The 55,787-nt window shown below is 73.5% G+C and carries 52 protein-coding genes; 34 read left to right on the top strand and 18 right to left on the bottom strand.

All coding sequences use genetic code 11. The features are described from left to right. Nucleotides 1–369: 369 nt before the first annotated feature. On the bottom strand, nt 370–1,971 hold the full coding sequence (locus ACWD6P_RS25670) for an oxidoreductase (protein WP_451446524.1): 1,602 nt from the start codon (nt 1,969–1,971) through the stop codon (nt 370–372). Between the two features lie 281 nt (nt 1,972–2,252). Here ACWD6P_RS25670 and hisD point away from each other — a divergent pair, with 281 nt between their 5' ends. Genes hisD through hisF form a run of 8 tightly spaced genes read left to right on the top strand, consistent with a single transcriptional unit; the run spans nt 2,253 to nt 8,019 of the window. After that, nucleotides 2,253–3,578 (top strand): histidinol dehydrogenase, encoded by a 1,326-nt coding sequence (hisD, locus tag ACWD6P_RS25665; protein WP_451446523.1) that lies wholly within the window; start codon nt 2,253–2,255, stop codon nt 3,576–3,578. 8 nt (nt 3,579–3,586) lie between these two features. Further along, entirely contained in the window at nt 3,587–4,729 is a 1,143-nt protein-coding gene (locus ACWD6P_RS25660; RefSeq protein ID WP_451446528.1) for a histidinol-phosphate transaminase, read from the top strand. After that, entirely contained in the window at nt 4,726–5,319 is a 594-nt protein-coding gene (gene hisB, locus ACWD6P_RS25655; RefSeq protein ID WP_451446522.1) for an imidazoleglycerol-phosphate dehydratase HisB, read from the top strand. The genes ACWD6P_RS25660 and hisB overlap by 4 nt, the downstream gene beginning before the upstream one ends. Before the next feature lie 4 nt (nt 5,320–5,323). Continuing rightward, nucleotides 5,324–5,488 carry a hypothetical protein gene (locus ACWD6P_RS25650; protein WP_451446521.1) on the top strand — a complete coding sequence of 55 codons (165 nt, stop codon included), beginning with the start codon at nt 5,324–5,326 and terminating at the stop codon, nt 5,486–5,488. Then, on the top strand, nt 5,479–6,135 hold the full coding sequence (gene hisH, locus ACWD6P_RS25645) for an imidazole glycerol phosphate synthase subunit HisH (protein ID WP_451446520.1): 657 nt from the start codon (nt 5,479–5,481) through the stop codon (nt 6,133–6,135). Before ACWD6P_RS25650 ends, hisH begins: the two co-directional genes overlap by 10 nt. Further along, nucleotides 6,132–6,857, top strand: a complete 726-nt coding sequence (priA, locus tag ACWD6P_RS25640; protein WP_451446519.1) for a bifunctional 1-(5-phosphoribosyl)-5-((5-phosphoribosylamino)methylideneamino)imidazole-4-carboxamide isomerase/phosphoribosylanthranilate isomerase PriA — start codon at nt 6,132–6,134, stop codon at nt 6,855–6,857. Before hisH ends, priA begins: the two co-directional genes overlap by 4 nt. Next, nucleotides 6,854–7,258, top strand: coding sequence for a Rid family hydrolase (locus tag ACWD6P_RS25635; protein WP_451446518.1), 405 nt, complete (start codon nt 6,854–6,856; stop codon nt 7,256–7,258). Before priA ends, ACWD6P_RS25635 begins: the two co-directional genes overlap by 4 nt. Further along, complete coding sequence (hisF, locus tag ACWD6P_RS25630; protein ID WP_451446517.1) at nt 7,255–8,019, top strand: imidazole glycerol phosphate synthase subunit HisF; 765 nt, start codon at nt 7,255–7,257, stop codon at nt 8,017–8,019. Before ACWD6P_RS25635 ends, hisF begins: the two co-directional genes overlap by 4 nt. A gap of 15 nt (nt 8,020–8,034) precedes the next feature. On the opposite strand, the gene ACWD6P_RS25625 is transcribed toward hisF, so the two are convergent. The 3 genes from ACWD6P_RS25625 to ACWD6P_RS25615 are packed head-to-tail and all read right to left on the bottom strand — an operon-like array spanning nt 8,035 to nt 11,396. Beyond that, nucleotides 8,035–8,778 (bottom strand): succinate dehydrogenase/fumarate reductase iron-sulfur subunit, encoded by a 744-nt coding sequence (locus tag ACWD6P_RS25625; protein ID WP_451446516.1) that lies wholly within the window; start codon nt 8,776–8,778, stop codon nt 8,035–8,037. Continuing rightward, nucleotides 8,775–10,724 (bottom strand): fumarate reductase/succinate dehydrogenase flavoprotein subunit, encoded by a 1,950-nt coding sequence (locus ACWD6P_RS25620; RefSeq protein ID WP_451446515.1) that lies wholly within the window; start codon nt 10,722–10,724, stop codon nt 8,775–8,777. Before ACWD6P_RS25620 ends, ACWD6P_RS25625 begins: the two co-directional genes overlap by 4 nt. A 3-nt stretch (nt 10,725–10,727) precedes the next feature. After that, complete coding sequence (locus ACWD6P_RS25615) at nt 10,728–11,396, bottom strand: succinate dehydrogenase (RefSeq protein WP_451446527.1); 669 nt, start codon at nt 11,394–11,396, stop codon at nt 10,728–10,730. A gap of 131 nt (nt 11,397–11,527) precedes the next feature. Between ACWD6P_RS25615 and ACWD6P_RS25610 the strand changes: the two genes are divergently transcribed. After that, on the top strand, nt 11,528–12,427 hold the full coding sequence (locus tag ACWD6P_RS25610) for a LysR family transcriptional regulator (protein WP_451446514.1): 900 nt from the start codon (nt 11,528–11,530) through the stop codon (nt 12,425–12,427). A gap of 58 nt (nt 12,428–12,485) precedes the next feature. Further along, the gene (locus ACWD6P_RS25605; RefSeq protein ID WP_451446513.1) at nt 12,486–13,118 is read left to right on the top strand and encodes a TIGR03085 family metal-binding protein; all 633 of its coding nucleotides are present in this window, start codon (nt 12,486–12,488) and stop codon (nt 13,116–13,118) included. Between the two features lie 107 nt (nt 13,119–13,225). Here the strand turns inward: ACWD6P_RS25605 and ACWD6P_RS25600 are convergent, their stop codons facing one another. After that, nucleotides 13,226–13,354 carry a hypothetical protein gene (locus ACWD6P_RS25600; protein WP_451446512.1) on the bottom strand — a complete coding sequence of 43 codons (129 nt, stop codon included), beginning with the start codon at nt 13,352–13,354 and terminating at the stop codon, nt 13,226–13,228. A 32-nt stretch (nt 13,355–13,386) separates the two neighbouring features. Between ACWD6P_RS25600 and hisI the strand changes: the two genes are divergently transcribed. The 11 genes from hisI (at nt 13,387) to lgt (ending at nt 22,665) form a co-directional block, all read left to right on the top strand. Further along, nucleotides 13,387–13,773 (top strand): phosphoribosyl-AMP cyclohydrolase, encoded by a 387-nt coding sequence (hisI, locus tag ACWD6P_RS25595; RefSeq protein WP_451446511.1) that lies wholly within the window; start codon nt 13,387–13,389, stop codon nt 13,771–13,773. An 11-nt stretch (nt 13,774–13,784) separates the two neighbouring features. Next, on the top strand, nt 13,785–15,329 hold the full coding sequence (locus ACWD6P_RS25590) for an anthranilate synthase component I (RefSeq protein ID WP_451446510.1): 1,545 nt from the start codon (nt 13,785–13,787) through the stop codon (nt 15,327–15,329). A gap of 67 nt (nt 15,330–15,396) precedes the next feature. Beyond that, entirely contained in the window at nt 15,397–16,056 is a 660-nt protein-coding gene (locus tag ACWD6P_RS25585; RefSeq protein ID WP_451446509.1) for a TIGR02234 family membrane protein, read from the top strand. 85 nt (nt 16,057–16,141) lie between these two features. Continuing rightward, the gene (locus tag ACWD6P_RS25580; protein WP_451446508.1) at nt 16,142–16,381 is read left to right on the top strand and encodes an HGxxPAAW family protein; all 240 of its coding nucleotides are present in this window, start codon (nt 16,142–16,144) and stop codon (nt 16,379–16,381) included. A gap of 129 nt (nt 16,382–16,510) precedes the next feature. Continuing rightward, the gene (locus ACWD6P_RS25575; RefSeq protein WP_451446507.1) at nt 16,511–16,972 is read left to right on the top strand and encodes a DUF2752 domain-containing protein; all 462 of its coding nucleotides are present in this window, start codon (nt 16,511–16,513) and stop codon (nt 16,970–16,972) included. A gap of 151 nt (nt 16,973–17,123) precedes the next feature. After that, nucleotides 17,124–17,933, top strand: a complete 810-nt coding sequence (gene trpC, locus ACWD6P_RS25570; RefSeq protein ID WP_451446506.1) for an indole-3-glycerol phosphate synthase TrpC — start codon at nt 17,124–17,126, stop codon at nt 17,931–17,933. A gap of 20 nt (nt 17,934–17,953) precedes the next feature. After that, nucleotides 17,954–18,154 (top strand): tryptophan biosynthesis modulator TrpM, encoded by a 201-nt coding sequence (gene trpM, locus ACWD6P_RS25565; RefSeq protein ID WP_451446505.1) that lies wholly within the window; start codon nt 17,954–17,956, stop codon nt 18,152–18,154. A 173-nt stretch (nt 18,155–18,327) separates the two neighbouring features. Continuing rightward, nucleotides 18,328–19,599 carry a tryptophan synthase subunit beta gene (gene trpB / locus ACWD6P_RS25560; protein ID WP_451446504.1) on the top strand — a complete coding sequence of 424 codons (1,272 nt, stop codon included), beginning with the start codon at nt 18,328–18,330 and terminating at the stop codon, nt 19,597–19,599. Next, nucleotides 19,599–20,417: a tryptophan synthase subunit alpha gene (gene trpA / locus ACWD6P_RS25555; RefSeq protein ID WP_451446503.1), complete on the top strand. Its 819-nt coding sequence runs from the start codon at nt 19,599–19,601 to the stop codon at nt 20,415–20,417. Before trpB ends, trpA begins: the two co-directional genes overlap by 1 nt. Before the next feature lie 112 nt (nt 20,418–20,529). Then, entirely contained in the window at nt 20,530–21,483 is a 954-nt protein-coding gene (locus ACWD6P_RS25550; protein ID WP_451446502.1) for a DsbA family protein, read from the top strand. A 132-nt stretch (nt 21,484–21,615) separates the two neighbouring features. Then, complete coding sequence (lgt, locus tag ACWD6P_RS25545; RefSeq protein WP_451446501.1) at nt 21,616–22,665, top strand: prolipoprotein diacylglyceryl transferase; 1,050 nt, start codon at nt 21,616–21,618, stop codon at nt 22,663–22,665. Between the two features lie 78 nt (nt 22,666–22,743). Here the strand turns inward: lgt and ACWD6P_RS25540 are convergent, their stop codons facing one another. Genes ACWD6P_RS25540 through ACWD6P_RS25515 form a run of 6 tightly spaced genes read right to left on the bottom strand, consistent with a single transcriptional unit; the run spans nt 22,744 to nt 30,199 of the window. Then, complete coding sequence (locus tag ACWD6P_RS25540; protein WP_451446500.1) at nt 22,744–23,766, bottom strand: HpcH/HpaI aldolase/citrate lyase family protein; 1,023 nt, start codon at nt 23,764–23,766, stop codon at nt 22,744–22,746. Next, complete coding sequence (locus ACWD6P_RS25535; protein WP_451446499.1) at nt 23,763–25,022, bottom strand: CaiB/BaiF CoA transferase family protein; 1,260 nt, start codon at nt 25,020–25,022, stop codon at nt 23,763–23,765. The genes ACWD6P_RS25540 and ACWD6P_RS25535 overlap by 4 nt, the downstream gene beginning before the upstream one ends. Continuing rightward, nucleotides 25,019–26,479, bottom strand: a complete 1,461-nt coding sequence (locus ACWD6P_RS25530; RefSeq protein ID WP_451446498.1) for an ADP-ribosylglycohydrolase family protein — start codon at nt 26,477–26,479, stop codon at nt 25,019–25,021. Before ACWD6P_RS25530 ends, ACWD6P_RS25535 begins: the two co-directional genes overlap by 4 nt. After that, nucleotides 26,476–27,747: an ADP-ribosylglycohydrolase family protein gene (locus tag ACWD6P_RS25525; RefSeq protein WP_451446497.1), complete on the bottom strand. Its 1,272-nt coding sequence runs from the start codon at nt 27,745–27,747 to the stop codon at nt 26,476–26,478. The genes ACWD6P_RS25530 and ACWD6P_RS25525 overlap by 4 nt, the downstream gene beginning before the upstream one ends. Beyond that, entirely contained in the window at nt 27,744–29,054 is a 1,311-nt protein-coding gene (locus tag ACWD6P_RS25520; RefSeq protein ID WP_451446496.1) for an ADP-ribosylglycohydrolase family protein, read from the bottom strand. Before ACWD6P_RS25520 ends, ACWD6P_RS25525 begins: the two co-directional genes overlap by 4 nt. Continuing rightward, nucleotides 29,051–30,199 (bottom strand): ADP-ribosylglycohydrolase family protein, encoded by a 1,149-nt coding sequence (locus tag ACWD6P_RS25515; protein ID WP_451446495.1) that lies wholly within the window; start codon nt 30,197–30,199, stop codon nt 29,051–29,053. The genes ACWD6P_RS25520 and ACWD6P_RS25515 overlap by 4 nt, the downstream gene beginning before the upstream one ends. A gap of 298 nt (nt 30,200–30,497) precedes the next feature. On the opposite strand from ACWD6P_RS25515, the gene ACWD6P_RS25510 reads away from it, so the two are divergent. The 3 genes from ACWD6P_RS25510 (at nt 30,498) to ACWD6P_RS25500 (ending at nt 37,596) form a co-directional block, all read left to right on the top strand. Next, nucleotides 30,498–31,229 (top strand): VIT1/CCC1 transporter family protein, encoded by a 732-nt coding sequence (locus tag ACWD6P_RS25510; protein WP_451446526.1) that lies wholly within the window; start codon nt 30,498–30,500, stop codon nt 31,227–31,229. Between the two features lie 300 nt (nt 31,230–31,529). Then, entirely contained in the window at nt 31,530–36,143 is a 4,614-nt protein-coding gene (gltB, locus tag ACWD6P_RS25505; RefSeq protein ID WP_451446494.1) for a glutamate synthase large subunit, read from the top strand. Beyond that, entirely contained in the window at nt 36,136–37,596 is a 1,461-nt protein-coding gene (locus ACWD6P_RS25500) for a glutamate synthase subunit beta (protein WP_451446493.1), read from the top strand. Before gltB ends, ACWD6P_RS25500 begins: the two co-directional genes overlap by 8 nt. Before the next feature lie 291 nt (nt 37,597–37,887). Here ACWD6P_RS25500 and ACWD6P_RS25495 read toward each other — a convergent pair whose 3' ends face one another. Then, nucleotides 37,888–38,478 (bottom strand): hypothetical protein, encoded by a 591-nt coding sequence (locus tag ACWD6P_RS25495; RefSeq protein ID WP_451446492.1) that lies wholly within the window; start codon nt 38,476–38,478, stop codon nt 37,888–37,890. Between the two features lie 67 nt (nt 38,479–38,545). On the opposite strand from ACWD6P_RS25495, the gene ACWD6P_RS25490 reads away from it, so the two are divergent. Continuing rightward, nucleotides 38,546–39,307 (top strand): ArsR/SmtB family transcription factor, encoded by a 762-nt coding sequence (locus tag ACWD6P_RS25490; RefSeq protein ID WP_451446491.1) that lies wholly within the window; start codon nt 38,546–38,548, stop codon nt 39,305–39,307. Nucleotides 39,308–39,335: 28 nt separating this feature from the next. Here the strand turns inward: ACWD6P_RS25490 and ACWD6P_RS25485 are convergent, their stop codons facing one another. Beyond that, a complete protein-coding gene (locus ACWD6P_RS25485; RefSeq protein ID WP_451446490.1) occupies nt 39,336–39,917 on the bottom strand; it encodes a MarR family winged helix-turn-helix transcriptional regulator in 582 nt (193 codons plus the stop codon). 100 nt (nt 39,918–40,017) lie between these two features. Here ACWD6P_RS25485 and ACWD6P_RS25480 point away from each other — a divergent pair, with 100 nt between their 5' ends. After that, nucleotides 40,018–40,740, top strand: coding sequence for an SDR family NAD(P)-dependent oxidoreductase (locus ACWD6P_RS25480; RefSeq protein WP_451446489.1), 723 nt, complete (start codon nt 40,018–40,020; stop codon nt 40,738–40,740). A gap of 91 nt (nt 40,741–40,831) precedes the next feature. Here ACWD6P_RS25480 and ACWD6P_RS25475 read toward each other — a convergent pair whose 3' ends face one another. Continuing rightward, nucleotides 40,832–41,320: a hypothetical protein gene (locus ACWD6P_RS25475; protein ID WP_451446488.1), complete on the bottom strand. Its 489-nt coding sequence runs from the start codon at nt 41,318–41,320 to the stop codon at nt 40,832–40,834. Nucleotides 41,321–41,462: 142 nt separating this feature from the next. Here ACWD6P_RS25475 and ACWD6P_RS25470 point away from each other — a divergent pair, with 142 nt between their 5' ends. Beyond that, nucleotides 41,463–42,197: an MBL fold metallo-hydrolase gene (locus ACWD6P_RS25470; protein WP_451446487.1), complete on the top strand. Its 735-nt coding sequence runs from the start codon at nt 41,463–41,465 to the stop codon at nt 42,195–42,197. A gap of 40 nt (nt 42,198–42,237) precedes the next feature. On the opposite strand, the gene ACWD6P_RS25465 is transcribed toward ACWD6P_RS25470, so the two are convergent. Next, on the bottom strand, nt 42,238–43,293 hold the full coding sequence (locus ACWD6P_RS25465) for a LacI family DNA-binding transcriptional regulator (protein ID WP_451446486.1): 1,056 nt from the start codon (nt 43,291–43,293) through the stop codon (nt 42,238–42,240). A 168-nt stretch (nt 43,294–43,461) separates the two neighbouring features. Between ACWD6P_RS25465 and ACWD6P_RS25460 the strand changes: the two genes are divergently transcribed. Next, entirely contained in the window at nt 43,462–44,154 is a 693-nt protein-coding gene (locus ACWD6P_RS25460; protein WP_451446485.1) for an alpha/beta fold hydrolase, read from the top strand. Between the two features lie 32 nt (nt 44,155–44,186). On the opposite strand, the gene ACWD6P_RS25455 is transcribed toward ACWD6P_RS25460, so the two are convergent. Continuing rightward, a complete protein-coding gene (locus tag ACWD6P_RS25455; protein WP_451446484.1) occupies nt 44,187–45,191 on the bottom strand; it encodes an ArsR/SmtB family transcription factor in 1,005 nt (334 codons plus the stop codon). An 85-nt stretch (nt 45,192–45,276) separates the two neighbouring features. Between ACWD6P_RS25455 and ACWD6P_RS25450 the strand changes: the two genes are divergently transcribed. Then, nucleotides 45,277–46,539: an alpha/beta hydrolase gene (locus ACWD6P_RS25450; protein ID WP_451446483.1), complete on the top strand. Its 1,263-nt coding sequence runs from the start codon at nt 45,277–45,279 to the stop codon at nt 46,537–46,539. A gap of 33 nt (nt 46,540–46,572) precedes the next feature. On the opposite strand, the gene ACWD6P_RS25445 is transcribed toward ACWD6P_RS25450, so the two are convergent. Then, a complete protein-coding gene (locus tag ACWD6P_RS25445) occupies nt 46,573–47,421 on the bottom strand; it encodes a hypothetical protein (protein ID WP_451446525.1) in 849 nt (282 codons plus the stop codon). Between the two features lie 312 nt (nt 47,422–47,733). On the opposite strand from ACWD6P_RS25445, the gene ACWD6P_RS25440 reads away from it, so the two are divergent. The 4 genes from ACWD6P_RS25440 (at nt 47,734) to ACWD6P_RS25425 (ending at nt 52,541) form a co-directional block, all read left to right on the top strand. Further along, entirely contained in the window at nt 47,734–48,543 is an 810-nt protein-coding gene (locus tag ACWD6P_RS25440; protein WP_451446482.1) for a S1 family peptidase, read from the top strand. Nucleotides 48,544–48,747: 204 nt separating this feature from the next. Next, nucleotides 48,748–48,930, top strand: coding sequence for a hypothetical protein (locus ACWD6P_RS25435; protein ID WP_451446481.1), 183 nt, complete (start codon nt 48,748–48,750; stop codon nt 48,928–48,930). Between the two features lie 271 nt (nt 48,931–49,201). Further along, a complete protein-coding gene (locus tag ACWD6P_RS25430) occupies nt 49,202–49,342 on the top strand; it encodes a hypothetical protein (protein WP_451446480.1) in 141 nt (46 codons plus the stop codon). A 118-nt stretch (nt 49,343–49,460) separates the two neighbouring features. Beyond that, nucleotides 49,461–52,541: an endo-alpha-N-acetylgalactosaminidase family protein gene (locus ACWD6P_RS25425; RefSeq protein WP_451446479.1), complete on the top strand. Its 3,081-nt coding sequence runs from the start codon at nt 49,461–49,463 to the stop codon at nt 52,539–52,541. Between the two features lie 45 nt (nt 52,542–52,586). Here the strand turns inward: ACWD6P_RS25425 and ACWD6P_RS25420 are convergent, their stop codons facing one another. Then, nucleotides 52,587–54,395: a beta-galactosidase gene (locus tag ACWD6P_RS25420; protein WP_451446478.1), complete on the bottom strand. Its 1,809-nt coding sequence runs from the start codon at nt 54,393–54,395 to the stop codon at nt 52,587–52,589. 147 nt (nt 54,396–54,542) lie between these two features. Between ACWD6P_RS25420 and ACWD6P_RS25415 the strand changes: the two genes are divergently transcribed. Further along, nucleotides 54,543–55,418, top strand: a complete 876-nt coding sequence (locus ACWD6P_RS25415; RefSeq protein ID WP_451446477.1) for a helix-turn-helix domain-containing protein — start codon at nt 54,543–54,545, stop codon at nt 55,416–55,418. Nucleotides 55,419–55,787: the final 369 nt, after the last annotated feature.

Genomic DNA, 55,787 nt, shown 5'->3' with positions numbered 1-55,787 from the left:
GCTTCGCTTTACGTCCGAAACCCCTACCCCTCCGGCCCGCCACCTCCCGTGGGTGGGTGGGAAGGAGGGGCCGGTGGGGGCGCACCCGGCCCTTCATCTGCCGCAACGGTGATCGGCCACGACGGCGAGGGTCCGGCAGCATCGACGACGGCAGAAGGATCCTTCCCACCCACAACGGGAGGGGGCGGACCGTAGGACGGAGTCTGGAGGGCCGCACCCGCAGCCGAAAAGCCCCGCGCAGCGGCACCCAGCCCGCCGCAGGCGCAACGGCGAGTAAGGCAAAACGTCGGCCAAGGCAAAGCGCAGCGGACGGGCCGCAGGCGCAACGGCGAGAAAGCCAACAACGTCGGCCCAGGCAAAGCGCAGCGATCAGGCCCGCCGCAACAGCCGAGACGCCCCCGCCGCCACCGTGGTGGCCAGCACCCAGCCGGCGAGGATCAGTACGGCCGCCGCCCACTGGGCGGCGCCGCCCGGTTTCCAGGCGGCGCCCTGGTTGAGGTCGATCACCGGCAGCAGCAGGTCGAGGGCGTAGAGGTAGGGGTTCCAGGGCGGTGCCTCGCCCGGTTTGAGGGGCGGTGGCGGGGACATCGAGAAGTAGGCCGTGCCGATCGCCCACAGGATGGCCATCCACACCGCGGCCCGCCCGGGGCGGTAGCCGTACGCCACCGTCCAGTCCTGCAGAAAGCCCCAGGCCTTCGCCGCCAGCGGCAGCGTCTCGCGGCGCCGCCGCTGCTTGGCCAGCAGCGCCTCCCGGGCGTCGGAGTCCTCGCCGCTGCGCCGCAGCGAGGTGGCGAGCATCTCGTACGGCTCGGGCGCGTACTCGGGGGTCGCCGCGGCCACCCACTGCAGCCGCTGCGAGAGCGGGAAGTGACCGCGCGGGATCAGCGTCTCGTAGGCGAAGCCGGCCATCCACAGCCCGCCGAGTCCCGGCCAGCTCGCGGACTTGTCGACGAGGTTGACGACCCGGGCGCCGGAGAGGATGACGCGACCGCGCTGCGGCCGCTCGCCGAGGAAGCGCAGTTCGGGCGTCTGGATGCGGCGCAGCGACAGCTCCTGGTCGGACTCCATGATGAAGCGGGCGTGCTCGAAGTCGACCGCGTCGCCGAACCGCCCGTCGTCCAGGCGCATCCCGCCCTCGCACTCGAAGCGCTGCATACGGGTGCCCCGCGAGGGGGTGTGGGAGATGCCGTACGGGGGAGTGGCGGTGCTGGAGAACGGGGAGTTCGCCAGGCCCGCCGCGGTCAGGTAGAGGGTGCGCTCGACGGTGAGCTGCGGGGCGTTCAGGGCCCGGCGGCCGAAGGGGTTGCTCAGACGGCTGCCGCGCAGGCTCAGCGACACGCCGACGGTGGCGCCGCGCAGCGACAGCTCGCCGTAGGACTCCAGCATCTCCGCCTGGAGGTCCTGGGTGACGGTCAGCCCGTCCGCCATGATCGACCGGCCCTGGCGGTCCTTGTGGACGACCGTCTGGTTGAGCATCAGGTCGGTGCCGATGTGCGCGTCGGTGAGGCGGATGCCGGACTGGACGACGCAGCGGGGCAGGTGGAGGTCGCCCTCGGTGTGCAGGCGGGCCGCCTCCAGGCGCGGTATCGCGCAGTTCACCAGCCGCAGCGTGGTGAACCGGCTCTCCGGCAGTACCACCTCGGCCTCGAAGCGGCAGTCCCGCAGCTCGACGAATGGCTCGATTGTGCCGCCCGCAACGTCGAGAGTGTCCGTGATGTACGCGCCGGTGAGCTTGAGCGCCGAGACCCGGCCCGGCTGCGCCGGCGGCCCGTCGAGCAGCAGCAGCGCCACCACCCGCGCCCGCACCCGGCGCTCCGGGCCCCACAGGTGCTGCCCGTGCGGATCGTCGCGGGCCGGGTCGCCGATGTGCAGATCGCAGGTGCTGCCGTTGCGGAAGGCCTGCCACATGCTCCACTCCGCCGACGTCAGTCGCAGGTCGGCGGGGGCGTCGCCGTCCCTGGGCTCGGTCACTGTGTCCCCCTTGCTCCCGTGGTCTGCTGCGAGGCGTGCCGCAACCTGTTCGGAGGCACATCGCACGTGGTCTGCGCGCGGCGCCGCACCCGTCCCGCCGGTCTCCCCGTACGCCGCTACGTGGCCCTTGCCCGCCCGGTGACTGCTTGAACACGCGTGGTCAGGGCCAACTCCGGTCAACTTCGCGGGCCCGGATCGCGGCGCGTCCGGGCCCGCGTCGCTGTGTATCACTGAGTGATACGGCGGCTCGGGCGCAAGAGCGGGTCTGAGACACTGGGGAGGTGATCTCCCGAATCGATCTGCGCGGTGACGCCCTCCCCGAGGGCGGCGCCCTGCGCGACCTGCTGCCCCGTGCCGAGTTCGACGTGGAAGCCGCCCTGGAGAAGGTGCGGCCCATCTGCGAGGACGTACGCCATCGCGGCACCGCGGCGCTGATCGAGTACGCGCGGCGGTTCGACGGTGTCGAGATCGAGCGGGTACGGGTCCCCGAAGAGGCCCTCAAGGCCGCCCTGGAGGAGCTGGATCCCGCCGTCCGCGCCGCCCTGGAGGAGTCCATCCGGCGCGCCCGGATCGTCCACAGGGAGCAGCGCCGCAGCGACGTGACCACCAAGGTCGTGCCCGGCGGCACGGTCACCGAACGCTGGGTCCCCGTCGAGCGGGTCGGTCTCTACGTCCCCGGCGGGCGCTCGGTCTACCCCTCGTCCGTGGTCATGAACGTCGTCCCGGCGCAGGAGGCCGGCGTCGAGTCCCTGGCCGTCACCTCGCCGCCCCAGGCCGACTTCGGGGGCCTGCCGCACCCCACGATCCTCGCCACCTGCGCCCTCCTCGGCGTCGACGAGGTCTACGCCGCCGGTGGCGCCCAGGCCATCGCGATGTTCGCGTACGGCACGGACGAGTGCCCGCCCGCCAACCTCGTCACCGGCCCCGGCAACATCTACGTCGCCGCCGCCAAGCGCCTGCTCAAGGGCCGTATCGGCATCGACTCCGAGGCCGGGCCGACCGAGATCGCGATCCTCGCGGACGACACCGCCGACCCGGCGCACATCGCCGCCGACCTGATCAGCCAGGCCGAGCACGACCCGATGGCCGCCGCGGTCCTGGTCACCGACTCGGTGGCGCTGGCCGAGAAGACCGAGCGGGAGCTCGCCCCGCAGATCGCGGCGACCCGGCACGTCGAGGACCGGATCGTCCCGGCCCTGTCCGGCCGGCAGTCCGCCATCGTCCTGGTCGACGGCGTCGACGAGGGCCTCAAGGTCGTGGACGCCTACGGCGCCGAGCACCTGGAGATCCAGACCGCCGACGCCGCCGCCGTGGCCGCCCGGGTCCGCAACGCCGGCGCGGTCTTCGTCGGCCCCTACGCCCCGGTCTCGCTCGGCGACTACTGCGCGGGCTCCAACCACGTGCTGCCCACCGGCGGCTGCGCCTGCCACTCCTCGGGGCTCTCCGTGCAGTCCTTCCTGCGCGGCATCCATGTCGTGGACTACACCCGCGACGCACTGGCCGAGGTCGCCCACCATGTGGTGACCCTCGCCGAGGCCGAGGACCTCCCGGCCCACGGCGCGGCGATCAAGGCAAGGTTCGGCTGGAAGGTCCCCCAGAGCAAGTGAGCAGGCACGTGACCCGCATCGACGATCTCCCCATCCGGGACGAGCTGCGCGGCAAGTCCCCGTACGGCGCCCCGCAGCTGGACGTGCCGGTACGCCTGAACACCAACGAGAACCCCTACCCGCTGCCCGAGCCGCTGGTCCGGCGGATCGCCGAGCGGGTGACCGAGGCCGCCCGCCAGCTCAACCGCTACCCCGACCGGGACGCGGTCGAGCTGCGCACCGAGCTGGCCCGCTACCTCACCCGCACCGGCGGCCACGAGGTCACCAGGGAGCAGGTCTGGGCGGCCAACGGCTCGAACGAGGTCATCCAGCAGCTGCTGCAGACCTTCGGCGGCCCCGGCCGCTCGGCCATCGGCTTCGAGCCCTCGTACTCCATGCACGGCCTGATCTCCCGCGGCACGGGCACGGAGTGGATCTCCGGACCGCGCAACGACGACTTCACCATCGACGTCGAGGCGGCCAGGGCGGCCATCGCCGAACGGCGGCCCGACGTGGTCTTCGTCTGCTCGCCCAACAACCCCACCGGCACCGCCGTCGAGGCGGACACGGTGCTCGCGCTGTACGAGGCCGCGCAGGCCGCGAAGGCGGACGCGGCCGGGGCGCTGGTGGTGATCGACGAGGCCTACGGCGAGTTCAGCCACCGCCCCTCGCTGCTCCCGCTGATCGAGGGCCGGCCGAACCTGGTGGTCTCGCGGACGATGTCCAAGGCGTTCGGCGCGGCGGGGCTGCGGCTGGGGTATCTGGCGGCCGACGCGGCCGTCGTCGACGCCGTCCAGCTGGTGCGGCTGCCCTACCACCTCTCGTCCGTCACCCAGGCCACCGCGCTCGCCGCGCTGGAGCACACCGATACGCTCCTGAAGTACGTCGAGCAGCTCAAGACCGAGCGGGACCGGCTGGTCACCGAGCTGCGGACGATCGGCTGCGAGGTCACCGCCTCCGACGCCAACTTCGTGCAGTTCGGCCGATTCGACGGCGAGGGGGGCGCCCACGCCGCCTGGCAGGCGCTCCTCGACCAGGGCGTACTCGTCCGTGACAACGGCGTACCGGGCTGGCTGCGGGTCACCGCCGGCACCCCGGCCGAGAACGACGCGTTCCTCGACGCGGTTCGCACGCTGTTCAAAGAACGCAGCCTGAAGGAGAACGAGCGATGACCCGCGTAGGACGCGTGGAGCGCACAACGAAGGAAACGTCCGTGCTCGTCGAGATCGACCTCGACGGCCGGGGGGACGTGGAAGTGGCCACAGGTGTCGGCTTCTACGACCACATGCTCGACCAGCTCGGCCGGCACGGTCTGTTCGACCTCAAGGTCAAGACCGACGGCGACCTGCACATCGACACCCACCACACCATCGAGGACACCGCCCTCGCGCTGGGTGCCGCGTTCAAGCAGGCCCTCGGCGACAAGGCCGGCATCTACCGCTTCGGCAACTGCACCGTCCCGCTGGACGAGTCGCTCGCCCAGGTGACCGTCGACCTGTCCGGCCGCCCGTATCTGGTGCACACCGAGCCGGAGAACATGGCGCCGATGATCGGCACGTACGACACGACGATGACCCGGCACATCTTCGAGTCCTTCGTCGCGCAGGCCCAGATAGCGCTGCACATCCACGTGCCCTACGGCCGCAACGCGCACCACATCGTGGAGTGCCAGTTCAAGGCGCTGGCCCGGGCCCTGCGCTACGCCAGCGAGCGCGATCCGCGCGCGGCGGGCATCATCCCCTCCACCAAGGGAGCGCTGTAACCCCGTGAATGGTCTGTCGACCGTCTTCATCCTCGTCGGCCTCTTCCTCCTCGGCGGCGTCTACTCCTTCTGGAAGCAGCAGCTGCCCAAGAGCCTGATCGTGCTGCTGTCCATCGGTTCGGCGATGTGCCTGGCCGCCGGTGTGCTGCGGCTGGAGGTATGGAATTGAGCGCCGCCACACCTCGTAAGAAGGTCGTCGTCTTCGACTACGGCTTCGGCAACGTCCGCTCCGCCGAGCGCGCCCTGGCGCACGTCGGCGCGGAGGTGGAGATCACCCGGGACTACGACCGGGCGATGAACGCCGAGGGGCTGCTGGTCCCCGGCGTCGGCGCGTTCGCCGCCTGTATGCGCGGACTGCGCGAGGCCCGCGGCGACTGGCTCGTCGGCCGCAGGCTGTCCGGCGGCCGCCCCGTCATGGGCATCTGCGTCGGCATGCAGATCCTCTTCGGCCGGGGCATCGAGCACGGTGTGGAGACCGAGGGCCTGGACGAGTGGCCCGGCACGGTCGGCCCGCTCAAGGCCGATGTCGTCCCGCACATGGGCTGGAACACCGTCGACGCCGCCGAGGACTCGCGGCTCTTCGCCGGGCTGCCCGCCGACGCCCGCTACTACTTCGTGCACTCCTACGCGGTGCACGACTGGGAGCTGGAGACCAGCAACCCGCACATGGCCGCCCCGAAGGTCACCTGGGCCACGCACGGCGAGCGGTTCGTGGCCGCGGTCGAGAACGGCCCGCTGTGGGCCACCCAGTTCCACCCCGAGAAGTCCGGCGACGCCGGTGCCCAGCTCCTGACCAACTGGATCGAAACGCTGTGAACAAGCTTGAACTGCTGCCCGCCGTCGACGTCCGCGACGGCCAGGCCGTCCGCCTGGTCCACGGCGAGTCCGGCTCCGAGACCTCTTACGGCGACCCGCTCCAGGCGGCCCTCGCCTGGCAGCGGGCCGGCGCCGAATGGCTGCACCTCGTCGACCTCGACGCGGCCTTCGGCACCGGCGACAACCGCGCGCAGATCGCCGAGGTCGCCCGCTCCATGGACATCAAGGTCGAGCTGTCCGGCGGCATCCGCGACGACGACTCGCTGGCCGCCGCGCTGGCCACCGGCTGCACCCGGGTCAACATCGGCACCGCGGCCCTGGAGAACCCCGAGTGGGTCGCCAAGATCATCTCGGAGTACGGCGACCGGATCGCCGTCGGCCTGGACGTACGGGGCACGACCCTGCGCGGCCGCGGCTGGACCCGCGACGGCGGCGACCTCTACGAGACGCTGGCCCGCCTGGACTCCGAGGGCTGCGCCCGCTACGTCGTCACCGACATCAACAAGGACGGCACCCTCCAGGGCCCCAACCTCGATCTGCTGCGCAATGTGTGCGCCGCCACCGACCGCCCGGTCGTCGCCTCCGGCGGCGTCTCCTCCCTGGACGACCTGCGGGCCATCGCCGGTCTGGTTCCGGAGGGCGTCGAGGGCGCGATCGTCGGCAAGGCGCTCTACGCGAAGGCGTTCACGCTGGAGGAGGCGCTGGAGGCCGTCGCGCCATGAGCGGCGTACGGCGCGTCCCGTCCGCCGGCGAGGACCCGTGGTCTGACGTCTTCGGCCGCTCCCGGGCGGTCGAGCTCCCCAACGGCCTGGTGCTGGTCTCCGGCTGCACCTCCGTCGTCGACGGGCAGGTCGTCGCCGCCGACCCGTACGAGCAGGCGATGACCTCCTTCCGGGCCGCCCTGTCGGCGCTGGGGCAGCTCGGCCTCGGCCGCGACGACGTCGTACGCACCCGTATGTACCTGACCCATGCCCGGGACGTGGACGAGGTCGGACGCGCTCACAAGGAGCTGTTCGACTCCGTCCGCCCCGCCGCATCCATGATCATCGTCTCCGGCTTCGTGGACCCGCGCCTGGTCGTCGAGGTCGAAGTGGAGGCGTACAGAAAGGCCCCCCAGTCATGACCCTGGCCGTACGAGTCATCCCCTGCCTGGACGTCGACAACGGCCGGGTCGTCAAGGGCGTCAACTTCCAGAACCTGCGGGACGCCGGCGACCCCGTCGAGATGGCGAAGGTCTACGGCGAGGAGGGCGCCGACGAGCTGACCTTCCTCGACATCACCGCCTCCTCCGGCAACCGCGAGACCACCTACGACGTGGTCCGCCGCACCGCCGAGCAGGTCTTCATCCCGCTGACCGTCGGCGGCGGTGTGCGCACCCCCGAGGACGTCGACAAGCTGCTGCGCGCGGGCGCCGACAAGGTCGGCGTCAACACCGCCGCCATCGCCCGCCCCGAGGTGATCCGCGAGATCGCCGAGCGCTTCGGCAGCCAGGTCCTGGTGCTGTCCGTCGACGCCCGGCGCACCGACGCCGGGACCCCTTCCGGGTTCGAGGTCACCACCCACGGCGGCCGCCGCGGCACCGGCATCGACGCCGTCGAATGGGCCCACCGCGCCGCTGACCTGGGCGCCGGCGAGATCCTGCTGAACTCCATGGACGCCGACGGCACCAAGGACGGCTACGACATCGCGATGATCGAGGCCGTCCGCAAGCACGTCACCGTCCCGGTGATCGCCTCGGGCGGCGCCGGCAAACTCGCGGACTTCGCCCCGGCCGTCGCCGCCGGCGCCGACGCCGTACTGGCCGCCTCCGTCTTCCACTTCGGCGATCTGCGCATCGGCGAGGTCAAGGGCGCACTGCGGGAGGCGGGGCACCCGGTCCGCTGAGGGGCGCCCTGCCGCTCACCGCCCCTTGCGCGCCGCCCGCAGGAACTCGCGGTTCATCTTCGTGATGCTGAACAGCGGGATGCCCTTGGGGCAGGCGGTGGCGCACTCGCCGGCGAGGGTGCAGCCGCCGAAGCCCTCCTCGTCCATCTGCGCCACCATGTCCAGCACCCGGCTCTCCCGCTCCGGCGCGCCCTGCGGCAGCACATTGAGGTGGTTGACCTTCGCCGAGGTGAACAGCATCGCCGCACCGTTCGGGCAGGCGGCCACGCAGGCGCCGCAGCCGATGCACTCGGCGTGCTCGAAGGCGAAGTCGGCGTCCGGCTTGGGCACCGGCGTGGCATGGGCCTCGGGGGCGGCGCCGGTCGGCGCGGTGATGTAACCGCCGGCCTGGATGATCCGGTCGAACGCCGTCCGGTCCACGACCAGGTCCTTGACGACCGGGAAGGCCGCGGCGCGCCACGGCTCGATGTCGATGGTGTCGCCGTCGTCGAAGGCCCGCATGTGCAGCTGGCAGGTCGTGGTGCGCTCCGGGCCGTGCGCATCGCCGTTGATGACCAGCGAGCAGGCGCCGCAGATGCCCTCGCGGCAGTCGTGGTCGAAGGCGACCGGGTCCTCGCCGTTGAGGATCAGCTCCTCGTTGAGGGTGTCGAGCATCTCCAGGAACGACATGTCCCGCGAGATGCCCGCCACCTCGTACGTGGACATGGCGCCGGGGGCGTCGGCGTTCTTCTGCCGCCAGACGCGCAGGGTGAGCCTCATGCGTAGCTCCGCTGGGTGGGGTGGACGTACTCGAAGACCAGGTCTTCCTTGTGGAGGGTGGGAGCCTCGCCGGTGCCGGTGAACTCCCAGGCGGCGGCGTAGGAGAACGCCTCGTCCCGGCGGGCCGCCTCGCCGTCCGGGGTCTGGGACTCCTCGCGGAAGTGGCCGCCGCAGGACTCCGCCCGGTGCAGCGCGTCGAGGCACATCAGCTCGGCGAGCTCCAGGTAGTCGACGATGCGGTTGGCCTTCTCCAGGGACTGGTTGAACTCCTCGCCGGTGCCCGGCACCTTGATGCGGCGCCAGAACTCCTCGCGGATCTGCGGGATGCGGTCGAGGGCCTTGCGCAGCCCCTCGTCGGTGCGCGCCATGCCGCAGAACTCCCACATGAGTTCACCGATCTCGCGGTGGAAGGAGTCCGGGGTGCGGTCGCCGTCGACGGCGAGGAGCCCGGCGATCCGCTCCTCGGTCTCGCGCACGGCCGCCGTGACGGCCGGGTGCGCGGCGCTCACCTCGTCGTGGTGCGGGTTGCGCGCCAGGTAGTCGTTGATCGTCGACGGCAGGACGAAGTAGCCGTCGGCGAGGCCCTGCATGAGTGCGGAGGCGCCGAGCCGGTTGGCGCCGTGGTCGGAGAAGTTGGCCTCGCCGATCGCGAACAGGCCGGGGACGGTGGTCTGCAGGTCGTAGTCGACCCACAGCCCGCCCATCGTGTAGTGCACGGCGGGGTAGATCCGCATCGGCACCCGGTACGGATCCTCGTCGGTGATCCGCTGGTACATGTCGAAGAGGTTGCCGTACTTGGCTTCGACGGCCTTCCGGCCCATCCGCTCGATGGCGTCGGCGAAGTCGAGGTAGACGCCCTGGCCGCCGGGCCCGACGCCCCGCCCCTCGTCGCACACGTTCTTCGCGGCGCGCGAGGCGATGTCGCGGGGGACCAGGTTGCCGAAGGACGGGTAGATCCGCTCCAGGTAGTAGTCGCGCTCGTCCTCGGGGATCTCGTGCGCCGGGCGGGTGTCGCCCTTCGCCTTCGGCACCCAGATCCGGCCGTCGTTGCGCAGCGACTCGCTCATCAGCGTCAGCTTCGACTGGTGGTCGCCGGTGCGCGGGATGCAGGTGGGGTGGATCTGGGTGAAGCACGGGTTGGCGAAGTAGGCGCCGCGCCGGTGCGCCCGCCACACGGCGGTGGCGTTGGAGTTCATGGCGTTCGTCGACAGGTAGAAGACGTTGCCGTAGCCGCCGGAGGCGAGGACGACGGCGTCCGCGAAGTAGGTGTCGATCTTCCCGGTGATCAGGTCACGGGCGACGATGCCGCGCGCCTTCCCGTCGACGACGACGAGGTCGAGCATCTCGGTACGGGGGTGCATCTCGACGTTGCCGGCCGCGACCTGGCGGCTGAGCGCCTGGTAGGCGCCGAGGAGCAGCTGCTGCCCCGTCTGGCCGCGGGCGTAGAACGTCCGGGAGACCTGCACCCCGCCGAAGGAGCGGGTGTCGAGCAGACCGCCGTACTCACGGGCGAACGGCACGCCCTGGGCCACGCACTGGTCGATGATCTCGACGGATATCTGCGCGAGCCGGTGCACGTTCGACTCCCGCGCCCGGAAGTCGCCGCCCTTGACGGTGTCGTAGAAGAGCCGGTGCACCGAGTCGCCGTCGTTGCGGTAGTTCTTCGCCGCGTTGATGCCGCCCTGCGCGGCGATCGAGTGGGCCCGGCGCGGCGAGTCCTGGTAGCAGAACTGCACGACGTGGTAGCCCTGCTCGGCGAGCGTGGCGCCCGCCGAGCCGCCGGCGAGACCGGTGCCGACGACGATGACCGTGTGCTTGCGCCGGTTGGCGGGGTTGACCAGCTTGGCCTGGAAGCGGCGGGTGTCCCAGCGCTCGCGCACCGGCCCCGACGGCGCCTTGGTGTCGGCGACCGGCTCACCGGTCGCGTAATCCGCGTAGGAAGTCACAGGTCAGCTCACCACTTCGGTCATGACGGCGACGGGTACGGAGACGAAGCCCACGGTCAGCACCAGGGCCAGGCCGTTGGCGAGGAGCTTCAGGGCGCGCTCGCGCGCGGCGCTGCCGGCGCCGAGGGTCTGGGCGGCGCTCCAGAAGCCGTGCCGGACGTGGAACCCGAGGGCGACCATGGCGGCGATGTAGATGACGTTGCCGTACCAGGTCCGGAAGGTCGCGACCACGTTCTGGTACGCCTCGCCGTGCACCCCGTGCGGGTTGACGGTCAGCGTCGTCAGGTCGAGCAGATGCCAGACGATGAACAGACCGAGGATGACGCCGCCCCAGCGCATGGTGCGGGTCGCGTAGCTGGTGCGCGCCTTCTTGTGCGCATAGCTGCTCGGGCGGGCCTTGATGCCGCGGCGGCTGAGCTGGTACGCGGACACGGCATGCGCCACGACGGCGACCACCAGGACCACACGGACGAGCCACAGCGTCCACTCGTAGTGCATGAAGGGCTCACCGACCACGCGCAGCCAGTGCGCGTAGTGGTTGAACTCGTCCTTCCCGAAGAAGATCTTCAGATTGCCGAGCATATGGACGACCAGGTAGAGCAGCATGACCAGGCCGCTCACGGCCATCACCGTCTTCTTGCCGACGGACGAGTCCCAGAGCGTGTGGGTCATGGACGGCCGTCGTTCCGTCCGTGTGTCCAGTGCCATGGGTCCCGACGGTAAGGAGCCCGCCGCCCATCAGTCCAAGACATGGTCCGGCTCATCTCCATAGGCCGCGCCTATCGGTGCTTTATATTCGCCTTATGCAGTTGCAGCAGCTCCGCTACTTCACCGCGGTGGCCGACACCCGCCACTTCACCCGCGCCGCCGAGCGCGAGCACGTCGCCCAGCCCTCCCTCTCCCAGCAGATCCGCGCCCTGGAACGGGAGTTGGGTGCCGAGCTGTTCCACCGCGCCCGCGGCCACATCACCCTCACCGACGCCGGCGAGACGCTGCTGCCGCTCGCCCGGCGGATCCTCGCCGACACCGAGACCGCCCGCCGCGAGGTCCAGGAGGTCGCCCAGCTGCGCCGCGGCCGGCTCCGCCTGGGCGCCCCGCCCAGCCTCTGCGCCAGCCTCGTGCCCGACGTCCTGAGCGCCTTCCACGCCGCCTACCCCGGCGTCGACCTGATCGTCACCGAGGACGGCTCGCAGGACCTCGTCCGCGCGCTGGCCGACGGCGAACTGGACCTGGCCCTGATCATCACCCCGCTCCCGGGCCAGGCCCCCGCGCTGGCCACCTCCGACCTGCTGCGCGAGGAACTCGTCGTGGTCTCCGCCCCCGACCGGCCCGCCCCGGCGGGCGGCCGCCGCACCCGCATCCGCGTCGAGGACCTCCGCGGCCGTCCGCTGGCCATGTTCCGCCGCGGCTACGACCTGCGGGAGTTCACCACCGCGGCGTGCCGCGCGGCCGGCTTCGAGCCCACCTTCACCGTCGAGGGCGGCGAGATGGACGCGGTCCTCGGCTTCGTACGGGCCGGGCTCGGCATCGCCGTGGTCCCCAGCATGGTCGCCGAACGCTCCGGCCTGCGCGTCACCCCCTTCGCGACGCCCGGTATGCACCGCGTCGTCTCCGTCGCCCACCGCGGCGACGTCTCCCCGCCGCGCGCCGCCCGCGAACTGGAGCGCATCCTGAGGGAACACCTGGACCTGCACAAACCCTGAGCGCGCCGGTGCGCGCGGCGCCGTGGCGGGTGGTCCGGGCCGGTCGTAGGCTGGCCGCATGTCGACCCATGCGAAGCGTGAACGGCTCCTTCTCGCCGACCTGTTGGAGAGCGCGGGACCCGAGGCGCCGACCCTGTGTGAGAACTGGAACGCGCGGGACCTGGCCGCGCACGTGGTGGTACGCGACCGCCGCGCCGACGCGGCCGCCGGGCTCCTCGTCAAGCCCCTGGCGGCCCGGCTGGAGCGGGTGCAGGCGGAGTTCGCCGCCAAGCCGTACGAGGAGCTGATCCAGCTGATCAGGACCGGGCCGCCGCGGATGTCGCCGTTCGCGCTGAAGCAGATCGACGAGGCGTCCAACACGGTGGAGTTCTATGTGCACGCCGAGGACGTCCGGCGGGCGCAGCCGGACTGGAGCCCGCGGGAGCTGGACCCGGTCTTCGCGGACGCCCTGTGGACGAGGATCGAGCGGGCCGCCCGGGTGCTCGGCCGCAAGTCGCCGGTGGGGCTCGTCCTGCGACGGCCCGACGGCCGGACCGCGGTCGCGCACCGCGGCACCCCCGTGGTCACCGTCGTCGGAGAGCCGGGCGAGCTGACCATGTTCGCCTTCGGCCGGCAGGAGGCGGCCGAGGTGGAGCTGGACGGGGACAAGGAAGCGATCGCACGGCTGATGGCGGCGAAGCTGGGCGTGTGAGCCCGGGGCCGGGCTCAGGGGTGGTCGAACACATCCCGTAGGGGTTGCAGGCGCCCCCTGCGGGGCCACAACGCGGCGGGCGCGGGGAGTATTCCCAGGGCGCGGCCCTAGGCCCGCCACACCACCACCGCCACCACCACCGCCGCCAGGAACACCGCACCCAGCACCAGCGCCGCCACCCGCGCGGCACGGTGCGGGTCCGGCGGCGGTGGCGGCACGGGCGGCGAAGCAGGCATGTCTGCAGGATGCCGCACGGCACAATGGACCCATGACCAGCAGCCGCACCACCGCCGCCGACTCCCTGTTGGACCCCGCCATCGCCGCCCGCCTCAAGCGCGGCGCCGACGGCCTGGTCCCCGCCATCGCCCAGCAGTACGACACCGGCGAGGTGCTGATGATGGGGTGGATGGACGACGAGGCGCTGCACCGCACCCTGACCACCGGCCGCTGCACGTACTGGAGCCGCAGCCGCCAGGAGTACTGGGTCAAGGGCGACACCTCCGGTCACGTCCAGTACGTGAAGTCGGTGGCACTGGACTGCGACGCGGACACCCTCCTGGTCAAGGTCGACCAGGTCGGCGCCGCCTGCCACACCGGCGCGCGCACCTGCTTCGACGCGGACGTACTGGCAACCGAGGCCGACCGGGACCAGTAGGCTCCGCTGCCATGACCACGGGAACCACCGGCACCGCCAATCCGGACCTCGACACCTTCCGCGCCCTCGCCAAGGACCGTCGGGTCATCCCCGTCACCCGGCGCCTCCTCGCGGACGGCGACACACCGGTCGGGCTCTACCGCAAACTCGCCGCCGAACGCCCGGGGACCTTCCTGCTGGAGTCCGCCGAGAACGGCCGTACGTGGTCGCGCTACTCCTTCGTCGGCGTCCGCAGCGCCGCCACCCTCACCACCCGCGACGGGCAGGCCCACTGGCTCGGCACCCCGCCGGTCGGCGTACCCACCGGCGGCGACCCGCTCGCCGCGCTGCGCGCCACCATCGAGGCGCTGCACACCCCCCGCGACCTCATCGAGGACGCCGGGCTGCCGCCGTTCACCGGCGGGATGGTCGGCTACCTCGGCTACGACATCGTGCGCCGCCTGGAGAAGATCGGCGAGCACACCGCCGACGACCTCCGCCTGCCCGAGCTGAGCATGCTGCTCACCTCCGACCTCGCCGTCCTCGACCACTGGAGCGGCACCGTCCTGCTGATCGCCAACGCGATCAACCACAACGACCTCGACACCGGCGTCGACGAGGCCTACGCGGACGCGGTGGCCCGCCTGGACACCATGGCCGACGACCTCGCCCGGCCCGCGCCGGCGAGCGCCGCGGCCCTGCCGCCGTCACAGGTCCCGCCGTTCACCGTCGAGTGGGGCGGCGCCGACTACCAGGCGGCCGTCGAGGACATCAAGGAGCGCATCCGGGCCGGCGAGGCCTTCCAGGTCGTGCCCTCCCAGCGCTTCGAAACCCCTTGCACGGCAAGCGCGTTGGACGTCTACCGCGTGCTGCGGGCCACCAACCCCAGCCCGTACATGTACCTCTTCCGCTTCGCGGGCGGCGACGGACCGGAGGGCGGCGCCTTCGACGTGGTCGGCTCCAGCCCCGAGGCGCTGGTGAAGGTCGAGGCCGGCCGGGCCATGGTCCACCCCATCGCCGGCACCCGCCCGCGCGGCTCGTCCCTCCAGGAGGACCAGGCCCTGGCGGACGAGCTGATGGCCGACCCCAAGGAGCGCGCCGAGCATCTGATGCTGGTCGACCTGGGCCGCAACGACCTGGGCCGGGTGTGCGAGCCGGGCAGCGTCGAGGTCGTCGACTTCATGTCCGTCGAGCGCTACAGCCATGTGATGCACATCGTCTCCACGGTCACCGGAACGGTGGCCGAGGGCCGTACCGCCTTCGACGTGCTGACCGCCTGCTTCCCGGCCGGCACCCTCTCCGGCGCCCCCAAGCCGCGCGCCATGCAGATCATCGAGGAGCTGGAGCCGGCCCGGCGCGGCCTGTACGGCGGCGCCGTGGGCTACCTCGACTTCGCGGGGGACTCCGACACCGCCATCGCGATCCGTACGGCGCTGCTGCGGGACGGCACCGCCTACGTCCAGGCGGGCGCGGGCGTGGTCGCCGACTCCGACCCGGCGGCCGAGGACACCGAGTGCCGCAACAAGGCCGCCGCGGTGCTGCGCGCCGTCCACACCGCCAACCACCTGGGCACCTAGCCGGCCGCCCGCACGGGGCCACCCCCGCGCGCCGGTCCCCGCCGGCCGGTGCGCGATAGTGGTACGCGTGACTGCCGCACCCCAGACCCCCGCAGACGCAGCCCCCGCCACCGCGCCGGCGCCGGCCGCCGCGCCCCGCAACGCCAAGCGCAGCCTGGCCCTGGCGCTGCTGGCCGGCGCGGCCGGCGCGGGCCTGGCACTGCTGGCCTCCGGCCGTACCTGGGCCGAGGGCTCCGCGGTGCTGGCCCAGGGCGAGCTGCCGCGCACCGTCACCGGCGCGGAGGTGACCGGCGTGCCCGGAGCGCTGGCCGTCGTCGGCCTGGCCGCGCTGGTCGCCGTCTTCGCGGTGCGCCGGGCCGGCCGGGTCGCGGTCGCCTCCCTGCTCGCGCTCAGCGGCGCCGGCATCGCCGTCGCCGCGGTGCTGGGCAGCGCCGACACCTCGGCGCTGCGCGAGAAGGCGGCCACCGCGGTCGGTCTGACCGGCGCCGATGTGCAACACGTCACGCACACCGGCTGGCCGTGGGTGGCCGCGGCCGGCGGTCTGCTGCTGCTGACCGCCGGGCTGCTGGCGCTGCTCCACGGCCGCCACTGGCCTGCGATGTCGGGCCGCTACGAGCGCACGCCCGGCGGCGCCCGCGGTCCGCGGCGCGCCGCGCCCGCCGTGGATCCGGACCGTCCGGAGGAGATCTGGAAGTCCCTGGACCGCGGTGAGGACCCCACCCGGTAAGGGTGCCCCGCGCGGCATCGGTGACAATGGACGACGAGGATCACCGCGCCCGGACCCGGCGCGAGAGAGCTACGAGGAGCAGTCAATGTCGAGCAGTGGCCACGGACACACCCCCGCCGCCTGGACCGGCGTCATCATCTCGTTCATCGGCTTCTGTGTCGCCGGAGCCTTCATCGTGCTGAACAACGTGCCGGGCTTCTGGGCCGGCATGGTGCTGATCGGCGGCGGTGCCGTGGTGGGTGGCCTGATGCGCGCGGCCGGCCTGGGCCAGGAGCCCAAGCGCTCGGCGAAGCCGGCCGTCCAGGCGCAGCCGCAGGAGGGCTGACCCCGCTCCCAGCCGCCTGGCAGGAGTACCCCGAAGGCGCCGCTTCCCGGCCCGTACGCACCCGTGGACGCCACCCCGTACGGCGGCCGAGAAGCTGCGCCTTTGTGCATCCGGCGGCACACTCGGCACGTGAGCGATCCCGTGGCGCGGTCCCGGCCCGGTGCCCGGCCGCCCGAGGCCCGGCCCGCGGGCGGCCTGCCCCGCCGTCTCGCGGCACCCCTGGGCACCCTCGCGGCCGCTGCCGCCGCCTTCGCGTACGTCGGCGCCGTCGACCCGAACGAGCCGGGCCACTACCCCGTCTGCCCGCTGCTGCACCTCACCGGCGTGTACTGCCCGGCCTGCGGCGGCCTGCGCAGCGCCCACGACCTCGCGCACGGCGACCTGGCCGCCGCCCTGGGCGCCAATGCGCTCCTGGTGGCCGCCTGCGCCGCCTGCGCGGTCTTCTGGGCGCTGTGGCTCGGCCGCGCCGCGCGGGGCCGTCCCACGGCCGGCCCCCGCCCCCGCGCCGTCCACTGGTGGGCCCTTTGCGCCCTGCTGCTGGCCTTCACGGCGGTGCGCAATCTGCCCTTCGGCAGCGGTCTGGCGCCGTGACCGGACGCCCCGGAAACGTCCAGGTAGTGGGACCGCCGTCAACCGGATGCGGGACCTGCATCCCATGGCGGATACCATCAGAGAACCGGGTGGGACGGCTCGTCCCACGGGCCGTTGTCCACCGCCCCCGCTCAAGAAGGAGGCCGCTCGCGTGAGTGTGCTCGACGAGATCATCGACGGGGTCCGCGCCGACCTCGCTGAGCGGCAGGCGCGCGTCTCCCTCGACGAGCTCAAGGAGCGGGCCCAGAAGGCGCGCCCCGCGATGGACGGTGTCGCGGCACTCAAGGGCGAGAGCGTCACGGTGATCTGCGAGGTGAAGCGCTCCAGCCCCTCCAAGGGCGCGCTCGCCGCGATCGCCGACCCGGCCGGCCTGGCCGCCGACTACGAAGCGGGCGGCGCGGCGGTCATCTCCGTGCTCACCGAGCAGCGCCGGTTCGGCGGCTCGCTGGCCGACCTGGAGGCGGTCCGCGCCCGGGTCGAGATCCCCGTGCTGCGCAAGGACTTCATCGTCACCGCCTACCAGCTGTGGGAGGCCCGTGCCTACGGCGCCGACCTCGCCCTGCTGATCGTCGCCGCCCTGGAGCAGGAGGCCCTGGTCTCGCTGATCGAGCGGGCCGAGTCGATCGGGCTGACGCCGCTGGTCGAGGTGCACGACGAGGAGGAGGTCGCGCGGGCCGTCGACGCGGGCGCGCGGATCATCGGCGTCAACGCACGCAACCTGAAGACCTTGGAGGTCGACCGCGGCAACTTCGCCCGGGTCGCCCCCGAGATCCCCGACCACATCGTCAAGATCGCCGAGTCCGGGGTCCGCGGGCCGCACGACCTGATCGCGTACGCCAACGACGGCGCGGACGCGGTGCTGGTCGGCGAGTCGCTGGTCACCGGCAAGGACCCCAGGACCGCGGTCGCCGACCTGGTCGCCGCGGGCTCCCACCCGGCGATCCGCCACGGCCGGGCCTGAGGGCCCGGGAGCACTCCGACATGACCACCGCCGCCCGCCGCCCCGAGGCCAAGTTCCCCCACTCTCGGCTTCGCTCGAGCGGGGGGTCCCCCATCGCCCTGCCCTCGTGGCACCGCGGCTGCCGGGCCCCGGCCCGCCGGGTCCGCGGCCGCCGGGTCAGGTACCACATCGGCTCGGAGCCGGGACAGATCAACGGCATGCGATGGCGTCGCGCTAGCTGAGCGCCCTGTAGGGGCGCGGGACCGTTTCGAAATGCGGCTCCGCCGCGTGGGCGCGACCAGCCCAGGACGGAGCCGCAGGACGCATCGCGACCGCGCCACCACCGGTGCTCGGCGTACCCGAGACCAGACGCCCACCTGAACCCGGGGCCGCAACGCCCCTGCGAGGTATCCGCATGCCCAGCGATTTCTTCCTTCCCGACCCCGAGGGCCGAGTCCCCAGCGCCGAAGGCTACTTCGGCGCGTTCGGCGGCAAGTTCATCCCGGAGGCCCTCGTCGCCGCCGTCGACGAGGTCGCCGTCGAGTACGACAAGGCCAAGAACGACCCCGCGTTCGCCCGCGAACTCGACGACCTGCTCGTCAACTACACCGGGCGCCCCAGCGCGCTCACCGAGGTGCCGCGGTTCGCCGAACACGCCGGCGGGGCCCGGGTGTTCCTCAAGCGCGAGGACCTCAACCACACCGGCTCGCACAAGATCAACAACGTGCTGGGCCAGGCGCTGCTCACCAAGCGGATGGGCAAGACCCGGGTCATCGCCGAGACCGGCGCCGGCCAGCACGGCGTCGCCACCGCCACCGCCTGCGCCCTCTTCGGCCTCGACTGCACCATCTACATGGGCGAGATCGACACCGAGCGCCAGGCCCTCAACGTCGCCCGGATGCGGATGCTCGGCGCCGAGGTCATCGCGGTGAAGTCCGGCAGCCGCACCCTCAAGGACGCCATCAACGAGGCCTTCCGCGACTGGGTCGCCAACGTCGACCGCACCCACTACCTCTTCGGCACGGTCGCCGGACCGCACCCCTTCCCGGCCATGGTCCGCGACTTCCACCGGGTCATCGGTGTCGAGGCCCGCCGCCAGATCCTGCAGCGCGCCGGCCGCCTGCCGGACGCCGCCCTCGCCTGCGTCGGCGGCGGCTCCAACGCCATCGGCCTCTTCCACGCCTTCCTGCCCGACACCGGCGTCCGCCTGATCGGCTGCGAGCCGGGCGGCCACGGCGTGGAGACCGGCGAGCACGCCGCCACCCTCAGCGAGGGCACCCCCGGCATCCTGCACGGCTCGCGCAGCTACGTCCTGCAGGACGAGGACGGCCAGATCACCGAGCCGTACTCGATCTCGGCCGGCCTGGACTACCCGGGCATCGGCCCCGAGCACGCCTACCTCAAGGACGCCGGACGCGCCGAGTACCGCGCGGTCACCGACGACGCGGCCATGCAGGCGCTGCGGCTGCTGTCGCGCACCGAGGGCATCATCCCGGCGATCGAGAGCGCCCACGCGCTGGCCGGCGCCCTGGAGGTCGGCCGCGAACTGGGCCCCGAGGGCCTGCTGCTGGTCAATCTCTCCGGGCGCGGCGACAAGGACATGGACACCGCCGCCCGCTACTTCGGGCTGTACGACCAGGGGTCCGCGGCGCACACCGCGAACGCGGCAGAGCAGGGGGAGAAGTGATGGCCGGCAACATCGAACTGCTGAACTCGGTGCTGGCGCAGGCCCGCACCGAGAACCGCGCCGCGCTCGTCGGCTACCTCCCGGCCGGCTTCCCGACCGTCGACGACGGCGTACGGGCGATGACCGAGATGCTGGACGGCGGCTGCGACATCGTCGAGGTCGGCCTGCCGCACAGCGACCCGGTCCTGGACGGCCCGGTCATCCAGACCGCCGACGACATCGCGCTGCGCGGCGGCGTGAAGATCGTCGATGTGATCCGTACGGTCCGCGAGGTGCATGCCGCCACCGGCGCGCCGGTGCTGTGCATGACGTACTGGAACCCCGTCGACCGCTACGGCGTCGAGCGGTTCGCCGCCGATCTGGCCGAGGCCGGCGGCGCCGGCTGCATCCTGCCGGACCTCCCGGTCGAGGAGTCCGAGGTGTGGCGCAAGGCCGCCGAGCAGCACGGACTCGCCACGGTCTTCGTGGTCGCGCCCAGCAGCCGGGACGAGCGGCTCGCCAAGATCACCGCGGCGGGCAGCGGCTTCGTCTACGCCGCCTCGCTGATGGGTGTCACCGGCACCCGCGAGTCCGTCGGCCGCGAGGCCCAGGAGCTGGTGGCCCGCACCCGCGCCACCACCGACCTGCCGGTCTGCGTCGGCCTCGGCGTCTCCAACCCCGAACAGGCCGCCGAGGTGGCGCAGTTCGCCGACGGCGTGATCGTCGGCTCGGCGTTCGTCAAGCGGCTGCTGTCGGCGGACGGCGACCTGGCGGCGGGCCTCGCCGGGGTCCGCGCCCTGGCGGGCGAGCTGGCCGAGGGCGTACGCAACCGGTCCTAGACGGGCGGGCGGCCGGGCAGGCGTCACGGCCGCCCGGCGCGCTGTCGCCCAATAGGGCGAACATCGGTGCGGAGGGGTGCGACGGCGCCCCTCCGCTTCGTTGTTCAGGGGCATGAGCCACCAGAACCATGAAGGTACGAGAGGCGCCCGCGAGCGGCTGCAGGCACAGCGGGCCAAGGAGAGGGCGCGCGCCCGCCGCAGCCGCCATGTGATCGTGGCCGGGGCGGTGCTGTCGGCGCTGGCGATGGCCGGCGGCATCGCCGTGTGGGCCGCCTCGGCCGGCGCCGGCGACAACGGCGCCGACAACGAAACGGCCCGGCCGCGGCAGGCCACCGGAGGCGACAAACCCGCCATCCCCGTCGGCGCGCCCGACGCCCCCTCCACCCTGACGGTGTGGGAGGACTTCCGCTGCCCCGCCTGCCAGCAGTTCGAGACCGGCTTCCGCCCGATGATCCACGAGCTGCAGGACTCCGGCCACCTCAAGGCCGAGTACCACCTCGCCACGATCATCGACGGCAACATGGGCGGCAAGGGGTCCCTGAACGCCGCCAACGCCGCCGTGTGCTCCCAGGACGCCGGCCGGTTCCGCGAGTACCACGACGTGCTCTACTCCCACCAGCCGCCCGAGCAGCAGGACAAGTTCGGCGACAAGCAGCACCTCCTCAAGCTGGCCGGCAAGGTCAAGGGCCTGACGACGCCCGCCTTCACCAAGTGCGTCAAGGACGGCACGTACGACGACTTCGTGCGCAAGTCCAACGACGCCTTCGCCACGTCCGGGTACGGCGGCACCCCGACCGTCCTGCTCAACGGCGAGGACCTCTCCAAGGCGAAGGGCGGCCACTTCACGCCCGCGGACCTCAAGAAGACGGTGCTGGCCGCCAACAAGGGCAAGCGGCCGGGGAAGAGCGTCTCGCCGGCCGCGAGCGCGAGCACGGGCGCCGCGCCGGGCAGGAGCGCGGAGACCGGTGCCGGCGACTCGCACCGGGGCAAGCACACCGGTCCGCACACCGGCAAGCACTCCGGCCCGCACGCCTCGCCGGGGACCGGCGCCGCACCGGCGTCCTAGCGGGCACCGCCCGGCGGGGCCCGCGCGCCCGTCCCGGCACACCGCGTCATGGTGTGCCGGCGGCGCTGTTACGCAGCCGTTGCCGGGCGGGTTGCCGCCGACCCCGCCCGGCGCGGTAGCGTCGTCCCTGCCATGGACATCGCATTCATCCCCAGCCCGTCGGTCGGCGTCGTACACCTCGGCCCGATCCCGCTGCGCGGCTACGCGTTCTGCATCATCATCGGCGTCTTCGTCGGCGTCTGGCTCGGCAACAAGCGCTGGATCCAGCGCGGCGGCCGCTCCGGGACCGTCGCGGACATCGCCGTGTGGGCCGTGCCCTTCGGACTGGTCGGCGGCCGCCTGTACCACGTCATCACGACGCCCGAGCCGTACTTCGGCGAGAACGGCCACCTGATCGACGCCCTCAAGGTGTGGGAGGGCGGCCTCGGCATCTGGGGCGCGGTCGCGCTCGGCGCGGTGGGCGCCTGGATCGGCTGCCGCCGCCGCGGCATCCCGCTGCCGGCCTACGCGGACGCGCTGGCGCCCGGCCTGGCCCTCGGCCAGGCGATCGGCCGCTGGGGCAACTGGTTCAACCAGGAGCTGTACGGCAAGGCGACCGACGTCCCCTGGGCGCTGGAGATCAGCGCCGACCCGGCCATCGGGCGCGTCGGCGGCACCTACCACCCGACGTTCCTCTACGAGTGCCTGTGGTGCATCGGCGTCGCGGCGCTGGTGATCTGGGCCGACAAGCGCTTCCGGCTCGGCCACGGACGCGCCTTCGCGCTGTACGTCGCCGCCTACTGCGCGGGCCGCGCCTGGATCGAGTACATGCGGGTCGACGAGGCGCACCACATCCTGGGCCTGCGGCTGAACGTCTGGACCGCGCTGATCGTCTTCGTGCTGGCCGTCGTCTACTTCGTGGTCTCCGCGAAGCGGGTACCGGGCCGGGAGGAGATCGTCGAGCCCGGGGCGCTGGAGGAGCGCGCGCAGCGCGAGGCCGCCGCGGGCGGCACGGACGCCGACGCTGACGGCAGCGGCGACAGCGCCGACGGTGCCGGCGACGGCAAGGTCTCCGTCGAGAAGCCGGGCAAGCAGGCCACGCCGGAGGCGGACTCCGAGGCCGGGGGAACCGAGGCGGCCGAGGACGCCGACGGGTCCGAGGCGGCCAAGGAAGCCGGGAGCGGCAGCAACAAGAAGTCCTGAGGCGGTCACCCACCGCCCTGAGCGCCGGCCGGACTCGCAGTGTCGAGTCCGGCCGGCGCTTCGTTCGCGTCGGGCGCCTCAGCGGCCGCGCCGCGCGGCCAGCGACAGCACCCGCCGGGCCCCAGCGACCACCGCCGCGTCCACGAACCCGCCCTCCGGCAGCGCCAGCGCCCCGCCCTGTGCCGCGGCCGCCCGTACGATCCGCTCCGCCGCCTCGACCTCCTCCAGGGAGGGCAGATGGGCCGCCTCGATGACCGGGAGCTGGCGGGGGTGGATCGCGGCCCGGCCCAGGAAGCCCAGCGCCCGGCCCTGTGCGCTGGACCGGGCCAGCCCGTCCAGGTCGCGCACGTCCGGGTAGACGGACTGCGGTGGCGGGGGCAGCCCGGCCGCGCGGGCCGCGACCACGGTGCGGCTGCGCGGCCAGGCCAGCCCCGCGTCGTCCCGTACGCCCAGCTCGGCGCGGAGGTCGGCCTCGCCGACCGCGATCCCGCGCAGTGCCGGGTGCGCGGTGGCGATGGCGAAGGCGTGCTCGATGCCGAGCGCGGATTCGAGCAGGGCGTAGAGCGCAGGGGTGGCGGGCAGCGCGCCCGTGGCGGGGGCGGCCGCCGGGGCGAGCGTGGCGGTGGCGCACCGCGGGGCCGTACGGAACGCCGGGGCCGGGCGCGCCGTGCGGCCGGTGCGCCTGCCGGCGGGCTGCCCGGCGAGGGCCGGCGCCGCGGCCGGCTCCGCGGTCGTCGTCGCCCAGCCGGCCGCCCGGCGGACATCGGCCGGGCCCTGCACCTTGGGCAGCCGCAGCCCGGCCAGGCCCGGCAGCGCGGCGAGGGCGCGGATCTCGGTCTCGGCGAGCGGGCCGTCCAGCGCGTTGACCCGGACGTGGACGGGGGCCGGGCCCGGGGCCGGGTCGCTCAGCAGCTCGGCGGTGGCGCGCAGCGCGTACTCCTTGCGGTCCGGGGCGACCGCGTCCTCCAGGTCGATCACCACCACATCGGCCCCGCAGCCGAGCGCCTTGGCCACCACCGCGGGGCGGTCGCCGGGCACATAGAGCCAGGTCAGCGGCGTAGGGACGGGGGTTTCCCGGGGCGGGCGGGCGGCGGGCGTCACAGCGCGCCCGCCGCCCGCAGCCCGGCGATCTCGCCCTCGTCCAAGCCGAGGGCGGCCAGCACCTCGTCGGTGTCGGCGCCGTGCGGGCGGCCCGCCCAGTGGAGGGCGCCCGGCGTCTCGGAGAGCCGGAAGAGGACGTTCTGCATCCGCAGCGGGCCGAGCTCGTCGTCCGGGACCTCGGTGATCGACCCCAGCGCCTGGTACTGCGGGTCCGCCAGCACATCGCGGATGTCGTTGACGGGGGCGATGGCCGCCTCCGCCTTCTCGAAGGCGGCCAGGACCTCGGCCCGGTCGTGCCGGGCGATCCAGCCGCCGACCGCCGCATCGAGCTCGTCGGCGTGCCGTGCGCGCCCCGCGCCGGTGGCGAACCAGGGCTCGTCGATCACCTCGGGCCGGCCGACCAGCCGCATCACCCGCTCGGCGACGGACTCGGCGGAGGCGGAGACCGCCACCCACGAGCCGTCCGCGGTGCGGTAGGTGTTGCGCGGCGCGGCATTGGCGGAGCGGTTGCCGGTCCGCGGCTGGACGTGGCCCAGCTGGTCGTACCAGAGGGGCTGCGGTCCGAGGACGGTCAGCATCGGTTCGATCAGCGCCAGGTCGACGACCTGGCCGCGGCCCGTGGCATCCCGTCCGCGCAGCGCGGTCAGCACGGCGTAGGACGCCGTCAGCGCGGCGATCGCGTCGGCGAGGCCGAACGGCGGCAGCGTCGGCGGGCCGTCCGGCTCGCCGGTGATCGCGGCGAATCCGCTCATGGCCTCGGCGAGGGTGCCGAAGCCGGGGCGGTGGGCGTACGGGCCGAACTGCCCGAAGCCGGTGATGCGGGCCAGCACCAGCCGGGGGTTGACGGCGGACAGCTCGTCCCAGCCCAGGCCCCACTTCTCCAGGGTCCCCGGCCGGAAGTTCTCGACGACGACGTCCGCGCCGGCGGCGAGCCGCAGCAGGACCTGCCGGCCGCCCGGGTGGGAGAGGTCGAGCGTGATGGTCTTCTTGTTGCGGCCGAGCAGCTTCCACCACAGCCCGATGCCGTCCTTGGCGGGCCCGTGGCCACGCGCGGGATCGGGCCGCCGGGGGTGCTCGACCTTGATCACCTCGGCGCCGAAGTCCCCGAGCAGGGTGGCGGCGAGCGGCCCGGCGAACAGCGTGGCCAGATCGAGCACCCGCAGCCCCGCGAGCGGGCCGGGGGAGGGGCCGGATCGCGGCGCGGCGGGTCCGCCGGCGGCGGGCTCGGACATCCCGGACAGGGACGGGTCGGTCATGATGCGCGGGCCTCCGTTCGGTCGGGGGTGGGTACGGCGAGCGCGGCGGTGCGTGCCGCGAGGACGTCGAAGCCGATGCCGTCCAGCCCGCCGACGCTGGTGGCGAGCCGGTTCTTCAGCGGCGCCGTCCAGCGCTCGGGCAGCGCGGCGGGCGACCCCGCGAGCAGCCCGGCCAGCGAACCGGCCGTCGCGCCGTTGGAGTCGGTGTCCCAGCCGCCGGACACCGCACGGCAGATGGAGCCGGAGAACGCGCCGTCGGCATGGGTGAGCGCGGCGGCCAGCAAAGCGGCGTTCGGCACCGCGTGCACCCAGTGGTGGTGCCCGTACGCGGCGTGCAGCCGGTCGACGACGGCCGCGAAGCCCTCCGGGGTACCGGTCGGCTCGTCGCGCGCCGCCGCGATGCCGAAGCGGACGGCCCGCGCGAGCCGGGAGCGGGCGGGGACCACGCCGAGCCCGGCCCGCAGCGCCTCGTGCACATCGGCGCTGCCGCCGGCCGCGGCGGCGAGCGCCCCGGCCGTGAACATCGCGCCGTACACCCCGTTCGCGGTGTGGCTGAGCGTGGCGTCCCGCCAGGCCTGGGCGGCGGCCGCCGCCGGATCGCCGGGGTGCGTCCAGCCGAAGACGTCCGCGCGGATCTGCGCGCCGATCCACTCCCGGAACGGGTTGCGGTGGCGGGCGGTCTGCGGCGGCTCGATGCCGTCCAGGAGGTTGCGGTACGCGACGCGTTCGGCGGTGAACGTCCGCCCGGCCGGCAGCTCCTCCAGCCACAGCCGCGCGACATCGCCGGTGGTGAAGCCGTGGCCGTGGCGTTCGAGGAGCAGCAGGCCCAGCAGCGGGAAGTTGAGGTCGTCGTCCTCGGGCATCCCGTCGAGGTGCTCGGCGAGCGAGGTGGCGCGGCTGCGGCGGTTCCAGGGGTGGCGCGCGGCCAGCGCGGGATCGAGGCCGGTCCCGCTGAAGTACGAGGACAGCGGCGAGTTCCCGGTCGCGCGGGCGAGTGCGCGGATGCCGGCGAGCGGCAGCTTCTCCACCGGCTTGCCGAGCAGACAGCCGGCCGCCCGCCCGAGCCAGGCGGCCTCCAGCCGGGCGGCCGGCACCGTGCCGCCCGGTTCGGCGCGGACCGCCGGCCCCGGTGCGCACGCCGCCTGAATGTCCGTCAGGTCCGTGGGTTCGTCGGCCGCCGACGGGCAGGGCAGCGCGGCGAGTTCGTCGAGCAGGGCCACCGCCAGCCGGCGCAGGGACGGGTCCGCGGGGCCGGGGGAGGCGCCCGCCCGGTCCGGTGCCGGTGCCCCGCCCGCCGCCCGCCAGCGGTGGGCGATCGCGGCGGCGTCCCGGCCGTCCTGCGCCGCCTGCCGCAGCTCATGTCCGAGCAGGTCCTCGGGCTGCACCCAGGTCACCCGCAGCGGCGCCCCGGGTGCGGGGCGCGCCGGCCGGGCGGCGGCCACCGCCGTGGTCGTCACCGCCCGCCCGCCGCCGTCATCGCCGGGATCGCCGAGATCGCGGTGAAGGCCTGCTCGTGGGTGCGGGCGCGGGCCCGGTCGCGGGTGAAGATCTCCCGGGCGACGGTGGCCAGCGCGGCCCCCGGCGCGTGCAGGTCCAGCCGGCTGGCACGGGCGACCTCCGTGGCCCACTCGGCGGGTACGGCCGAGGCGCCGCGCAGGGCGCCGGCCAGCGCGCCGCTCATCGTGGCGATCGAGTCGCAGTCGCGCCCGTAGTTCACCGACCCCAGGACGGTGGTCCGGAAGTCGCCGCCGCCGACCAGCAACATGCCCAGGGCGATGGGGAGTTCCTCGACGGAGTGCAGCCGGGAGGGGCGCCGGGCGCCGAGCGAGGGGTTGCGGTAGTCCGGGCCGACGGTGTCGAAGGGCGCGACCGCCGCGCGCAGCCGCCCCGCCGCGGACCCGGGGTCGGAGAGCTGCGCCGCGGCCTCGCAGACCGCTTCGATGGCGGCGCGGGTGCCGTCCTTCGCGAGCCGCAGCGCCTGGACGACGACCGAGGACGGGGTCGCCTCGGGGGCGAACGCGGCGGCCACCGCCGCGGCGAACACCCCGGCCGCCTCCCGCCCGTAGGAGGACTGGTGGGCACCGGAGACGTCCAGTGCCTCGGCGTAGGCCCGGTCCGGGTTACCGGCGTTGACGACGCCGACCGGCGCCATGTACATCGCCGCACCGCAGTTGACGATGTTTCCGACGCCGGCCTCGCGGGGGTCGGCGTGCCCGTAGTGCAGCCGCGCCACGATCCACTTCTCGGCGAGGAAGATCCGTTGCAGCGGCAGCGCCTCGGCCTCCAGCTCCGGGATCCAGCGCGGGGTGCCGATCAGATCCGGAACGAGGTGGTCGGCGATGTCGTAGGCGTCGAGGTGGTCACGCACCGACTCGTAGACCCGCACCAGCGCATGGGTCATCAGGGTGTCGTCGGTGACATGCCCGTTCCCCTTGTGGTACGGGGCGATCGGGCGGGCGGTGCGCCAGTCGTCGTGGAACGGGCCGACGATGCCCTCGACCGGGCCGCCGTGCCGCTTGACGATCTCCTCCGGCGTCCGGCCCTCCACCGCCCCGCCGAGCGCGTCGCCGACCGCGGCGCCGATCAGACAGCCGGCCGCCCGGTCCTCCAGGGACGGCGCCTTGGCGGCGGCGACCGGTGCGCCGGGTGTGACCGGCAGGACCCGGGTGACCTGGGGGTCGGGGAGGCCCGGCGCGCTCGGTGTCGTCTCGCTGGTGTACGTCATGTGCGGATGAGTCCTTCCACGGTGGGGGAGAGGGGCGGGGCCAAGGCGGCCTCCACGACGGCTGGGGGCGAAGCGGCGGGCGAACCGGAGCCGGACGCGGCCCGGGGCGCGGGGTGCGGGGCGGCCAGTTCGGCGCCGGCGAGCCGCCCGGCCAGCTCGACCAGGTCCGTGCCGGCCAGCCGCGGCAGCGCACAGCCGGACAGCACCCGGCAGGCGTCGCGCCAGGTGCGCGGCAGGGCGGGGGCGCCGCCCAGCGCACCGGTCAGCGCGCCGGCCAGGGCGGGCGCGGAGTCGGCGACCCGGGAGAGGCAGGCGGCGGCCGGTACCGCCTCGGCGACCCGCCCGTCCGTCGCCAGGACGAGCGCCAGCGCGACCGGGACGGTCTCGGCCGCGGCGATGCCGTAGCTGTAGACGTGGTCGACGATCTCGTGCTCCAGCACGGGCACCAGCGCGAACGCGTCGCCCGGACGGCCGGAGGGGCCGGGCCGGTCCCGGGCGCAGGCGTGTACGAGCCGGACCGCGTGCAGCGCGTTGCGGCGGATCTCGGTGCCGTCGGGGAGCTGGCCGAGCGCCGCGTCCACACAGCCGCCGGCCGGGGCCCCGCCGAGCGCGGCGGCGACCGCGGCGGCCATCGCGCGGGCGCCGTGCACCCCGTCGCCGTCCTGGGTGTAGCGCGCGTCGTACTCGGCCAGGTCGGCCGCCGCGGCGGGCCGGCCGGGGTGCACCGCGGCCAGTACGGCGGCCCGGACACACGCCGCGTCGTCGAAGAAGTGCGGATTGTCGTGGCCGGTGGCGGGCGGCCGCAGCCCGGCGGCGAGGTTGCCGAGCCCGGCCCGTACGGAGATCCGGGCGCGCAGCGGCAGGACGGCCGACTCCACCTCGGGCGCCCGGTCGGCGGCCGCGGCGACCTCGTTGGCCAGCGCGTTCCAGGCCAGGTCCAGGGCCGCGCGCATGCGGCGGCCCCGGCCCAGGCCGCTCAGCAGCGCACCGGCCGCGGTGAGCACCGACTCGGCGGTGAAGGCCGCCCACTCGGCGTCGTCGGAGGGGCCGAGCCGCAGCGGCTCCGGCGGCTGGTTGAGGGCGATCGGCACGGGCAGCGTGGTGGTGGCGTTCTGCTCGGCGAAGGTGTCCAGCTCACGGGTCAGCCGCCGGGTCCACTCCGGCATCCGCGCCGCCCGGTGCCGGGCCGCGGGCCATCCTGCGGCGTCCCCCGCGGCCAGCCCCAGCAGCAGCCCCTCGATACGGCTGCGGGCGCCGGCGGCGTCACCGGGGGCGGCCGCGGCGGCACGGGCGGTGTCCCCGGTCATACGGCGCCCGCCCCGGCCGGGGCCCCCGCCCCGGGCTCCGGTACGGCCCCGGGCTCCGGTACGGCCCCGAGGCCCGCCCCGCCCGGTGCCAGCAGCTCCGCGATGTCCAGCACGTGGTAGCCGGCCATCAAGGGCAGACAGCTGCCGCGCGCCGGGCCGATCGCCCCGGCCCAGGCCTCGGGGATCGCCGTGGCCCCGCACAGCGCACCGGCCAGCGCGCCGGCCACCGCCGCCGTGGTGTCGGCGTCGCGGCCCATGTTCACCGCGGTCAGCACGGAGGCGGAGAAGTCGCCGCGGGCCGCCGCGAAGGCGCCGAAGGCCAGTCCGACGGCCTCGGGCGCGAGATCCGTCCAGGGGTAGCCGCCGATCACGACGGCGGAGCGCACCGCGCGTTCGATCCCGAGCTGGGTGATGCCCGGGTCGTGCCGGGAGCGCTGGGCCGCGCCCACCGCGCGGCGCAGCGAGCGGGCGGTCCAGGAGTCCTCCGGTACGACCGAGAGCGCGGCGGCGATCACCGCGCCCACCGAGTCGGCGCCCTGGCGGGGGACGACCATGGCGGCCGCGACCCCGGCGGCCACCGCCCGGCCGCCGTAGATCCCCTCGCCGTCGTGGCTGACCGTGCCGTCGATGGCGACCAGCCGGGCCGCCTCGGCGGGCCGGCCGGCGGCGAACACCCCGAACGGCGCGGCGCGCATCGCCAGCCCGTCGCTCCAGGCGTGCCGGTGCTGCGCCGAGATCGGCGCGGCCAGCCCGCGGCGCAGGTTCTCCAGCGTGCCGCGTTCGCTGAAGCCGGCGCCGCGGAACGGCCCCTCGTCGCGGTCGGCGATCCACTGGTGCCAGGCGGCCTCGACATGGGCGACGGTCAGGTCCGAGCCGTGCGCCGCCAGCAGCAGCCCGGAGAAGATGGCGTACTCGGTGTCGTCGGTGCCGGCCGGGTCGTCCTCGACGTACCCCTCGATCCGGCCCCAGCGGCGGCGGATCTGAGAGGGCTTCATGTTCTCCGCGGGGGCGCCGAGCGCGTCACCGACGGCCAGCCCGAGCAGCGCGCCGCGGGCCCGGTCGGGTACGCGGCCGCCGGCGGCGGGGGCGTCCGCCGCCGGCGGCGCGGGGTGCCCTTCCGTGGTTCGCTCGCTGCGCTGGTTCACGCCGTATCCGTGCCACGCGGCGGGCCGCCTCTCCTGCCCCGGGCGGCAGGGTCACCCGGTCGACTCCCCGGTGAGGCCCCGCAGTCGCCTCCGGACGGCGGTGCGGGCGTGCCCCCGCACCGTCTGTGATCGGGATCTCAGCACCGACGTCGCGGAAAACCCGCAGGTCAGCGCGGTAAGTTCGGCCTTCCTTGCTAGCGGAGGAGGGTAATTCGCGCATAGCTTCGAGGTGTTGGAGGGGGAAGTGCCGCCATCGGCCCACACCTCGCTGAAGGGAGTAGGTCCCGATATGTCCGTCATGGAGATCATGGACGCCGCGGCGCCGACGCACGCCGCCCACCGCGACAACCACACCCACCGCGATGTGAACGGCGGCTGGCTGCGCCCCGCCGTCTTCGGCGCGATGGACGGTCTGGTCTCGAACCTCGCCCTGATGACGGGTGTCGCCGGCGGCGCGCTGTCCCAGCAGACGATCGTCATCACCGGCCTCGCCGGCCTGGCCGCCGGTGCCTTCTCCATGGCCGCCGGGGAGTACACCTCGGTCGCCTCGCAGCGCGAGCTGGTGCAGGCCGAGCTGGATGTCGAGCGGGCCGAGCTGCGCAGGCACCCGAAGGACGAGCAGGCGGAGCTGGCGGCCCTCTACGCGTCGCGCGGCGTCGAGCCGGCACTCGCCCGCCAGGTCGCCGAACAGCTCTCCCGGGACCCCGAGCAGGCCCTGGAGATCCACGCCCGCGAGGAGTTGGGCATCGACCCGTCCGACCTTCCGTCGCCCGCCGTCGCCGCCGTTTCGTCCTTTGGATCGTTTGCGCTGGGCGCGCTTCTGCCTGTCCTTCCTTACCTGTTGGGGGCTTCCGCCATCTGGCCCGCGGTGCTGCTGGCGCTGGTGGGGCTCTTTGCCTGCGGTGCTGTCGTGGCGCGTGTGACGGCGCGTTCGTGGTGGTTCAGCGGGCTGCGGCAACTCGCCCTCGGTGGCGCGGCCGCGGGTGTGACGTACATCCTGGGATCGGTGTTCGGAACCGTCGTAGGCTGAGGCGTCGGTGATGTGTCATACGGGTGACAGCATAATTACTCTGTTACCCAGCGGTTTCGGTTTGTTGACGGCCGGGCATAAGGCCCTGGCGTCGCGGGCAATGTCGCTCGCCGAACGCCGCCCTGTGGGACGGCCTCGATTCCGTCCGCGTCCTTTGATCACCGCGCCGCGGTGTCCGCATGTTGGAAGCCTCCTTTCGCTTTTCGAGAAGGGGGCCATCCTGTAACCTGCACGAAATTTCGCGGAGGGCCAACGTCGTCCCTCGGCAATGCCTATGCCACGACGACGTTGGGAGAGCCGATGCGTTCCGCGTCCACGCACTCCGCGACCACCGGCAGCGCCACCAGCGCCGCCTGGTCGCCCATGGACGGGCGCCCCGCCCAGCAGGGGATGTACGACCCGCGCAACGAGCACGACGCCTGCGGCGTCGGCTTTGTGGCCACCCTCACCGGCGAGGCCAGCCACGCGCTGGTCGAACAGGCCCTCACCGTCCTGACGAATCTGGAGCACCGCGGTGCCACCGGCTCGGAGCCCGACTCGGGTGACGGCGCCGGCATCCTGCTCCAGGTGCCGGACGCCTTCCTGCGCGAGAACGTCACCTTCGAGCTCCCCGAGGCCGGCGCCTACGCCGTCGGCATCGCCTTCCTCCCCTCCGATGCCCAGGAAGCGGCCGCAGCCGTCTCACGCATCGAGACGATCGCCGTCGAGGAAGGCCTGGACGTCATCGGCTGGCGCGTCGTCCCCGTCGCCCCGCAGCTGCTCGGCAACGGCGCCCGCGCCACCATGCCGGCCTTCTCCCAGCTCTTCGTCGGCGACGGCGAGAACACCGGCCTGGCCCTGGACCGCAAGGCCTTCGCGCTGCGCAAGCGCGCCGAGCGCGAGGCGGGCGTCTACTTCCCCTCGCTGTCCGCCCGGACCATCGTCTACAAGGGCATGCTGACCACCGGCCAGCTGGAGCCCTTCTTCCCGGACCTGTCCGACCGCCGCTTCGCCACCGCCATCGCGCTGGTCCACTCGCGGTTCTCCACCAACACCTTCCCGAGCTGGCCGCTGGCCCACCCGTACCGCTTCGTCGCGCACAACGGCGAGATCAACACGGTCAAGGGCAACCGCAACTGGATGCGCGCCCGCGAGTCGCAGCTGGCGTCGAAGCTCTTCGGCGCGGACAACGCCGAGCAGCTGGACCGGCTCTTCCCGGTCTGCACCCCGGACGCCTCCGACTCCGCCTCCTTCGACGAGGTCCTGGAGCTGCTCCACCTCGGCGGCCGCTCGCTGCCGCACTCGGTGCTGATGATGGTCCCGGAGGCCTGGGAGAACTCCACCTCCATGGACCCGGCCCGGCGCGCCTTCTACCAGTACCACTCCACGATGATGGAGCCCTGGGACGGCCCGGCCTGCGTCACCTTCACCGACGGCACCCAGGTCGGCGCGGTCCTCGACCGCAACGGTCTGCGCCCCGGCCGCTACTGGGTCACCGACGACGGCCTGGTCGTGCTCTCCTCCGAGGTCGGCGTCCTGGACATCGACCCGTCCAAGGTCGTCCGCAAGGGCCGCCTCCAGCCCGGCCGGATGTTCCTCGTCGACACCGCCGAGCACCGCATCATCGAGGACGACGAGATCAAGGCGCAGCTCGCCGCCGAGCACCCCTACCAGGACTGGCTGGACTCCGGCCTGATCGAGCTCGCCGACCTGCCCGAGCGCGAGCACATCGTGCACACCCACGCCTCGGTCACCCGCCGCCAGCAGACCTTCGGCTACACCGAGGAGGAGCTGCGGGTCATCCTCGCCCCGATGGCCAAGGCCGGCGCCGAGCCGATCGGCTCGATGGGCACCGACTCGCCGATCGCCGCGCTCTCCGAGCGCCCCCGGCTGCTCTTCGACTACTTCACCCAGCTCTTCGCACAGGTCACCAACCCGCCGCTGGACGCCATCCGCGAGGAACTGGTCACCTCGCTGATCTCCTCGCTCGGCCCGCAGGGCAACCTCCTGGAGCCCACCGCGGCCTCCTGCCGCAGCGTGACCCTGCCCTTCCCGGTCATCGACAACGACGAGCTGGCCAAGCTCGTCCACATCAACGCCGACGGCGACATGCCCGGCATGAAGGCCGTGACGCTCTCCGGCCTCTACCGGGTCTCCGGCGGCGGCGAGTCGCTGGCCGCCCGGATCGAGGAGATCTGCGCCGAGGCCGACGCCGCCATCGAGGACGGCGCCCGGCTGATCGTCCTCTCCGACCGCCACTCCGACGCCGAGCACGCACCGATCCCGTCGCTGCTGCTGACCTCCGCGGTCCACCACCACCTCATCGCCACCAAGACCCGCACCCAGGTCGGTCTGCTCGTCGAGGCCGGCGACGTCCGCGAGGTGCACCACGTCGCCCTGCTGATCGGCTACGGCGCGGCCGCGGTCAACCCCTACCTGGCGATGGAGTCCGTCGAGGACCTGGTCCGCGCCGGCACGTTCCTGCCGGGCATCGAGCCCGAGGCGGCCATCAGGAACCTCATCAAGGCGCTCGGCAAGGGCGTCCTGAAGGTCATGTCCAAGATGGGCATCTCCACCGTCGCCTCCTACCGGGGCGCGCAGGTCTTCGAGGCCGTCGGCCTGGACGAGGAATTCGTCGCGAAGTACTTCCACGGCACCGCCACCAAGATCGGCGGCGCCGGCCTGGACATCATCGCCAAGGAGGTCGCGGCCCGGCACACCAAGGCCTACCCGGTCTCCGGCATCGCCGCCACCCACCGCGCGCTGGACATCGGTGGCGAGTACCAGTGGCGCCGCGAGGGCGAGCCGCACCTCTTCGACCCGGACACCGTCTTCCGGCTCCAGCACTCCACCCGCTCGCGCCGCTACGACATCTTCAAGAAGTACACCGACCGGGTGAACGAGCAGTCCGAGCGCCTGATGACGCTGCGCGGCCTGTTCGGCTTCAAGTCGGACCGGCAGCCGATCCCCCTCGACGAGGTCGAGCCGGTCTCCGAGATCGTCAAGCGCTTCTCCACGGGCGCCATGTCGTACGGCTCCATCTCCCAGGAGGCGCACGAGACCCTCGCCATCGCCATGAACCGGCTGGGCGGCAAGTCCAACACCGGTGAGGGCGGCGAGGACCCCGAGCGCCTCTACGACCCGGCGCGCCGCTCGTCCATCAAGCAGGTCGCCTCCGGCCGCTTCGGTGTCACCAGCGAGTACCTGGTCAACTCCGACGACATCCAGATCAAGATGGCGCAGGGCGCCAAGCCCGGCGAGGGCGGCCAGCTGCCCGGCCACAAGGTCTACCCCTGGGTCGCCAAGACCCGGCACTCCACCCCGGGCGTCGGCCTGATCTCCCCGCCCCCGCACCACGACATCTACTCCATCGAGGACCTGGCTCAGCTGATCCACGACCTCAAGAACGCCAACCCGGCGGCACGTATCCACGTGAAGCTGGTGTCGGAGGTCGGCGTCGGCACGGTCGCGGCCGGTGTGTCCAAGGCGCACGCGGACGTGGTCCTCATCTCCGGCCACGACGGCGGCACCGGCGCCTCCCCGCTCACCTCGCTCAAGCACGCGGGCGGCCCCTGGGAGCTCGGCCTCGCCGAGACCCAGCAGACCCTGCTGCTCAACGGCCTGCGCGACCGGATCGTGGTGCAGACCGACGGCCAGCTCAAGACCGGCCGCGACGTCATCATCGCCGCCCTGCTGGGCGCCGAGGAGTACGGCTTCGCGACCGCCCCGCTGGTCGTCTCCGGCTGCGTCATGATGCGCGTCTGCCACCTGGACACCTGCCCGGTCGGCATCGCCACCCAGAACCCGACGCTGCGCGAGCGGTTCAGCGGCAAGGCCGACTACGTCGTCAACTTCTTCGAGTTCATCGCCGAGGAGGTCCGCGAGCTCCTCGCCGAGCTGGGCTTCAGGACCCTCGAAGAGGCCGTCGGCCACGCCGAGCTGCTGGACACCACCAAGGCCGTGGACCACTGGAAGGCACAGGGCCTGGACCTGGCCCCGCTGCTGCACGTCCCCGAGCTGCCCGAAGGCGCGGTCCGCCACCAGATCACCCTCCAGGACCACGGTCTGGAGAAGGCGCTCGACAACGAGCTGATCAAGCTCGCCGCCGACGCGCTCGCCGCCGACACCGCCGAGGCCGCGCAGCCCGTACGCGCCCAGGTCGCCGTGCGGAACATCAACCGCACGGTCGGCACCATGCTCGGCCACGAGGTGACCAAGAAGTTCGGTGGCGCGGGCCTGCCCGACGACACCATCGACATCACCTTCACCGGCTCGGCCGGCCAGTCCTTCGGCGCGTTCCTGCCGCGCGGTGTCACGCTGCGCCTGGAGGGCGACGCCAACGACTACGTCGGCAAGGGCCTGTCGGGCGGCCGGATCGTCGTCCGCCCCGACCGCGGCGCCGACCACCTGGCGGAGTACTCCACCATCGCGGGCAACACCCTCGCCTACGGCGCCACCGGCGGCGAGCTGTTCCTGCGCGGGCGGGTCGGCGAGCGCTTCTGCGTCCGCAACTCCGGTGCGACGGTGGTCTCCGAGGGCGTCGGCGACCACGGCTGCGAGTACATGACCGGCGGCAACGCGGTCGTGCTCGGTGAGACGGGCCGCAACTTCGCGGCCGGTATGTCCGGCGGTTTCGCGTACGTCATCGACCTGGACAAGGACAACGTCAACAAGGAGCTCGTCGAGGCGGTCCACGCGCTGGACGACACCGACAAGCAGTGGCTGCACGACGTCGTGCGCCGCCACCAGGAGGAGACCGGCTCCACCGTCGCCGCCAAGCTCCTCGCCGACTGGGACGCGGCCGCCGCCCGCTTCAGCAAGGTCGTCCCGGCCACCTACCAGGCAGTGCTCGCCGCCAAGGACGCCGCCGAGCGAGCCGGACTCTCCGAGTCCGAGACCCACGAGAAGATGATGGAGGCGGCGACCAATGGCTGACCCCAAGGGCTTCCTGACCCACGAGCGCGAGATCGCCAAGACCCGCCCCGTCGAGGAGCGCGTCAAGGACTGGAACGAGGTCTACCAGCCCGGCTCCCTGCTGCCGATCATCAGCAAGCAGGCGTCGCGCTGCATGGACTGCGGCATCCCCTTCTGCCACAACGGCTGTCCGCTCGGCAACCTCATCCCCGAGTGGAACGACTACGCCTACCGCGAGGACTGGACCGAGGCCAGCGAGCGGCTGCACGCGACCAACAACTTCCCGGAGTTCACCGGTCGCCTGTGCCCCGCTCCTTGTGAGGCCGCCTGTGTGCTGGGCATCAACCAGCCGCCGGTGACCATCAAGAACGTCGAGGTCTCCATCATCGACAAGGCGTGGGACAACGGCGACGTCACCCCGCAGCCGCCCGAGCGCCTCTCCGGCAAGACCGTCGCCGTCATCGGCTCAGGACCCGCCGGCCTGGCCGCCGCCCAGCAGCTGACCCGGGCCGGCCACACCGTCGCCGTCTACGAGCGCGCGGACCGTATCGGCGGGCTCCTCCGCTACGGCATCCCCGAGTTCAAGATGGAGAAGCGCCACATCAACCGCCGTATCGAGCAGATGCGCGCGGAGGGCACCAAGTTCCGTACGGAGGTGGAGATCGGCCGCGACATCGACGCCAAGAAGCTGCGCAAGCGCTACGACGCCGTCGTCCTCGCCGCCGGCGCCACCACCTCCCGCGATCTGCCGGTGCCCGGCCGTGACCTCAAGGGCATCCACTTCGCGATGGAGTACCTGCCGCTCGCCAACAAGGTGCAGGAGGGCGATCTGACGGTCGCCCCGATCACCGCCGAGGGCAAGCACGTCGTGGTCATCGGCGGCGGCGACACCGGCGCGGACTGCGTCGGCACCGCCCACCGCCAGGGCGCGGCCTCCGTCACCCAGCTGGAGATCATGCCCAGGCCGGGCGAGGAGCGGAACGCCAACCAGCCCTGGCCGACCTTCCCCATGCTCTACAAGGTCACCTCCGCACACGAGGAGGGCGGCGAGCGGGTCTACTCCGTCTCCACGACCCACTTCGAGGGCGACGAGGACGGCAACGTCCAGTGGCTGCACCTGGCCGAGGTGGAGTTCAAGGACGGCAAGCTGGAGCAGAAGCCGGGCACGGAGCGTCGTATCCCCGCCCAGCTGGTCACCCTCGCGATGGGCTTCACCGGCACCGACCAGGAGAACGGCCTGGTCGAGCAGTTCGGCCTGGAGCTCGACGAGCGCGGCAACGTCGCCCGTGACGGTGACTTCGCCACCAACGTCCCCGGCGTGTTCGTCGCCGGTGACGCGGGCCGCGGCCAGTCCCTCATCGTCTGGGCCATCGCCGAGGGCCGCTCCGCCGCCCGCGGCGTGGACCGCTTCCTGACCGGAGCCAGCGCCCTGCCCGCTCCCATCAAGCCGACGGACCGCGCACTGACCGTGTGAGCGACCGTCCCTGAATGTCCCGTACAACGTCGTACGGAGGCATGGGATCCGGGGAAGCCCCCGGCTCCCGACCGCGGCGCCTGTCCCCTCCCCCCGACCGGAGGGCAGGCGCCGCGGGTCTTTCCGGGAAATTTCCCTGCCCCGCCGTCCTTCCGGGATTCCCCCTGCCCCGCCGTCCTTCCGGGAATACCCCCTGCCCCGCCCCCGTTGTGGCCCCGCAGGGGGCGTTCGCGTCCCCTAGGGAATCTGTTCGCCCGCCCCCTACGGGCCGCTCTACGAGTACGGGCCGCTCTACGAGTACGAGCCGCCCGACGAGCCGCTCCGCTCCGTAGGGAAGCGCCGCCCCAACTGCCGGGCCAGCTCCCGGGCGGGTGCCGGTACGGTCTGGGCCGGGGGAGCGGCGGTCGGCCGGAAGTCGTGCACCGGTGGATGCCACGCCCCCAGGTCGATCCGCCGGTCGCTCAGCGGCAGGACCCACCGCGGGTCGGCATGCACCCGCAGCACCTGCGCCTCGATCTGTGTCCAGGCCCCGTCGGTCACCGTGCGCTCACCGACCCGGCGGGCCTCCAACTGGACCGGACAGTGCACCAGTCGGGGTGGCCGTACCAGTTCGGACGGCTCCGTCCAGGGTGCGTCCGTCGACGGCGCCATGGCGCCCGTCCCTTCCTCGGTCCCCGTCGCGTCCGGCGGCAGATTGAACACCACGTCCGGGCGTACCGCGAGGTTCCTCGCGGTACGCCCGCGGGTCGGCAGCCAAAGGCTCACGACCGGGCCGAGCTCCCACCGGATCCGCAGCTCGACCAGCACGAATGTTCCGTCGTCATTCTCCGTGGACAGCAGCGCCGGGGTGACCGAACTGCTCTTCTCCAGCGCGCCTTTCATGCCGTTGAGGATAGAAGCCGGATGATTCGGTGCTCACCGAAATGTTATCAGAGGTTACTCTGTGTACATGAACCGATGGGACGCCGATCAGGAAAGCCTCGCGGAGACTCCCGATCTCGCCGCTCTCGCGGCGCTGCTCGCGGACCGCACCCGCGCCGCCATCTGCATGGCCCTGCTCGACGGCGGCACCTGGACCGCCGGTGAACTCGCCGAATACGCCGCGGTGGCGCCCTCCACGGCCACCGAACACCTCAACCTCCTGGTCTCCGGCGGCCTGCTCGCCGAGGAGCGCCAGGGCCGGCGGCGCTATGTACGCCTCGCCGGGCCGGACGCCGCCGAGATCCTGGAGAACCTCGCCGGCCTGGCCCCCTACCGCCATGTCCCGATCCGCTCCCTGGCCGAGGCCAACCAGCGCAGGGCCCTGCACCACGCCCGTACGTGCTACGACCACATCGCCGGCGCCCTCGGCGTCGCCGTCGCCGAAGCGATGACCGAACGCGGCCTGCTCGCCCGGGACTACGGTCTGGTGCTGACCGCCGACGGCGCCGCGTGGCTGACCGCCCTCGGCATCCCCGACACCGGCCCCTCGGCCGCCCACCGCGCCCATGTCCGCACCTGCTTCGACTGGACGGTGCGCCGCCAGCACCTCTCCGGCGCGGTCGGTGCCGCCCTCTACCGCCACGCCGTGGACCGCGCGTGGATCGTCAAGTCGCCCACCACCCGCATCCTCAGCGTCACCGAGGCCGGCCGTACGGCCTTCCGGGAGCTGCTCGGCCTGCCCGACGGTGCGCTCTTCCCGTCCCTCGCGCTCACGTCCCCGCGCACCTGACCGCCGTACGGGCGCCCGGGAGGGGCGCTCAGTCCTCGCCGACGTGGCGGATGCGGTCGTCGCCGAGCCTGTGCTGGGTGTCCTGGAGCAGGATCCGCAGCAGCGCGGCGAGCTGCGTCTGCTGCTCGGGCGTCAGGCCGCCGATCAACTCGGCCTCGCGGCAGAGCACCTGGTCGACGGTGGCCTCGACCAGCTCATGGCCGGCCGGGGTCAGTTCGACCAGGACGGTGCGTGTCCGGCCCGCGCCCGGCTGCCGGGTCACCAGCCCCTCGCGCTCGGCGCGCGCCACCCGCTGGGAGATCGCCCCCGCGGTGATCATCGAGCGCCGGCTGAGCTCACGGGTCGTCAGGGTGTACGGCTCACCGCTGCGGCGCAGCACGCTGAGCAGGTCGAGGGTGGCCGGGTCCACCCCGGCGGCGGCCAGTACCCGCCGCCGGTCGTCGCCCAGCAGCTTGGCCAGCTGCCAGATGGGCGTCACGATCCCGATGGAGGACACCGGAGTGCCGGGGCGTTCGCGCTCCCAGGCGGCGGCGATCTCCTCGACGGGGTAGGGGGAGGCGTGCGTCACGGGGCGTCCGTCGTCGTCCCGCGCCTCGGAATCTCTTGCCACTGGCCCTCCCGGTGATGTTATGTTCAGGTCTAAATTTAGATCTGAACGTGCCCTGGGTCCAGGTTGGATTTAGGGCTGAACATTGGACGGAGCTCAGCGTATGTCACGCACCATCCTGGTCACCGGCGGCGGAACCGGCATCGGGTGCGCCGTCGCCCGCCACTTCGCGGCCCAGGGGGACGAGGTCATCGTCACCGGCCGCCGCCCCGGCCCCCTCCAGGAAGCGGCCGCCGGCCACCCGGGCATCCGCCCCCAGGTCTGCGACCACACCGACCCCGACGCGCTCACCGCGCTGCTCGCCCAACTCCCCGCCCGGATCGACGTCCTGGTCAACAACGCCGGCGGCAACACCGACCTGGACTCCGACGGCGCCGCCGACCTCGCGGCGTACGCCCGCGGCTTCCGCGCCAACCTCGACGCGAACCTGCTCAGCGCCGCGCTGACCACCAGGGCGGTGGAGGACCGGCTGGCGCCCGGCGGCGCCGTCGTCCACATCGGTTCGATCGCCGCCGACCAGGGCGCCGGCTCCTACGGGGCGGCCAAGGCCGGCCTCGCCTCCTGGAACGTCGAGCTGTCGCGGACACTCGGCCCCCGCGACATCACCGCGAACGTCGTCGCGCCCGGCTATGTCGCCGACACCGAATTCTTCCGCGACAAGCTCACCGGCGAGCGCCGCGAGAGCCTGGTGGCCGCCTCGGCCGTGGGCCGCGCGGGCTCCCCGGCCGACATCGCGGGGACGGTCGCCTTCCTGGCCTCACCGGCGGCCCGGCACCTGACCGGCCAGGTGCTCCACATCAACGGCGGTACCCGTACGACACGTTGACGCACCGCCGCCCGCGCCGGGCGCCGGCCCCGCCGCCACCGGGCGGGCCGGGAGGCCGCAGGTCGCGGCCCCCGCGCCCGGCCGGCGGCGGTCAGTCCTTGAACAGCTGCTTGCCGGTGGCCGCGTCCACGACCTTGCGGTCCGCCAGCGCGCCCTTGAGCTTGATCTTCACCTTGTCCGTGGCCAGCATCTCGGTGCACATCCCCTTGGCGCTCTTCTTCTTGCCCCAGCCGGTCACCACCACCAGGCCCTTGGACTCATGGCTGCGCGCGCCGAAGCGGGCATCGCAGGCACTGTGCCCGACGGTCACCGTGATCTCCCGTACGCCGGTGTCCTTGGGCCGCTCCGCGCCGACCAGCGGCAGCAGCGCCTCCTTGCGCCCCGGCACCGGCGAGACCTTCGGCCAGTCCCGCACTATCTGCTCCGCCCGGCGCTCGAACGCGTCCAACTTCTTCGGCGCGGGCGCGCTGCCCACGGTCTGCTGTTTCTGGCCGCAGCCGGACAGGGCGACGGCGCCGGACGCCGCCAGCGCGAGCGCGGCGGCGAGCGAACGGGTGCGGGAGAGGTGGGATCCTCGCATGACATGCCTCCTTGGGTCGGCACTGTGACGTGCCACAGGCAAGACGGGTTCCGGCCCAATCCGGCCGCGTTTCGCGGTGCGCTCAATCCGCCCACGGCGCAAACCGGCCACGGCGGCCCGCCCTCCCCGTAGCGTCCGCGCCATGGACACCCCCACCCGGATCACCCCCACCGTCTGGCAACTCCCCTTCCCCGTCGGGCACGTGTACGCCGTCGCGCTCCCCGACGACGGATACGCGCTGGTCGACACCGGCATCCCCGGCTCGGCCCCGGCCATCCTCGACGCGCTGGCCCGGCTCGGCGGCCGGCCGCGGCAGCTGCGCCAGATCGTGCTCACCCACTGCCACATGGACCACATGGGATCCGCCGCCGACCTCGTCGCCGCCACCGGCGCCCGCGTACTGGCCGGCGCGCTGGACGCCCCGTACATCCGCGGCGCCGCCCCCGAACCCGCAGCCGTCCTCACCGCCGCCGAACAGCCGCTGCACGAAGGGGTCATGGCGCACCTCGCGGCCTCCGGGGCACCGGCGCCCCGCCCGGTCGAGGTCGATGTCGCACTGCACGACGGCGACACCCTCGACGGCTGGCCGGAGCCGGTGCGCGTGCTCCACGTCCCCGGCCACACGCCCGGCGGGATAGCGCTGCACCTGCCCGGGAGCCGGCTGCTGTTCCCCGGTGACGTCATCGGTACGGACCCCGACGGCGGCCGCGCGGTCCTCGGGCCGTTCAACGTCGCACGGGAGACGGCCATCGCGTCCTTCCGGCGGCTCGCCGCCCTCGACGACGTCGACACGGTGTGCGTGGCGCACGGCGGGCCGATCCGCGGCGGCGCCCGGGAGGTGCTGAGGGCGGCGGCACCGGAGAAGGACTGGCTGTGAGGGCCGGGGCGCGGCGGCCCCGACTGCGGGCGCGGGCGCCTCAGCCGGAGTCGCGGGCCTCGATGCGGAAGGTGCCCAGCCGGTGGGTCGCGGGGGCGGTGCCGGGAGCGCGGATGAGTGCGGCGACCAGTTCCGCGATCCGCTCCGGCGCGGTGATCTCGGCGCGGACGCTCGTCAGACGCGGGCGCAGCAGCCGGGCCAGCAGCAGATCGTCCGCGCCCACCACCGCGATCCGGTCGGGCGATCCGGCGCCGATCGTGTGTCCGGCGTCCTGGAGGGCCCGCATCAGCAGCATCGCGTACTCGTCGTTGTACGCGAACACCGAATCCAGGCCCCACCGCGGCCAGTCGGCGGCCAGCCGCGCCGCGGACTCCTCGCAGAGCGCGAGGTCCAGCGGCCGCACCTCGGCGCCCGGGTGGGCGGCCGCCGCGTCCCGTACACCTGCCAGGCGGGGCCCCGCGAAGGCCGCGAGCTCCGGTTCGGCGGGCCGGACCACACCGATCCGGCGCCGCCCGCCGGCCAGCAGGTGCTCACCCGCCCGCAGGCCGGCCTCCCGCTGGTCGAGCAGCAGGGTGTGCGCGCCGGGGGGTGCCGACGGGCCGTGGGTGAGGACCGCGGCGGTGCCGGAGCGGTGCAGCAGCGCCACGGCGGCCGCGTCCAGCGGCGGGCCGTGCAGGGTCAGCACGGCGGCCGGCCGTAGTTCGGCCCAGGCGCGGGCGGCCGCCACCGGGGAGGCGGCGGGTGCGCCGTGCAGCACGCAGGTGTAGCCGAGGCCGTGCAGCGCGCTCTGGAAACCCGCCAGAAAGCGGGTGAACAGGCTGCCGAAGGCCGGCACCGTGCCGGCGGGCGCGGCCAGCAGCACGATGCTGCCCCGGCCGGCCCGCAGGCTCCGGGCCGCGGCGTGCGGTACGTACCCCAGCTCCTCGGCGGCCGCCCGGACCTTCGCCTGGGTGCGCTCGCCGACCCGCCCGTCGGCCTGCCCGTTCAGGACGTACGAGACGGTCGCCCGCGAAACCCCGGCGCGCCGGGCAACGGCCGTGCTGGTCGGGGGTGCTGGGGGCGTCGGAGTGGCCCGCGGGCCGGCTGGGTCAGTCATGCTGCTGGGCATCCTCGCACAGCGGTTCTGCCCGGCGGGTCGGAGCCGCGGAACGGCCCCCGCGCGTACTGACACGTGTAATCTCTGGCCGGTGCGGCCCCGGTCCGGGGAACCGGGTCCAAGAGCGCCGGGCGCCGGAGAACGGACCTGCGGGAGAGAGGCACGGGCATGCAGCTGCACACCCACGAATGGGGCACCGGCGAACGGACCGCGGTGCTGGTCCACGGGATGATGTCCGACCACCGCACCTGGCACCGGGTCGGTCCGGCGCTCGCCGCGCGGGGCTACCGCGTCCTCGCCGTCGACCTGCGCGGCCACGGCCGCAGCCCGCGCGGCGCCTACACCCCCGAACTCTTCGCCGACGACCTCGTCGAGACCCTGCCGGCCGCCCCCGAGGTCGTCATCGGACACTCCCTGGGCGGCCTGGCCCTCTCCCTGGCCGTGGAGCGGCTGCAGCCGCGGCGCGCGGTCTACAGCGATCCGGCCTGGTCGCTCGCCGGGCTCGGCCATGTCGACCCCGGTGTGTTCGTCACCTTCAAGACCGCCGACGCCGCGCGGGTACGGACCTTCAACCCGGGCTGGAACGACGCCGATGTGCACATCGAACTCGCCACGCTCGCGGACTGGGACAGCCGGACCGCCCTGGCGCTGTCCGACCAGCGTCTCCAGGACTGGACACCCGAGAAGCCGGTCGTCCCCTCGCTGGTCCAGATCGCGGGCGAGGGCTTCTTCTTCCCCGAGGGGACGGCCGCCGCGCTCACCGACCGCGGCTTCGAGGTCCGCACCGTGCGCGGCGCCGGCCACACCATCCACCGCGACGACTTCGAGGGCTTCCTGGCGGGGCTGGAGGGGTGGGTCTAGGGCCTCTCCGGTCCTGGCCCGTCGGACAGGTCTCAGGGCCGCGGCTCCCCGGTGTTCCGGGGCCCGTCGCCGCGGTGTTCCCGGACCAGCAGGGTGCCCAGGGCGGTGCGCCGGTGCAGTACGGCACGGCCCGCCCGGACCGTGGTGATCAGGCCCGCGCCGCGCAGCGCGGCGGTGTGGGCGGAGACGGTGGCGTTGCTGACGCCCAGCCGGCGGGCGAGCCGGCTGGTGGTGTGCTCCGTCGCGAGCAGGAGCAGGATGCGCAGGCGGGTGCGTCCGAGCACCTCGGCGAGCGCGCCGTCGGCGCCGCCGCCCGCCCCGTCCGCAGTGAGCGGCAGGCCCGGCCCGGCGGGGTAGGTCAGGTACAGGGGGCGGCCGGGCAGGTCGGCGATGAGCGGGCGGCCGGTCCAGTGGAAGGTGGGCCGGAGCACCAGGCCGCGGCCGTCCAGCGCGAAGTGCGCCTCCCGGGCGGCCGTGAACTCCCAGACGTCACCGTGCAGTCGGCCGCCCGGGACGAGCCGGTCGAGCGCGGCACCGATGCCGTGCTCGGCCACGGTCAGCGCATGGCGGCCGAACTCCGTCCGGTGCAGGTCCTGCACCACGGGCCACACGGGGCGCAGCGCCGTGTCGAACGCCGCGTGCTGTGCGCGGCGCAGCAGGCGCCAGGCCTCGGCGTCGCCCCGGTGCAGACCGCGGAGCCACGGCGGAGGCGGGGCCGGGTGCCGGGCGTAGACCCGCTCGATCTCGGAGCGGACCAGTTCCGGGCGGGCGGCCCGTACCGCGTCCAGGCCCTCCGCCAGGCTGTCGCTGAACACATCGAGGAACGCGGGGGCCTGGTCCGCGGGGACCAGGTCGCCCAGGGGTGCGGCGGCGGCCGGCAGCGACCGCAGCAGCCGTTGCCGCCAGCGGCCGAAGAGCACGGCGTCGTCGGGGCGGCACATCCGCATCAGGGCCGTGTTCAGCTCCAGCAGCGGGGCCGGCCGGGGAGCGAACCGGACGCGGGCGAAGTCCGCGGCCGTGAAGCGGATCCGTATCACTGCTCTCCCTCGCGGTGCGGCGCCATCCTTTAGAGTCCGCCCTCAACGTTCGCCCGGCGGCGCGGCCGGACGCCAGCATGCGGGCATGTCCTCCTCATTCACTCATGGCGCCGGCGCGCCCGGCCGGCGGACCGTCACCGCCTCGGCCGCGCTGGCCGCCGCGCTGCTGCTCACCGGCGGCTCCGGCCGCGCACCGGCCGGGCCCGGGGCGCCGGCGCCCGCGCCCGGCCCGGCCCTGCGGCTGCCGGCGCCCACCGGCCCGCACCGCATCGGCCACACCACGCTGTACCTGGCCGACCGTGCCCGGCGCGACCCGTGGAAACCCGCGATCCCCGTGCGGGAGGTGATGGCCACGGTGTTCTACCCGGCCCGCACCGTCCACGGATACCCGGTGGCCCCGCAGATGACCGCGGACGCCGCGGCGCTGTTCGCGACGATCGACGCCACCGTCCACCACCTTCCCGCGTCCGGTGTGAACTGGGCGGCCACCCGGACGCATGCGCATACGGGCGCGCCCGCGCAGCCGGTACGGCGCCCGGTGCTGCTCTACAGTCCGGGCGGCGCCGATCCACGCACCCTGGGCACCGGGCTCGCCGAGGAACTGGCCAGCCACGGCTATGTGGTGGTGACCGTCGACCACCCCGGCGACGCGAGCGAGGTCGCCTTCCCCACCGCGATGACGGGACGGGGGCGGGTCCGGCCGACCGTCCTCCGGGGCGACCCGCGGACGTCCCCGGAGATCTTCCGCACCGCCATCAGCACCCGGATCGCGGACCTCCGGTTCGTCCTGGACCAGTTGACGGTCCTGGCCGGCGGGGGCAACCCCGACGCGGCGGGCCGCCCGCTGCCGAAGGACCTCGGACGTGCGCTGGACCTGCGGCGGGTGGGGGTCTACGGCCACTCGGCCGGTGGCACCGCCGCGGCCGAGGCGATGCACGAGGACCGCCGCATCGGCGCGGCGGTCAACATGGAGGGCTACCTGGACCACCCGCCCACGACGCCGGGCCCGGGCCGCGAAGGGGAGTTGTTTCCGGTCGCCCGCTGCGGAGCCGACCGGCCGCTGCTCCTCCTGTGCACCGACGGCTTCCCCGGCCGCAAGGAGATGGCACGCTCCTGGTCGGCCCTGCTCGCCCGCTCGCGAGGACTCGCCCGCCGCCGGCGGATCGACCACGCCGCACACGCGGTGTTCACCGACTACGCCGCCATGGCGCCCCAGTTGCAGGCCGCCGGGCTGATGCCGCGAACAGACCGGGTCATGCTGGTCGGCGCGCTCGATCCGGCCGTATCGGTGCCCGTGGTGCGGCACCACGTACGGCGGTTCTTCGACCGGCGGCTGCCCCGGTGCTGACCGTCCGCCCTTCGGCCACCGCCCGGCGCTCGGTCACGTATCGCAGTCCAGCAGCGTCTTGCACAGTCCGCAGCGCGCCTGGAGCCGCCCGCGGACCGGGACCCGGATCCGCTGGTGGCAGGCGGGGCAGCGGAACGACACCCGCAGCGGCGGCCCCTCGAAGGCGTAGCCGTCGCCCGGGGCCGGCGGGCGGCCGGTCCGCCGCGGATCCTGCGCCGCCCGGCGGTCCTTGGCGTAGCGGAGCCGGGCGGCCCAGCCGGCGGCGGCGAGCGGCGGCCGGCGCGCGTCCTGCCGGGCCCGGGCCGCGCCCGCCGCATACGCCTGGTACGCCTGCGGGCTGGTGAACCACGGCGCCGGGTCCTCACCGAAGAACTCCGCCCGTTTGGCGAGGACATAGCCGAACTCCTCGGGCGTCAGATAGCCGAGCTTCTGCGAGAACGGGCCGTGCTCGCGGTAGGCGTCCAGCAGCAGCCAGCCCGTGCCGAGGTACGCCGTCGCGGTGTCGGTGAGGATCTCGTTGTCGCGGGTGCCGGGGAACGACAGGTCCAGGCGGTGCAGATAGACGTGCATCACCTCATGGGCCAGCGCGGCGCCGATGTCCTTGCGGTGCTTCTTGAAGCGGTCGTTGAGCTCGATGAAGTACTCCGGTCCCGCGGTCAGTTCGATATGCGCGGCGTACTCCATCTCCCGGAAGCCGACCACGATCCGCGCGTCCGGCAGCCGCAGGTGCCGGACCAGGGCGTGGGCGACCCGCTGCGCCCCCAGATACAGGTCCTCGGTGTCGTCGAAGGCCACGTCGGCCGGAAGCACGCTGGTGGCGAAGGTGCTGACGGTGTCGTACGACAGGCGTGTGAAGAGCGCATGGACGGCCGAACGCACCATGTCGAGATGGGGAAATCCGTGCTCGATGCCGCTGCCGCCCGTGGTCACCCGGCCTACTGTACGGGTGTCCTGGTTCGTCCGGTATGGGCTGTACGGGGCGTGGGTAGTAAGGGAGTTGGCTGGATGCGCACCCTTGTCACTCTGATCGCCCACTCCACATAATCCAAGGGCGCTTTACGGACTCATCCCCCACTGGGTCCGGACGCCTTACGGCGTGCCGTCGTCTTCCACGCACATCCTTCGACGGTCACGTCCGGCTCCGGTGTTGGCATGGGCTCGTCAGCGACGAAACCCCCCACGAAAGGAAGCCCGTTGCTCAGCTACCGGAAGCTCCTCACGAGAACCACCGCCGTCGGCGCGGTCGCCCTGGCCGCCTTCAGCCTGCAGCCCGGCTCGGCCTCCGCCGCCCCCGCTCCCGACCCGTCAGGTTCCGTCCACACCAAGGTCGTCGGCGGCACCAAGGCCGAACAGGGCGAATACCCGTTCATGGTCCGGCTGTCGATGGGCTGTGGCGGCGCGCTCTACGCCAAGGACATCGTGCTCACCGCGGCGCACTGCGTCGACGGCAGCGGGGACAACACCTCCATCACCGCCACCGCGGGTGTGGTCGACCTGGAGGACTCCAGCGCCGTCAAGGTGAACTCCACCAAGGTCCTCCAGGCCCCCGGCTACAACGGCAAGGGCAAGGACTGGGCGCTGATCAAGCTCGCCAAGCCGATAGACCTGCCGACGCTGAAGATCGCCGAGAACGACAAGCTCAACAGCGGCGACTTCGAGATCGCCGGCTGGGGCGCCGACAAGGAAGGCGGCGACCAGCAGCGCTACCTCCTCAAGGCGACCGTCCCGTTCGTCGACGACGCCGCCTGCCAGAAGGCCTACGGCGACCAGCTCACGCCCGGCGACGAGATCTGCGCCGGCAAGCTGGACACCGGCGGCATCGACACCTGCCAGGGTGACTCCGGCGGCCCGATGTTCCGCAAGGACGACGCCGGCGAGTGGCTCCAGGTCGGCATCGTCTCCTGGGGCGAGGGCTGCGCACGGCCCGGCAAGCCCGGTGTCTACAGCGAGGTGAGCACCTTCGCCGCGGACATCAAGAAGGCCGCGGGCGAGCTCGGCGGCTGACCGCACCACCCACGCACGGCACGGGCCCGGGGCGCAGCGGCTCCCCGGGCCCGTCGCCGTGCCGGGACTTTGGTCCCCCGCCCACGGGACCTCGGTCCCTCCCGGCCGGGGGCCGAACTCACCCTTCCGAAGGGTCCTTGTGCCGTCAGCGATGACCGTAGGGCCTCTGGGCGGCCCCCTCGGCCCCTCCCTAGCGTGAACGGCATGACCACCGAGCCCCGCACCCGCCCCCCGGCGCGCGACCGCGGCCACCGCGCAACGGTCGTCGCCGCCCTCCTCCTCGCCGCCAGCGCCGCCGCCCTCGCCTACGTCCTGCTGGGCGGCCACCACGGCCCCATCGAGCCGGATCCGACCGACGACGCTCCCTCGCGGACGTTCCCCCGCTAGCGATGCCGATCAGCGTGGTCATCGCGGACGACCAGGACCCGGATCCCGCTGACCGTACGCGCCGAGGCCGCCGCCGGCGTCTCGCTGACCGCCTCGGCGGTGCTGATCGCCGGGCAGCACGCCCTGCAGGTATGGGGCCTGGGGGAGGGCATCGCGCTGCTGGTCCTGCTGACCGCCGTGGTCCACCGCGCCCCCGGCCGCACCGCCGCCTTCCTCGGCCCGCCTGGCCGACGCGCTGCCGGCCGACCTGGCCGCGGCCGTCTACCGCATCGTGCGCGAGGCGCTGACCAACGTCCGCAAGCACGCGGCGGACGCCACCGCGGTGCGGATCGGGCTGCACTCCGCTACCGGCGCGGAGGGCGGCTGGGAGCTGGTCGCCGTACCGCCCCTGGACGGCGACCAGCCCGCCTGACCCCCGCGGCGACTTCTGTCCAACACCTCCCCCTCCTTTGTCCATAGGCGCACCCCCCGCCCCGGCAGCACGCTGTGCGCCGACAGCCAGTGCAGGCCCGAAGGGGAGGACAGCGCGCGTGAACGAACAGACAGGTGCCCGGCGCGGGCCCAGCCGCAGAAACGTCGTCGCCGCCACCGCCCTCGCCCCGGTCGCCGGCCGGCTCCCGCTCGGCGCACCCCCCGCCGCTGCCGCACCGCGCGCCGACGGGCCGGTCCTGCGCTCCGACGCGCTGGACGTCCGCCTCGACACCGCCTTCCCGCGCATCGTCTCCTACACCGACCGCGGCACCGGCGCCGTCCTGCACGGCCAGGACACCGCGGTCACCCAGGTCCTCATCGACGGCACCGCCCGCACCCCCCGCGTCACCCACCGGGCCCGCACCGACCGCGCCACCTACACCCTCGCCTTCGACGGCGGCACCACCCTCACCGTCGAGATCGCCGTCCGGGGATGGCAGACCACCTGGCGCGTCACCGGCATCACCGACACCCCCGCGCTGCGCGTCGGCACCCTGGAGATCCCCGGCCTCGCCCTGCTGAGCGTCCGCAGCGACCAGCCCGGCGCCGCCCTGTTGGCCGCCCGCATCGAACTGGACAAGGCCAAGAGCGGCGACACCCTGGTGCGGCCGTCCGCCGACACCCCCGCCGACGCCTCGCCCACCGGATGCGCCTACGCCGTCGTCGCCACCGACGAACTGGCCGCCGCCATCGAGACCAACACCGTCCACGACACCCCCACCGGCGCCACCACCTGGGAGAACGGCCGGCTGTGGCGGCAGATCGTCAAGCGCGACGGCTTCACCGGGGCGCGGCTGGGCTGCGGCCAGTGGACGTACCGCGCGGCCGGGCAGCCAGTCGACGCCACCGACCCGCTGCCCTACGCCACCGTCATCGTCACCCGCGACCGCAACGGCGACGGCCGCACCGACTGGCAGGACGCCGCGATCGCCCTGCGCGACATCATGGTCGTGCCGCTGGGCGCCGACGCACAGCACCTGCGGGTGGTCCCGCACATCCCGTTCAACTTCGCCAGCCAGGCCACCAACCCGTTCCTGGCCACCCTCGACAACGTCAAGCGGATCGCGCTGGCCACCGACGGACTGCGGCAGCTCACCCTCCTCAAGGGCTACCAGTCCGAGGGCCACGACTCCGCACACCCCGACTACGGCGGCAACTACAACCAGCGGGCCGGCGGCCTCGCCGACCTCAACGCCCTGGTCCGCGCCGGCAAGAAGTGGAACAGCGACTTCGCGGTCCACGTCAACGCCACCGAGTCCTACCCCGTCGCGCACGCCTTCTCCGAGACCCTGGTCGACAAGGACGACAAGCAGTGGGACTGGCTCGACCAGTCCTACCGCATCGACGCCCGCCGCGATCTGGTCTCCGGCGACATCGCCCGGCGCTTCGCGCAACTGCGCAAGGAGACCGACCCGGCCCTGACCACCCTCTACATCGACGTGTTCCGCGAGTCCGGCTGGAACTCCGACCGCCTCCAGCGCCATCTGCGCGACCAGGGCTGGCAGATCACCACCGAATGGGGCCACGGCCTGGAACGCTCCGCCCTCTGGTCGCACTGGGCCACCGAGACCGACTACGGCCCCGACACCTCCCGCGGCATCAACTCCCAGCTGATCCGCTTCGTCCGCAACCACCACAAGGACGTCTTCGCCGACAAGTGGCCCACGCTGCTGGGCAACCCCCGGATGGGCAACTTCGAGGGCTGGGTCGGCAAAACCGACTGGCACGCCTTCCACACGATCATCTGGACCGACGCACTGCCCGCCAAGTACCTCCAGGCGTACCCCATCAAGACCTGGGGCGCGCACGAGATCACCTTCGAGGGACCCACCCGCACATCGGTCGACGACACCCAGGGCACCCGCAGGATCACCACCGACGGCCGGACCGTCTACGACGACGGCACCTACCTGCTGCCCTGGGAACCCCGCCACGCCACCGACCCCGGCAAGCTCTACCACTACAACCCCCGCGGCGGCACGACCAGTTGGACCCTGCCCCGCGGCTGGTCGTCCGCCGCCGCCGTGTACGCCTACCGGCTCACCGACCAGGGCCGCACCCAGGAGACCCGGATCCCCGTCAGCGGCGGCCGGATCACCCTCACCGCGCGGCCCGGCGTCGCCTACGTCCTCTATCGCGACCGGGCCCCCGCCCAGAGCGGCCCCGACTGGGGCGAGGGCACCGCGCTGGCCGACCCCGGCTTCCACTCCGCAACCCTCGACGCCTGGCAGACCACCGGCCCGGCCTCCGTCGAACCCAGCGCCACCGGCGACTACGAACTGGTCATCGGCGCGGGCGGCGCCGCCGCCGTCAGCCAGCGACTCACCCGGCTCGCCCCCGGCAGCTACGCCGCCTCCGTACAGATCGAGGTCGGCGCCAAGGCCGGCGAGCGCCGGCGGGCCGCCCTGGAGATCCGCACCGCCGACGGCGTCACCGCCCTCAACTGGACCGACACCTCCACCGCCGGCAACTACGTGGCCGCCGACCGCAAGTCCGGCACCCGCTTCCAGCGCCTCTTCACCCGCTTCACCGTCCCCGAGGGCGGCGGCCCGACCACCCTCTCCCTCACCGCGGCGGCCGGCCGCGCCCGGATCCGCTTCGACAACGTACGCGTCGTCCGCGCCGAACCCACCACCAAGAAAGGCACCCTGGCCTACGAGGACTTCGAGCACGTCCCCCAGGGCTGGGGCGTCTTCGTCAAGGGCGACGTCGGCAAGATCACCGACCCCCGCACCCATATCGCCCAGCGGCACGCCCCGTTCACCCAGCGCGGCTGGAACGGCAAGGCGATCGACGACGTCATCGACGGCGGCCAAGCGCTCAAGTCCCGCGGCGAGAACACCGGCCTGGTCTACCGGACCGTCCCGCACACCGTCCGCTTCACCCCCGGCCGCCGCTACCGGATCACCTTCCGCTACGCGAACGAGACCGCCGGCCAGTACGCCTGGATCACCGCCGTCGACGAGCCCGCACCCCGCGAACTGACCCGCCACCCCCTGCCCGCCGCCACCCGGCCCACCACCCACACCTACGAGTTCACCGCCCCCGCCCGCGGCGACGCCTGGGTCGGACTGCGCAAGACCGGCGACGACGGGACGGCGGAGTTCGTCCTGGACACCTTCGAGGCACGCGAGGTGTAGCAAGCCGGGCCGTGGGGGCGGTCGGTGCGCCCCCACGGCCCTCCCTCAGCCCTGCGCCGCGCAGGGAAACAGACCGGGCGCCCCCGCCCCTTCCCCCACCAGGGCCGGGGCGCCCTCCCACTCCCACAGCAGCAGCGCATTGCCGCCCTCCCGCAGCACCGGCCCCGGCACGTACAGGGTGCGCTGCGGCCCGACGGACCGGTAGCGGCCCAGACAGAACCCGTTGATCCAGGCGACCCCGTGGCTCCACCCCGGCAGCGCGAGCTCCGCGTCCCCGGCCGGCCCGGCCACCGTCACCGTCCCCCGGTACAGCCCGGGCGCCCCGCCGGACCCCGCCACACCCCGGAACGGCACCTTCGCCAGCGCCCCGGCCTCCTCCAGCGCATCCAGCCGCAGCCCCCGCGACCGCACGCCGTGCAGATACTGCCGCTCGTGCAGCACCCCGCCCGCGATCCCCTTGGACTCACCCAGCCGCGGCCCGTAGTTGACCCGCCCCAGCGACGTCACCCACAGCTCCACCGACGCCGGCCCCGCCACCTCCCCGATCACCGCGTCCTCGGCGTCCAGCACACCCCGCAGCTCCCCGTCGACATACACCACCGCCCGGTCCCGCAGCCCGCTCACCCGCAGCGGATACCGGCCGCGCGGCCCCGGCACCGCCACCCGGTAACGGACCACCCCCCGGTCCACGCCCAGCTCCTCGAAGGTCGCCGGGACACCCCCCTCGGTCTCCGCACCGCCCAGCGCCGCCATCACCTCCCCGGCCGGCGCCCACTCCTCAACCACCCCCCGCGCCGCGGCCGCGAGCCCCGGCAGCGCCCCCGGCACCTCGGGCAGCGGGCCGTCCGCCCACTGCGCGAGCACCTCACGAAAGCGCCAGAACTTCTCCGTCGGACGCCCGCGCTCATCGACCGGCGCCCCGTAGTCGTACGACGTCACGGTCGCCCGCAGCTCCCCGTCGTGCAGCTCACCCGCGCGGTTGGCGCCCGCCCACCCGCCGAAGCTGGTGCCGCCGTGCGCCATGTAGATGTTCACCGAGGCCCCGCACTCCAGGATCTCCCGCAGCGCCTCAGCCGCGTCCCGCGCCTCGCGCGCGGCATCCGCCCGCCCCCAGTGCGCGAACCACCCGCACCAGAACTCCATGCACATCAGCGGCCCGCCCGCCCGATGGCGCCGCAGCGCCGCGAACGCCTCCCGGGCCCCCGAACCGAAGTTGACGGTCGCCGGCACCCCCGGCACCGACCCACCGCTGAGCATGTGGTCCTCCGGCCCGTCCGAGGTGAACAGCGGCACCCGCACGCCGAGCCCCCGCAGCCGCGCCACGATGTGCGCCAGATAGCGGGCGTCGCTCCCGTACGAGCCGTACTCGTTCTCCGCCTGCACCATGATCACCGGCCCGCCGCCCGGACCGCCCGGCCCCGCCGCCGTGCACTGCCGCGCCACGACCTGCGGCAGCAGCCGGGCGAACCACGCGTCCACGGCCCGCAGAAACGCCGCGTCACAGGTCCGCACCCGCCGGCCCAGCGGCCCGGTCAGCCAGTGCGGCAGCCCGCCGTTCTCCCACTCCGCGCAGATGTACGGCCCCGGGCGGACGATCGCCCACAGCCCCGCCGCCCGCGCCGCGTCCAGGAACCGGCCCAGCGCCCCGACGTCCTTGAACTCACCGGGCCGCGGCTCGTGCAGATTCCACGGCACATACGTCTCCACGCAGTTCAGGCCCATCGCCCTCAGCATCGCCAGCCGGTGGCCCCACTGCCCCTCGTGCACCCGGAAGTAGTGCAGCGCCCCCGACAGCAGCCGCACCGGCCGCCCGTCCAGCGTGAAGTCCCGCTCACCCACGGCAAATTCCGCCACGTCACCCGCCCCTGTGTCGTCGCCCTGCGTCATCGGCCACCCTCGCCCTCTGGCGGTGTGACGGTCCATGGACAAAGATCGGCCCTGATTGGACGGTTCGAACGACTGGCGGTACGGCTCGCACACACAGCGACGGGAGGAACGGGCATGTACCACACCTGGATGCGGTACTTCACCCCGAGCCCGGTCCACCACCGGCTCGGCCTGGTGTGCCTGGGCGTCGGCCTCCAGTACGGCACACTGCCCACGGTCGGCCCGCGCACCCTCGACCACCACGTCGCCATCGTCGTCAGCGCCGGCCGCGGCTGGTACGCCGACCCCGAAGGACGCCGCCGCACGGTCACCGCCCCCGCCCTGCTGTGGCTCGTCCCCGGCGTACCCCACCACTACGGGGCCGACCCCGACACCGGCTGGGACGAGAGCTTCGTCGACTTCACCGGACCCGCCGCCGCGACCTACACCGAACTCGGCTACATCGAGCCGGACCGGCCCGTCGTACCCCTCGCCGACACCGGCCCGGCCCGGACCGCGGTCGGCCGCATCGCCCGCGCGGCCCGCCGCGGCAACCCCCTCCTGGAGGTGGAGACCTCCGCCGCCGTCCACGAACTCCTGGTCGCCCTGCGCCGCGCCCGCGCCGACACCGACGCCGACGGCGACCCCGTCCTGGCGGCCCTGGCCCGGGACGCCTTCCTCCCCCTCTCGGTCGCCGAGCACGCCGCCCGGCACGGCATGACCCCCGCCGAACTGCGCACCGCCGTACGCCGCGGCGCCGGCTGCAGCCCCAAGGACTACCTGCTCGGCATCCGCCTCGGCCGGGCCAAGGAACTCCTGGTCGGCACCGAACTCCCGGTCGCCGCGGTCGCCCGCCGGGTCGGCTACGACGACCCCGCGTACTTCAGCCGCCTGTTCACCCGCCGCGTGGGCACCGCCCCCGTCCGCTTCCGCGACCGGCAGGTCCACAGCGTCCCCGGCGGCTGGTCCACCCAGATCCCCGACCCGGACGACCCGCCACTGGTGCGCTGAGCCGGGGGCGGCCACCGGGCCGGTGCGCGGTCGCTTCGTCGTGCGGGTCGGAGGGGACACCCCGTACCCCGTCCTCGGCGCGGGCGCATCTGGTACGCGGAAAAGTCACCCCGGCGTCCGCTCCGGTCCTGCGGGCGGGGCACGGGACATCCCCTCCGACCGGCCACGCAGGCGGCTGACCGACCGTACCGATGATGGTCACCACAGACGATCACGGGATGGCTGGACTCCTTGCGAGTGTCTACGGACAGTGCCACCGGGCCGCAGACGGAACACACGCAGGCCGGAGGGGACGTACGGGGGTCCGCCCGCAGGACTGGAGCGAACGCCGGGGTGACTTCCGCTCGTACCAGAAGCGCCCGCGCCGAG

Source organism: Streptomyces sp. NPDC002446 (assembly GCF_053595675.1).
The sequence above is the reverse complement of the archived record's forward strand: the minus strand, read 5'-3'. Positions and strand labels throughout refer to the sequence as shown.

Coding starts and splice junctions, on each gene's coding strand:
- trpM (WP_451446505.1), top strand. CDS start 17,954: ATGACCACCGCCGCCCGCCGCCCCGAGGCCAAGTTCCCCCACTCTCGG.
- ACWD6P_RS25475 (WP_451446488.1), bottom strand. CDS start 41,320: ATGCGAGGATCCCACCTCTCCCGCACCCGTTCGCTCGCCGCCGCGCTC.
- ACWD6P_RS25605 (WP_451446513.1), top strand. CDS start 12,486: ATGTCGACCCATGCGAAGCGTGAACGGCTCCTTCTCGCCGACCTGTTG.
- ACWD6P_RS25580 (WP_451446508.1), top strand. CDS start 16,142: ATGTCGAGCAGTGGCCACGGACACACCCCCGCCGCCTGGACCGGCGTC.
- ACWD6P_RS25600 (WP_451446512.1), bottom strand. CDS start 13,354: ATGCCTGCTTCGCCGCCCGTGCCGCCACCGCCGCCGGACCCGCACCGT.
- ACWD6P_RS25480 (WP_451446489.1), top strand. CDS start 40,018: ATGTCACGCACCATCCTGGTCACCGGCGGCGGAACCGGCATCGGGTGC.
- lgt (WP_451446501.1), top strand. CDS start 21,616: ATGGACATCGCATTCATCCCCAGCCCGTCGGTCGGCGTCGTACACCTC.
- ACWD6P_RS25465 (WP_451446486.1), bottom strand. CDS start 43,293: ATGACTGACCCAGCCGGCCCGCGGGCCACTCCGACGCCCCCAGCACCC.
- ACWD6P_RS25490 (WP_451446491.1), top strand. CDS start 38,546: ATGAACCGATGGGACGCCGATCAGGAAAGCCTCGCGGAGACTCCCGAT.
- ACWD6P_RS25460 (WP_451446485.1), top strand. CDS start 43,462: ATGCAGCTGCACACCCACGAATGGGGCACCGGCGAACGGACCGCGGTG.
- ACWD6P_RS25415 (WP_451446477.1), top strand. CDS start 54,543: ATGTACCACACCTGGATGCGGTACTTCACCCCGAGCCCGGTCCACCAC.
- hisF (WP_451446517.1), top strand. CDS start 7,255: ATGACCCTGGCCGTACGAGTCATCCCCTGCCTGGACGTCGACAACGGC.
- ACWD6P_RS25500 (WP_451446493.1), top strand. CDS start 36,136: ATGGCTGACCCCAAGGGCTTCCTGACCCACGAGCGCGAGATCGCCAAG.
- ACWD6P_RS25635 (WP_451446518.1), top strand. CDS start 6,854: ATGAGCGGCGTACGGCGCGTCCCGTCCGCCGGCGAGGACCCGTGGTCT.
- ACWD6P_RS25510 (WP_451446526.1), top strand. CDS start 30,498: ATGGAGATCATGGACGCCGCGGCGCCGACGCACGCCGCCCACCGCGAC.
- trpA (WP_451446503.1), top strand. CDS start 19,599: ATGGCCGGCAACATCGAACTGCTGAACTCGGTGCTGGCGCAGGCCCGC.
- hisH (WP_451446520.1), top strand. CDS start 5,479: ATGGAATTGAGCGCCGCCACACCTCGTAAGAAGGTCGTCGTCTTCGAC.
- ACWD6P_RS25610 (WP_451446514.1), top strand. CDS start 11,528: ATGCAGTTGCAGCAGCTCCGCTACTTCACCGCGGTGGCCGACACCCGC.
- trpB (WP_451446504.1), top strand. CDS start 18,328: ATGCCCAGCGATTTCTTCCTTCCCGACCCCGAGGGCCGAGTCCCCAGC.
- ACWD6P_RS25450 (WP_451446483.1), top strand. CDS start 45,277: ATGTCCTCCTCATTCACTCATGGCGCCGGCGCGCCCGGCCGGCGGACC.
- ACWD6P_RS25615 (WP_451446527.1), bottom strand. CDS start 11,396: ATGACCCACACGCTCTGGGACTCGTCCGTCGGCAAGAAGACGGTGATG.
- hisB (WP_451446522.1), top strand. CDS start 4,726: ATGACCCGCGTAGGACGCGTGGAGCGCACAACGAAGGAAACGTCCGTG.
- ACWD6P_RS25520 (WP_451446496.1), bottom strand. CDS start 29,054: ATGACCGGGGACACCGCCCGTGCCGCCGCGGCCGCCCCCGGTGACGCC.
- ACWD6P_RS25445 (WP_451446525.1), bottom strand. CDS start 47,421: ATGGTGCGTTCGGCCGTCCATGCGCTCTTCACACGCCTGTCGTACGAC.
- ACWD6P_RS25495 (WP_451446492.1), bottom strand. CDS start 38,478: ATGAAAGGCGCGCTGGAGAAGAGCAGTTCGGTCACCCCGGCGCTGCTG.
- hisI (WP_451446511.1), top strand. CDS start 13,387: ATGACCAGCAGCCGCACCACCGCCGCCGACTCCCTGTTGGACCCCGCC.
- ACWD6P_RS25625 (WP_451446516.1), bottom strand. CDS start 8,778: ATGAGGCTCACCCTGCGCGTCTGGCGGCAGAAGAACGCCGACGCCCCC.
- ACWD6P_RS25535 (WP_451446499.1), bottom strand. CDS start 25,022: ATGACCGACCCGTCCCTGTCCGGGATGTCCGAGCCCGCCGCCGGCGGA.
- ACWD6P_RS25470 (WP_451446487.1), top strand. CDS start 41,463: ATGGACACCCCCACCCGGATCACCCCCACCGTCTGGCAACTCCCCTTC.
- ACWD6P_RS25525 (WP_451446497.1), bottom strand. CDS start 27,747: ATGACGTACACCAGCGAGACGACACCGAGCGCGCCGGGCCTCCCCGAC.
- ACWD6P_RS25590 (WP_451446510.1), top strand. CDS start 13,785: ATGACCACGGGAACCACCGGCACCGCCAATCCGGACCTCGACACCTTC.
- ACWD6P_RS25435 (WP_451446481.1), top strand. CDS start 48,748: ATGACCACCGAGCCCCGCACCCGCCCCCCGGCGCGCGACCGCGGCCAC.
- ACWD6P_RS25550 (WP_451446502.1), top strand. CDS start 20,530: ATGAGCCACCAGAACCATGAAGGTACGAGAGGCGCCCGCGAGCGGCTG.
- gltB (WP_451446494.1), top strand. CDS start 31,530: ATGCGTTCCGCGTCCACGCACTCCGCGACCACCGGCAGCGCCACCAGC.